The organism is uncultured Limimaricola sp. (assembly GCF_964022235.1).
Taxonomy (GTDB): domain Bacteria; phylum Pseudomonadota; class Alphaproteobacteria; order Rhodobacterales; family Rhodobacteraceae; genus Limimaricola.
Window position 1 is genome coordinate 112502 of the sequence record NZ_CAXHZL010000002.1, and the last position, 53909, is coordinate 166410.

General features: G+C 67.0%; 59 protein-coding genes, 2 tRNA genes and 1 other RNA gene (2 of these 62 running past the window's edge). 29 read left to right on the top strand and 33 right to left on the bottom strand.

The features are described from left to right. A protein-coding gene (locus tag AADJ02_RS03000; protein WP_341211507.1) for a PAS domain-containing protein crosses the window boundary here: on the top strand, positions 1-1091 show its 3' portion. Its footprint begins 256 nt before the window's first position; only the last 1091 of its 1347 coding nucleotides appear in the window; its start codon lies beyond the left edge, outside the window; it ends in the stop codon at positions 1089-1091. Positions 1092-1109: 18 nt separating this feature from the next. On the opposite strand, the gene AADJ02_RS03005 is transcribed toward AADJ02_RS03000, so the two are convergent. The 3 genes from AADJ02_RS03005 to AADJ02_RS03015 all read right to left on the bottom strand — a co-directional run bounded on the left by AADJ02_RS03005 (position 1110) and on the right by AADJ02_RS03015 (position 2790). After that, positions 1110-2081, bottom strand: a complete 972-nt coding sequence (locus AADJ02_RS03005; protein ID WP_341211508.1) for an asparaginase — start codon at positions 2079-2081, stop codon at positions 1110-1112. Between the two features lie 26 nt (positions 2082-2107). Continuing rightward, positions 2108-2193: transfer RNA gene (locus tag AADJ02_RS03010), tRNA-Leu, on the bottom strand. Positions 2194-2244: 51 nt separating this feature from the next. Then, complete coding sequence (locus tag AADJ02_RS03015; RefSeq protein ID WP_341211509.1) at positions 2245-2790, bottom strand: hypothetical protein; 546 nt, start codon at positions 2788-2790, stop codon at positions 2245-2247. 55 nt (positions 2791-2845) lie between these two features. Here AADJ02_RS03015 and AADJ02_RS03020 point away from each other — a divergent pair, with 55 nt between their 5' ends. Both AADJ02_RS03020 and AADJ02_RS03025 read left to right on the top strand, forming a co-directional pair. Beyond that, positions 2846-3592 carry a rhomboid family intramembrane serine protease gene (locus AADJ02_RS03020; RefSeq protein ID WP_341211510.1) on the top strand — a complete coding sequence of 249 codons (747 nt, stop codon included), beginning with the start codon at positions 2846-2848 and terminating at the stop codon, positions 3590-3592. Beyond that, complete coding sequence (locus AADJ02_RS03025; RefSeq protein WP_341211511.1) at positions 3589-3966, top strand: GFA family protein; 378 nt, start codon at positions 3589-3591, stop codon at positions 3964-3966. Before AADJ02_RS03020 ends, AADJ02_RS03025 begins: the two co-directional genes overlap by 4 nt. A 5-nt stretch (positions 3967-3971) precedes the next feature. On the opposite strand, the gene AADJ02_RS03030 is transcribed toward AADJ02_RS03025, so the two are convergent. Both AADJ02_RS03030 and AADJ02_RS03035 read right to left on the bottom strand, forming a co-directional pair. Next, the gene (locus tag AADJ02_RS03030) at positions 3972-4766 is read right to left on the bottom strand and encodes an inositol monophosphatase family protein (RefSeq protein ID WP_341211512.1); all 795 of its coding nucleotides are present in this window, start codon (positions 4764-4766) and stop codon (positions 3972-3974) included. Positions 4767-4877: 111 nt separating this feature from the next. Beyond that, positions 4878-5783, bottom strand: a complete 906-nt coding sequence (locus tag AADJ02_RS03035; RefSeq protein WP_341211513.1) for a LysR family transcriptional regulator — start codon at positions 5781-5783, stop codon at positions 4878-4880. A gap of 87 nt (positions 5784-5870) precedes the next feature. On the opposite strand from AADJ02_RS03035, the gene metF reads away from it, so the two are divergent. The 5 genes from metF to AADJ02_RS03060 all read left to right on the top strand — a co-directional run bounded on the left by metF (position 5871) and on the right by AADJ02_RS03060 (position 12443). Further along, positions 5871-6737: a methylenetetrahydrofolate reductase [NAD(P)H] gene (gene metF / locus AADJ02_RS03040; protein ID WP_341211514.1), complete on the top strand. Its 867-nt coding sequence runs from the start codon at positions 5871-5873 to the stop codon at positions 6735-6737. A 102-nt stretch (positions 6738-6839) separates the two neighbouring features. Then, on the top strand, positions 6840-7880 hold the full coding sequence (locus AADJ02_RS03045; RefSeq protein ID WP_341211515.1) for a ligase-associated DNA damage response exonuclease: 1041 nt from the start codon (positions 6840-6842) through the stop codon (positions 7878-7880). Next, positions 7877-9481: an ATP-dependent DNA ligase gene (locus tag AADJ02_RS03050; protein WP_341211516.1), complete on the top strand. Its 1605-nt coding sequence runs from the start codon at positions 7877-7879 to the stop codon at positions 9479-9481. Before AADJ02_RS03045 ends, AADJ02_RS03050 begins: the two co-directional genes overlap by 4 nt. Then, on the top strand, positions 9478-10557 hold the full coding sequence (locus AADJ02_RS03055; protein ID WP_341211517.1) for an endonuclease/exonuclease/phosphatase family protein: 1080 nt from the start codon (positions 9478-9480) through the stop codon (positions 10555-10557). Before AADJ02_RS03050 ends, AADJ02_RS03055 begins: the two co-directional genes overlap by 4 nt. 68 nt (positions 10558-10625) lie before the next feature. After that, positions 10626-12443, top strand: a complete 1818-nt coding sequence (locus tag AADJ02_RS03060) for a M3 family oligoendopeptidase (RefSeq protein ID WP_341211518.1) — start codon at positions 10626-10628, stop codon at positions 12441-12443. Between the two features lie 85 nt (positions 12444-12528). Here the strand turns inward: AADJ02_RS03060 and AADJ02_RS03065 are convergent, their stop codons facing one another. The 5 genes from AADJ02_RS03065 to AADJ02_RS03085 form a co-directional block, all read right to left on the bottom strand. Next, on the bottom strand, positions 12529-13167 hold the full coding sequence (locus AADJ02_RS03065; RefSeq protein ID WP_341211519.1) for a hypothetical protein: 639 nt from the start codon (positions 13165-13167) through the stop codon (positions 12529-12531). A 110-nt stretch (positions 13168-13277) separates the two neighbouring features. Then, the gene (locus AADJ02_RS03070; protein ID WP_341211520.1) at positions 13278-13979 is read right to left on the bottom strand and encodes an NAD(P)H-binding protein; all 702 of its coding nucleotides are present in this window, start codon (positions 13977-13979) and stop codon (positions 13278-13280) included. Positions 13980-14026: 47 nt separating this feature from the next. Further along, positions 14027-15001, bottom strand: coding sequence for a Gfo/Idh/MocA family oxidoreductase (locus AADJ02_RS03075; RefSeq protein WP_341211521.1), 975 nt, complete (start codon positions 14999-15001; stop codon positions 14027-14029). 86 nt (positions 15002-15087) lie between these two features. Further along, positions 15088-15987 carry an RNA polymerase sigma factor RpoH gene (gene rpoH / locus AADJ02_RS03080; protein WP_341211522.1) on the bottom strand — a complete coding sequence of 300 codons (900 nt, stop codon included), beginning with the start codon at positions 15985-15987 and terminating at the stop codon, positions 15088-15090. A 168-nt stretch (positions 15988-16155) separates the two neighbouring features. Further along, the gene (locus AADJ02_RS03085) at positions 16156-17178 is read right to left on the bottom strand and encodes an RluA family pseudouridine synthase (protein WP_341211523.1); all 1023 of its coding nucleotides are present in this window, start codon (positions 17176-17178) and stop codon (positions 16156-16158) included. Between AADJ02_RS03085 and AADJ02_RS03090 the strand changes: the two genes are divergently transcribed. Beyond that, positions 17177-17488: a DUF6476 family protein gene (locus AADJ02_RS03090; protein ID WP_341211524.1), complete on the top strand. Its 312-nt coding sequence runs from the start codon at positions 17177-17179 to the stop codon at positions 17486-17488. The two genes, AADJ02_RS03085 and AADJ02_RS03090, sit on opposite strands and share 2 nt — an antisense overlap. 20 nt (positions 17489-17508) lie before the next feature. Here AADJ02_RS03090 and AADJ02_RS03095 read toward each other — a convergent pair whose 3' ends face one another. Both AADJ02_RS03095 and AADJ02_RS03100 read right to left on the bottom strand, forming a co-directional pair. Continuing rightward, complete coding sequence (locus AADJ02_RS03095) at positions 17509-17859, bottom strand: SPW repeat protein (protein WP_341211525.1); 351 nt, start codon at positions 17857-17859, stop codon at positions 17509-17511. Positions 17860-18075: 216 nt separating this feature from the next. Next, positions 18076-18152: transfer RNA gene (locus AADJ02_RS03100), tRNA-His, on the bottom strand. Positions 18153-18290: 138 nt separating this feature from the next. Between AADJ02_RS03100 and AADJ02_RS03105 the strand changes: the two genes are divergently transcribed. Continuing rightward, positions 18291-18485 carry a DUF6324 family protein gene (locus AADJ02_RS03105; RefSeq protein WP_341211526.1) on the top strand — a complete coding sequence of 65 codons (195 nt, stop codon included), beginning with the start codon at positions 18291-18293 and terminating at the stop codon, positions 18483-18485. Here AADJ02_RS03105 and AADJ02_RS03110 read toward each other — a convergent pair. From AADJ02_RS03110 to AADJ02_RS03130, 5 genes are all read right to left on the bottom strand, one after another. After that, complete coding sequence (locus tag AADJ02_RS03110; RefSeq protein WP_341211527.1) at positions 18469-19011, bottom strand: MmcB family DNA repair protein; 543 nt, start codon at positions 19009-19011, stop codon at positions 18469-18471. The two genes, AADJ02_RS03105 and AADJ02_RS03110, sit on opposite strands and share 17 nt — an antisense overlap. A gap of 324 nt (positions 19012-19335) precedes the next feature. After that, positions 19336-19803 (bottom strand): transcription antitermination factor NusB, encoded by a 468-nt coding sequence (gene nusB / locus AADJ02_RS03115; RefSeq protein WP_341211528.1) that lies wholly within the window; start codon positions 19801-19803, stop codon positions 19336-19338. Then, entirely contained in the window at positions 19803-20318 is a 516-nt protein-coding gene (locus AADJ02_RS03120) for a 6,7-dimethyl-8-ribityllumazine synthase (RefSeq protein ID WP_341211529.1), read from the bottom strand. Before AADJ02_RS03120 ends, nusB begins: the two co-directional genes overlap by 1 nt. Further along, entirely contained in the window at positions 20318-21448 is a 1131-nt protein-coding gene (gene ribB / locus AADJ02_RS03125) for a 3,4-dihydroxy-2-butanone-4-phosphate synthase (protein ID WP_341211530.1), read from the bottom strand. Before ribB ends, AADJ02_RS03120 begins: the two co-directional genes overlap by 1 nt. Positions 21449-21581: 133 nt before the next feature. Then, positions 21582-22253: a thiamine diphosphokinase gene (locus AADJ02_RS03130; protein WP_341211531.1), complete on the bottom strand. Its 672-nt coding sequence runs from the start codon at positions 22251-22253 to the stop codon at positions 21582-21584. Positions 22254-22423: 170 nt separating this feature from the next. Between AADJ02_RS03130 and AADJ02_RS03135 the strand changes: the two genes are divergently transcribed. Further along, the gene (locus AADJ02_RS03135; protein ID WP_341211532.1) at positions 22424-24787 is read left to right on the top strand and encodes a hypothetical protein; all 2364 of its coding nucleotides are present in this window, start codon (positions 22424-22426) and stop codon (positions 24785-24787) included. Positions 24788-24874: 87 nt separating this feature from the next. Here the strand turns inward: AADJ02_RS03135 and AADJ02_RS03140 are convergent, their stop codons facing one another. Beyond that, the gene (locus AADJ02_RS03140; protein ID WP_341211533.1) at positions 24875-25111 is read right to left on the bottom strand and encodes a DUF2842 domain-containing protein; all 237 of its coding nucleotides are present in this window, start codon (positions 25109-25111) and stop codon (positions 24875-24877) included. 13 nt (positions 25112-25124) lie between these two features. Further along, complete coding sequence (locus tag AADJ02_RS03145) at positions 25125-26417, bottom strand: adenylosuccinate synthase (protein WP_341211534.1); 1293 nt, start codon at positions 26415-26417, stop codon at positions 25125-25127. Positions 26418-26590: 173 nt separating this feature from the next. Between AADJ02_RS03145 and secG the strand changes: the two genes are divergently transcribed. Both secG and AADJ02_RS03155 read left to right on the top strand, forming a co-directional pair. After that, positions 26591-26950: a preprotein translocase subunit SecG gene (gene secG, locus AADJ02_RS03150; RefSeq protein ID WP_341211535.1), complete on the top strand. Its 360-nt coding sequence runs from the start codon at positions 26591-26593 to the stop codon at positions 26948-26950. Positions 26951-27122: 172 nt separating this feature from the next. Beyond that, on the top strand, positions 27123-28766 hold the full coding sequence (locus AADJ02_RS03155) for a CTP synthase (protein ID WP_341211536.1): 1644 nt from the start codon (positions 27123-27125) through the stop codon (positions 28764-28766). Between the two features lie 52 nt (positions 28767-28818). On the opposite strand, the gene AADJ02_RS03160 is transcribed toward AADJ02_RS03155, so the two are convergent. After that, positions 28819-29286 carry a lysozyme inhibitor LprI family protein gene (locus tag AADJ02_RS03160; RefSeq protein WP_341211537.1) on the bottom strand — a complete coding sequence of 156 codons (468 nt, stop codon included), beginning with the start codon at positions 29284-29286 and terminating at the stop codon, positions 28819-28821. A gap of 95 nt (positions 29287-29381) precedes the next feature. Continuing rightward, positions 29382-30155, bottom strand: coding sequence for a MipA/OmpV family protein (locus AADJ02_RS03165; RefSeq protein ID WP_341211538.1), 774 nt, complete (start codon positions 30153-30155; stop codon positions 29382-29384). Between the two features lie 168 nt (positions 30156-30323). Between AADJ02_RS03165 and rlmJ the strand changes: the two genes are divergently transcribed. The 9 genes from rlmJ to AADJ02_RS03210 all read left to right on the top strand — a co-directional run bounded on the left by rlmJ (position 30324) and on the right by AADJ02_RS03210 (position 38462). Beyond that, entirely contained in the window at positions 30324-31109 is a 786-nt protein-coding gene (rlmJ, locus tag AADJ02_RS03170; RefSeq protein ID WP_341211539.1) for a 23S rRNA (adenine(2030)-N(6))-methyltransferase RlmJ, read from the top strand. 61 nt (positions 31110-31170) lie between these two features. After that, a complete protein-coding gene (locus AADJ02_RS03175) occupies positions 31171-31617 on the top strand; it encodes a TerB family tellurite resistance protein (protein WP_341211540.1) in 447 nt (148 codons plus the stop codon). A 109-nt stretch (positions 31618-31726) separates the two neighbouring features. Then, positions 31727-32515, top strand: a complete 789-nt coding sequence (locus AADJ02_RS03180; protein ID WP_341211541.1) for an amino acid ABC transporter ATP-binding protein — start codon at positions 31727-31729, stop codon at positions 32513-32515. Between the two features lie 41 nt (positions 32516-32556). Continuing rightward, a complete protein-coding gene (locus AADJ02_RS03185) occupies positions 32557-33294 on the top strand; it encodes a transporter substrate-binding domain-containing protein (protein WP_341211542.1) in 738 nt (245 codons plus the stop codon). Between the two features lie 62 nt (positions 33295-33356). Beyond that, on the top strand, positions 33357-34262 hold the full coding sequence (locus AADJ02_RS03190) for an ABC transporter permease subunit (RefSeq protein WP_341211543.1): 906 nt from the start codon (positions 33357-33359) through the stop codon (positions 34260-34262). Further along, the gene (locus tag AADJ02_RS03195; RefSeq protein ID WP_341211544.1) at positions 34259-35065 is read left to right on the top strand and encodes an ABC transporter permease subunit; all 807 of its coding nucleotides are present in this window, start codon (positions 34259-34261) and stop codon (positions 35063-35065) included. The genes AADJ02_RS03190 and AADJ02_RS03195 overlap by 4 nt, the downstream gene beginning before the upstream one ends. Positions 35066-35134: 69 nt before the next feature. Then, positions 35135-35812 carry a type 1 glutamine amidotransferase gene (locus AADJ02_RS03200; protein WP_341211545.1) on the top strand — a complete coding sequence of 226 codons (678 nt, stop codon included), beginning with the start codon at positions 35135-35137 and terminating at the stop codon, positions 35810-35812. Continuing rightward, a complete protein-coding gene (locus tag AADJ02_RS03205) occupies positions 35809-37161 on the top strand; it encodes a glutamine synthetase family protein (protein ID WP_341211546.1) in 1353 nt (450 codons plus the stop codon). Before AADJ02_RS03200 ends, AADJ02_RS03205 begins: the two co-directional genes overlap by 4 nt. Beyond that, positions 37158-38462 (top strand): FAD-binding oxidoreductase, encoded by a 1305-nt coding sequence (locus AADJ02_RS03210; RefSeq protein WP_341211547.1) that lies wholly within the window; start codon positions 37158-37160, stop codon positions 38460-38462. The genes AADJ02_RS03205 and AADJ02_RS03210 overlap by 4 nt, the downstream gene beginning before the upstream one ends. On the opposite strand, the gene AADJ02_RS03215 is transcribed toward AADJ02_RS03210, so the two are convergent. Beyond that, positions 38459-38707 (bottom strand): DUF6552 family protein, encoded by a 249-nt coding sequence (locus tag AADJ02_RS03215; RefSeq protein ID WP_341211822.1) that lies wholly within the window; start codon positions 38705-38707, stop codon positions 38459-38461. The genes AADJ02_RS03210 and AADJ02_RS03215 overlap by 4 nt on opposite strands. A 145-nt stretch (positions 38708-38852) precedes the next feature. Here AADJ02_RS03215 and AADJ02_RS03220 point away from each other — a divergent pair, with 145 nt between their 5' ends. Then, on the top strand, positions 38853-39740 hold the full coding sequence (locus AADJ02_RS03220; protein ID WP_341211548.1) for a LysR substrate-binding domain-containing protein: 888 nt from the start codon (positions 38853-38855) through the stop codon (positions 39738-39740). A gap of 60 nt (positions 39741-39800) precedes the next feature. Here the strand turns inward: AADJ02_RS03220 and rpmG are convergent, their stop codons facing one another. From rpmG to AADJ02_RS03270, 10 genes are all read right to left on the bottom strand, one after another. Continuing rightward, positions 39801-39968 carry a 50S ribosomal protein L33 gene (gene rpmG, locus AADJ02_RS03225; protein WP_017928995.1) on the bottom strand — a complete coding sequence of 56 codons (168 nt, stop codon included), beginning with the start codon at positions 39966-39968 and terminating at the stop codon, positions 39801-39803. A 126-nt stretch (positions 39969-40094) separates the two neighbouring features. After that, an RNA gene (gene rnpB, locus AADJ02_RS03230) (RNase P RNA component class A) lies at positions 40095-40517 on the bottom strand. Positions 40518-40528: 11 nt separating this feature from the next. After that, positions 40529-41206, bottom strand: a complete 678-nt coding sequence (locus AADJ02_RS03235; protein WP_341211549.1) for an N-acetylmuramoyl-L-alanine amidase — start codon at positions 41204-41206, stop codon at positions 40529-40531. Between the two features lie 6 nt (positions 41207-41212). After that, on the bottom strand, positions 41213-41884 hold the full coding sequence (locus AADJ02_RS03240; RefSeq protein WP_341211550.1) for a hypothetical protein: 672 nt from the start codon (positions 41882-41884) through the stop codon (positions 41213-41215). A gap of 59 nt (positions 41885-41943) precedes the next feature. Continuing rightward, on the bottom strand, positions 41944-43428 hold the full coding sequence (gene gatA / locus AADJ02_RS03245; RefSeq protein WP_341211551.1) for an Asp-tRNA(Asn)/Glu-tRNA(Gln) amidotransferase subunit GatA: 1485 nt from the start codon (positions 43426-43428) through the stop codon (positions 41944-41946). Between the two features lie 11 nt (positions 43429-43439). After that, positions 43440-43727: an Asp-tRNA(Asn)/Glu-tRNA(Gln) amidotransferase subunit GatC gene (gene gatC / locus AADJ02_RS03250; RefSeq protein ID WP_341211552.1), complete on the bottom strand. Its 288-nt coding sequence runs from the start codon at positions 43725-43727 to the stop codon at positions 43440-43442. A gap of 29 nt (positions 43728-43756) precedes the next feature. Next, positions 43757-44413 (bottom strand): hypothetical protein, encoded by a 657-nt coding sequence (locus AADJ02_RS03255; protein ID WP_341211553.1) that lies wholly within the window; start codon positions 44411-44413, stop codon positions 43757-43759. A gap of 9 nt (positions 44414-44422) precedes the next feature. After that, positions 44423-45682, bottom strand: a complete 1260-nt coding sequence (locus AADJ02_RS03260) for a pilus assembly protein TadG-related protein (protein WP_341211554.1) — start codon at positions 45680-45682, stop codon at positions 44423-44425. A gap of 65 nt (positions 45683-45747) precedes the next feature. Then, on the bottom strand, positions 45748-46095 hold the full coding sequence (locus tag AADJ02_RS03265) for a hypothetical protein (protein WP_341211555.1): 348 nt from the start codon (positions 46093-46095) through the stop codon (positions 45748-45750). A 175-nt stretch (positions 46096-46270) separates the two neighbouring features. Further along, positions 46271-47692 carry a Glu/Leu/Phe/Val dehydrogenase gene (locus AADJ02_RS03270; protein WP_341211823.1) on the bottom strand — a complete coding sequence of 474 codons (1422 nt, stop codon included), beginning with the start codon at positions 47690-47692 and terminating at the stop codon, positions 46271-46273. Positions 47693-47901: 209 nt separating this feature from the next. Between AADJ02_RS03270 and AADJ02_RS03275 the strand changes: the two genes are divergently transcribed. From AADJ02_RS03275 to AADJ02_RS03285, 3 genes are read left to right on the top strand one after another with little or no spacing between them, the layout of a single operon-like run. Further along, positions 47902-49551 (top strand): VWA domain-containing protein, encoded by a 1650-nt coding sequence (locus AADJ02_RS03275; protein ID WP_341211556.1) that lies wholly within the window; start codon positions 47902-47904, stop codon positions 49549-49551. Beyond that, positions 49548-50078: a TadE/TadG family type IV pilus assembly protein gene (locus tag AADJ02_RS03280; RefSeq protein WP_341211557.1), complete on the top strand. Its 531-nt coding sequence runs from the start codon at positions 49548-49550 to the stop codon at positions 50076-50078. Before AADJ02_RS03275 ends, AADJ02_RS03280 begins: the two co-directional genes overlap by 4 nt. Beyond that, positions 50075-50653, top strand: coding sequence for a pilus assembly protein (locus AADJ02_RS03285; RefSeq protein ID WP_341211558.1), 579 nt, complete (start codon positions 50075-50077; stop codon positions 50651-50653). Before AADJ02_RS03280 ends, AADJ02_RS03285 begins: the two co-directional genes overlap by 4 nt. On the opposite strand, the gene AADJ02_RS03290 is transcribed toward AADJ02_RS03285, so the two are convergent. After that, on the bottom strand, positions 50650-51120 hold the full coding sequence (locus AADJ02_RS03290; RefSeq protein WP_341211559.1) for a hypothetical protein: 471 nt from the start codon (positions 51118-51120) through the stop codon (positions 50650-50652). The two genes, AADJ02_RS03285 and AADJ02_RS03290, sit on opposite strands and share 4 nt — an antisense overlap. A 183-nt stretch (positions 51121-51303) precedes the next feature. On the opposite strand from AADJ02_RS03290, the gene AADJ02_RS03295 reads away from it, so the two are divergent. The 3 genes from AADJ02_RS03295 to glpX all read left to right on the top strand — a co-directional run. Then, a complete protein-coding gene (locus AADJ02_RS03295) occupies positions 51304-51687 on the top strand; it encodes a hypothetical protein (RefSeq protein ID WP_341211560.1) in 384 nt (127 codons plus the stop codon). Positions 51688-51753: 66 nt separating this feature from the next. Continuing rightward, positions 51754-53040, top strand: coding sequence for a homoserine dehydrogenase (locus AADJ02_RS03300; RefSeq protein ID WP_341211561.1), 1287 nt, complete (start codon positions 51754-51756; stop codon positions 53038-53040). A gap of 173 nt (positions 53041-53213) precedes the next feature. Then, positions 53214-53909: the 5' portion of a class II fructose-bisphosphatase gene (gene glpX, locus AADJ02_RS03305; protein ID WP_341211562.1), read on the top strand. The gene runs 288 nt beyond the window's last position; the window shows 696 of its 984 coding nt (coding positions 1-696); the start codon lies at positions 53214-53216; the stop codon falls past the right edge of the window.

Here is a 53909-nt window from a genome sequence, read left to right on the forward strand (position 1 = left end):
TCGAGGTCCAGGGCGGGACACCGCTGCCGGTGATGCTCAGCGGTGTCGCGCGGCGTAACGCCGACGGGGTCTGCACGCGGTTCGACTATACCGTTTTCGACGCGCGCGAGCGGCGTTCCTACGAAGAGGCGCTGCGATCCGCCAAGCGTGAGGCGGACGAGCTTGCGGCGATCGTCAGCAGCTCGCCCAATGCAATCCTGCGTGTCGATGCCACGGGCCGCGTGCGCAGCTGGAACACCGGTGCGACCCGGCTGCTGGGCCGGTCCGCCGAGCAGGTTCTGGGTCAGCCCGTCGCCGAGGCGATCAAGTTTCAGGATCGCCCCGACTGGTTCGCCCGCGAGGCCCGCGCCCTGCTCGACGAGGCGGAGGTCGCGTTCGAAGCCCGCCATGCCAGCGCGCGCGATTTCGAGGTCACCCTTGCGCCGATCGGTGAACGCGGCCAGCCCGGCGCCTCCGCGGACTGGTCGGTGATCCTGCGCGACGTCACGCGCCGCAAACGCGCCGAACGCCGCCTGCAGGTGATCTTCGACGAGATGCGGCACCGCATGAAGAACACGCTCGGCGTCGTCGCGGGAATCGCCAGACAGACCCTGCCTGCCGGGAACGCGGAGCAGTTCGTGTCCCGGCTTCAGGCCCTGTCGTCGGCGCATGATGCCCTCGGCCAATCCGAGGGCGACACCGGAACCGAAGCGGGGGCCGAGATCGGCGCGCTGCTGGATTTTTCCTGTCAGGCGGCGGGCGGGCCCGCGCGGTTCAAGGTCAATGGTCCCCGCGTGCGGCTCTCGGCCCGGCAGGCAACGTCGATGTCGATGGCGCTGCACGAGCTGGTCACCAATGCGCTGAAATACGGGGCGCTTTCGTGCGAGCAGGGACAGGTGCGGGTCGACTACGCGCTCGAAGGCGCAGGCGAGACCGGGCCGCTCAGGCTGCGCTGGCGTGAGATCGGCGGACCGCCGGTGACGCCGCCGACACGACGGGGCTTTGGCACCAAGATGATCGGCTTGGTGCTGCAGGCCGAACTTGGGGCCGAGGTCCGGTTCGAATTCGCCCCCGAAGGGTTCCGCTTCGAGGTGGCCTTTACGGCGGGCTGACAGGCCCGCCTTGCCGTCTCAGCCCAACGCCGCTGCGATCTCGTCGCGGCTGGCGCCCTGCCCCAACAGCACCGAGAGCAGCAGGCGCGCCTTGAGCCCCGACAGCGTGCCGGTCAGCAGCGCGCCCGTCTTGACCATGGTGGCCGCACCGCTGTCGGCGCCGTAGACCGCATGGGTGCGCCCCTCGGCGCAGCGCGAGGCCAGCAGCACCGGCACCCCCGCCTTGGTAAGCCGGGCCACCACAGGAGCAAAGCCACGCGGTGCGTTGCCACGACCAAAACCTTCGATCACCACGCCGCGGGTGCCGTTCTGCGCGCAGAACTCGAGGAAGGCCGGCGTCGTACCCAGCGCGAGCTTGATCAGCTCGACCTCCTGAACCAGCCCCGCATCCGGCAGAACCCGGCGTGCACCGGGGTGGCGGTATATATGCACGCCCCCGAGATCCACCTCGCCCAGCTTGCCCAGACCGGGGCTGCGAAAGGCATCGACGCGCGAGCTGTGCGCCTTGGTCACGTCGCGCGCGGCGTGAATTTCGCCTTCGAACTGGATCACGGCGCCGATACCACGCGCCTCGGGGGCCGCGGCCACGCGGATCGCATCGGCGATGTTGCGCGGCCCGTCGCTGTCGGGATCGCCCGCGTGGCGCTGCGCGCCGGTGAAGACGATCGGCTTGTCGCCCGCCACGAGGATATCGGCGAGATAGGCGCTTTCCTCCATCGTGTCGGTGCCATGGGTGACGACGACGCCCGCGCAGTCGGGCCGCTCGAGCGCCGCACGGATCGCCGCCACGAGGCCCTGGGCATCCGCGAGGGTGAGCGCGAAACTGTTGAGTTCGCGGAATTCCTCGACCCGGACCTCGATCCCGGTCAGCGGGTCGTGCAGCATCTCCATCAACGCGGTACCGGCCAGCGATGCGGTGACCGCGCCTTCGGCCTCGGAATGGCGCGAGGCGATGGTGCCGCCCGTCGAAATCAGCGTGACCCCGGTCATGATACATCCTTCATCTGCGTCGAATTTGGTGCCCGTGGCCGGACTCGAACCGGCACGCCCCGAAGAGCAAGAGATTTTAAGTCTCGTGTGTCTACCATTTCACCACACGGGCCCGGTTCACGACTTACGACGCCGCGCGCGGACGGTAAAGCGTTTGGCGGTCTCAGATGTCGGTGCCCGGCGCTTCGATCAACCCACGTTCGAGCAGCCAGGGGTTGTGCGCCAAGGCCCGTTCGAGCGCGCGGCGCGCGTCGGCGTCGCGGCCCAGACCCATGAGCGCCAGCGCCCGGCCCGACAGCGCCCCGACATGGTCCGGCTGGCGCGCCAAAGCCGCGTCGAGATCGGCCAGGGCCGCCTCGTGCGCGGCCTGCAGATAATGGATGAAGGCGCGCTGGTTCCAGCCTTCGGCATAGTCAGGGCAGTCCTCGATGAGCTGGTCGAGCAGCGCCATGGCCTCGGCGCCCTGCCCCGCCTCGCGCAGATCCATCGCCCGATCGAGCAGGTCCTGTGCCTCCGCGTCGGGCGCGTCGAGCCACAGCTCCCAAAGCGCGTTCATCAGCCGCTGTGCCTGCAACGGATCGCCCGCCTGCGCCAACCGGTCGAGCAGACCTGCGATTTCCTCGGCGTGGTCAGGCGGCGCCGGGCAGTCTCGGCCCCATGCCGGGGCGGCGAGAGCAAGGCCAAGCACCATGGTGGTCGCGCGGATCATGCGCCATGCTGCGCCAGCGCCTCACCGCGCGTCAAGATCCGCAGCCGAGGCCCCGATGTTTCCGATCCGCGACCACAACCCTTCGACCGGCACACCCTATGTCACCTGGAGTCTGCTTGCGCTCAACGTCGCGATCTACCTGTGGATGGTGGTCGCGCTCGACACCGGCGACGATCTCGCGCGGCTCTATTACGACTGGGCGATGATCCCGGCGCGGATCTCTGCCGCCGAGAACCCGGTGTCGCTGATCAGCGCGCTGTTCCTGCATGCGGGGCTGTTCCACCTCGCGGGCAACATGCTGTTCCTGTTCATCTTCGGCGACAACATGGAGGAGCAGATGGGCCATGGCGGTTTTGCGGCTTTCTACCTGGCTTCCGGCGTCGCAGCCAACCTCGTGCAGCTCGCGGCCGAGCCATACTCTCCGGTCCCCACCATCGGCGCCTCGGGAGCCATCGCGGGCGTCATGGGCGGCTATCTGCTGCTGTTTCCCCGCGCCCGGATCGACATCCTGATCTTCCTGATCGTGTTCATCAAGGTGGTGCCGGTGCCCGCATGGCTGGTGCTGGCGATCTGGTTCGGGCTGCAGGTGCTGGGCGGCCTCGGGGCCGATGCGAGCGTCGGCGGCGGCGTCGCCTACTGGGCCCATGCGGGCGGCTTCGCGGTGGGGCTGGGGCTGGCGCTGCCGGTCTGGCTCAGGCGTGGTGGCCCAACCTTCTGGAGGCGCACCCACGGGGTGCCGCCACATGCCGCGGCACCGCCGCTGGCACGCAGCAACATCCCGACCATAAGGAGACGCCGATGACGATCCCCGACCCCCAACACCGGCTGACCTGCCATTGCGGTACGGTCGAACTGCGCCTGCACCTCGCGGACGGGTTGAACACCGCCCGGCGCTGCGATTGTTCGTTCTGCCGCAGGCGCGGGGCGATCGCGGCGACGGTGCGATCGGGTGAGCTGGAGGTGGTGCGCGGTGCGCAGAACCTGACGCTGTACCAGTGGGGCACCGGCACGGCGCAGCATTGGTTCTGCGCGACCTGCGGCATCTACACGCATCATCGCAGGCGGTCGAACCCGAATGAATACGGGGTGAATGTCGGCGCGCTGGAGGGGGTGAACCCCTCCGAGCTGGGCGAGATTCCGTGGTCCGACGGGGTCAACCACCCGTCGGACCGCTAGCGGTCTCAGGCCTCGCGGGCGCGGACCAGCTTGGTAAAACGCTCGAAGATGTCGGCGTTGGCGGCGACCACGTCGCCATGCTCGAGCGGGTCGTGCCCGTCGCGGATGGCCCCGACAAAGCCGCCGGCCTCGGTGACGATGATCATGCCCGCCGCGATGTCCCAGATCCGGGTCTCGCGCTCCCAGTAGCCCTCGGTGCGCCCGGCGGCGACATAGGCCATGTTGAGCGCGGCCGAGCCGTATTGGCGCAGGCCCGAGACCTCGGGGGCGATGCGAGCGAGATCTTGGATCATCGCCGGCAGCGTCCGGCGTCCGGCGCAGGGCACACTGGTCGAGAAGATGGACTCGACGAGGCGGTGACGCCCCGAGACCCGCAGGCGGCTCTCGTTGAGCCAGGCACCTTCGCCTTTCTCTGCGTGGAACATTTCGTCCTTGACGGGATCATAGATCACGCCGGCGACGATCTTGCCCTTGTGCTCCAGCGCGATCGAGATCGCCCAATGCGGCATGCCGTGCAGGAAATTGGTGGTGCCGTCGATCGGATCGACGATCCAGCGCCGGGTCGGGTCCTCGCCCTCGATGGGGCCGCCTTCCTCGCCCAGGAAGCCATAGGAGGGCCGAGCCTCCATCAGCGCCTCGCGGACGGTCTGCTCGGCCTGACGGTCGGCACGGGTAACGAAGTCGCCCGGTCCCTTGGTCGAGACCTGCAGCTGCTCGACCTCGGCAAAGTCCTTGAGCAGCGCGCGACCGGCGCGGCGGGCGGTCTTCATCATCACGTTGAGATTGGCGGAACGGGCCATCGGGGCCTCCTCGGGCTTGGGCTGTCAGGCCCACGGGGCCCTGAGATGTCACGGATCAAGGGGCCATAGCCGCTCCGCGCCATCCCGGCAAGGGGCCAAGCGGAGCCGCGCCTAGCCCCTTTGCAGCTTCACCGCCTCCTGCCGCGCCAGCCGGGTGAAATGGGCGATGTAGGGCCGGGCCGTGTCATCCGAGCGCGTCGCGGCAAAGAGCCTGCGCGTCTTGCCCTTGGCCGTCAGTGGCCGGGTCACGAAGTCGGCGTTGTGCCGCAGCTGCCGCACCACCCAGTCGGGCAGCACCGCAACGCCGCGATTGGAGGCCACGAGCAGCAGGATCACCGCCGTCAGTTCGACCTGCCGGATTGCGGCGGGCTCCACCCGGGCCGGGATCAACAGCTCGGTGAAGACGTCGAGACGCGTGCGCTCCACCGGGTAGGTGATGAGCGTCTGATCCGCGAAATCCGTGGCCTCGATGAAGGCCTTCTCGGCCAGCGGGTTCATCGACGAGGCAACGAAGACCGGTTCGTAGTCGAAAAGCGGCGTGAAATCCGTCTCGGGCAGGCTTTCGGGGTCCGACGAGATCACAACATCGACCATCTCGCGCCTGAGCGCCGGGAGCGCGTCGAAGGCGAGGCCGGGGCGAATGTCGACATCGACCTCGGGCCAGGCCTTGCGGAACTGTTCCAGCACGGGAAGCAGCCACTCGAAACAGGCGTGGCACTCGATGGCGATGTGCAGCCGCCCCGACTTTCCCGCGATCAGCCCCGCAAATTCGGCTTCGAGCTCGGCCACGCGCGGCAGGATGTCCTCGGCGGCAGCGAGTAGCTTCATGCCTGCCGCCGAGAGCTTGAGCGGCTTGGAGCGGCGCACGAAGAGCTCGACCCCGGCCTGATCCTCGATCCCCTTGATCTGATGCGACAGCGCCGACTGTGTTATGTTCAGCAGATCGGCCGCCCGCGCGAGACCGCCCGTGTCATGGATTGCCTTGATCGTGCGCAGGTGGCGGAACTCGATATGCAAGTGAAACTCATTATAGTGGTGAGGGTTATGAATTTGTCTCACACCACCTCATCTGCGACAAGGTCCACAGCCCATAGGAGACCGTCCATGACCCGCCCCGCCGTCAGTTTCGAATTCTTTCCGCCGAAGAACATCGAAGGCTCGTTCCGTCTTTGGGATACGGTGCAGGCGCTGGCGCCGATGGGGCCCGAGTTCGTTTCGGTCACCTACGGCGCGGGCGGCACGACGCGCCAACTCACCCATGAGGCGGTGGACGCGATCCACAAGAAGGCCGGTCTGCGCGTCGCGGCGCATCTGACCTGCGTCGAAGCGACCAAGGCCGAAACGCTCGAGATCGTGAACGGCTATGCCAAGGCGGGCGTCGAAGAGATCGTGGCCCTTCGTGGCGATCCGCCGAAAGGTTCGGGCGGCTTCACCGCGCATCCCGATGGCTTCTCGGGCTCGGTCGAGCTGATCGAGACGCTGGCGGCGATGGACAAGTTTCGCATTCGCGTCGGCGCCTATCCCGAGCGGCACCCCGATGCCGCGCATGAGCTGGCCGATGTCGAACACCTCAAGCGCAAGTTCGACGCTGGCGCGCATAGCGCGATCACGCAGTTCTTCTTCGAGGCTGACACCTTCTTTCGCTTCCGCGACGCCTGCGAGAAGGCGGGGATCAAGGGTCAGATCATCCCCGGCATCCTGCCGATCGAGAACTGGAAAGGCGCGCGCAAGTTCGCCGCCATGTGCGGCACCTCGATCCCGCAGGTGGTCGCCGATGGCTTCGATCACGCGACCAACCAGTCCGAGGCCGACCTGCTGGCCACGGCGCTGGCCACCGAGTTGTGCGACAAGTTGATCTCCGGCGGCGCGGAGCATCTGCACTTCTACACGCTCAACAAGCCCGACCTGACGCGCGACGTCTGCCACGCGCTGGGCATCGCGCCCAAGGCTTCGCTCAGCGAAGTGGCCTGATCTCAGCAGGGGGCTGGCGATCCGATCGGGTGCGCCAGCTTCGGCACTTTACTCTTCAAATACGCACTACCCGGCCCCGCCCCCCGCGCTACCCTCGGGATCATGAGCGATCTTCTGACCTTCACCGACCGGGGCATCTTTTGCGAAGCGGGCGATTTTTACATCGATCCGTGGCGGCCGGTCGACCGCGCCCTCGTGACGCACGGTCACGCCGATCACGCGCATGAGGGCATGTCGCATTATCTGGCCACCGACATCGCCGCCCCGGTGATGCGGCACCGGCTGGGCGAGATTTCCCTCGACACGATCCGTTATGGCGAGACACGCCGCATAGGCGACGTCACCGTGTCGTTCCACCCGGCGGGGCATGTCCCCGGCTCGGCGCAGATCCGCATCGAGCACAAGGGCGAGGTCTGGGTCGCCTCGGGTGACTACAAGACCATCGACGACGGGCTTTCGACCCCGTTCGAGCCGGTCAAATGCGACGCCTTCATCACCGAATCCACTTTTGGACTGCCGGTGTTCAAATGGACGCCGCAGGACGAGCTGGCGCGCGATCTCAACGCGTGGTGGGCCGCGAACGCCGCCGAAGGGCGGTTTTCGTTGATCGGGGCCTATGCGCTGGGCAAGGCGCAGCGGATCCTGACGCTAGCCGACACCTCGATCGGCCCGATCCTCACCCATGGCGCGGTCGAGAACACCAACGAGGTGCTGCGCGCGCAGGGCATCAAGCTCCCCGACACGATCCGGGTGACGCCCGACACCGACCTCAAGGCCCATCCGGGCGCGCTTGTCGTCGCCACGCCGTCGGGCCTTGGCGGGCCGTGGTCGCGCCGGTTCGGCACGGCGGCCAACCCCGCTTCGACGGCCTTTGCGAGCGGCTGGATGGCGCTGCGCGGGGTGCGCCGCAGACGGGCCGCCGACCGCGGTTTCATCATGTCCGACCACGCCGACTGGCCCGGGCTGAATGCCGCGATCCGCGACACCGGCGCCTCCCGCATCTTCGTCACTCATGGCTATACCAGCGTGTTCCGCCGCTGGCTCGAAAGCGAGGGCTATGACGCGGCCATCGTTTCGACCGAGTATTCGGGCGAGAACTTCGACGCGCCGGACGAAGGTGAGACCGGGGGCGAGGCGGCATGAAACGTTTCGCCGAACTGTTCCGGGCCGTCGACCAGACCACGCGCACCACCAAGAAAGTGGCGGCGATGGCGGAGTATTTCCGCGAGGCGCCCGACGCCGACAAGCTCTGGACCATTGCGCTGTTTTCAGGCCGCCGCCCGCGCCGGACCATCACCGCCACCGTGCTGCGCGAATGGGCCGCCGAACGTGCGGGCATCCCGCTTTGGCTGTTCGAAGAGGCCTATCCGATCGTCGGTGATCTGGCCGAGACGATCTCGCTCGTTCTGCCGCCCGCCGGGGCCGAGGAGGATCGCCCCCTTAGCCACTGGATCGACGAGATCCGCCGCCTGTCGAAGCAGGACGATGCCGCGCGCAAGGCGGGCATTCTGGCGGCATGGGACGCGCTGGGTCCGACCGAGCGGCTGTTGTTCACCAAGCTGCTCACGGGCAGCTTTCGCGTCGGCGTCAGCCAGAAGCTGATGACCCGCGCGTTGGCGCAGGCCACCGGCATCGACGAGCCCGAGTTGACGCATCGGCTGATGGGCTCATGGACGCCCGACGACATCACCTGGCACAGCCTCGTGCATGCGCCCGACCCCACGGCGAGCCTGTCGCGGCCCTATCCGTTCTACCTCGCCTACCAGCTCGACGATCCCGAATCCTTGGGCGATCCGGGCGACTGGATGGCCGAGCGCAAGTGGGACGGCATTCGCGGTCAGCTGATCCTGCGCGGCGGCGACCATCACCTGTGGTCGCGCGGCGAAGAGCTGATGACCGACCGGTTTCCCGAACTGGCCCGGCTCAAAGATTTTCTGCCGATGGGCACGGTGATCGACGGCGAGGTTCTGGGCTGGGGCGACGAGGTGCCCTTGTCGTTCAACGCGCTGCAAAAGCGTATCGGACGCAAGACCGTGCCAAAGAAGCTTCTGGCCGAGGCGCCGGTGATCCTGATGGGATACGACCTGCTGGAACATGAGGGCGAGGATATCCGCGCCCTGCCCTTTGCCGAGCGCCGTGCCCGGCTCGATGCGCTTGGGGCCGGCCTGCCGGCCGAGGCGCCGTTCCGGCTCTCGCCGCTGGTCCCGGTGGAGAGCCTCGACCAATTGGCCGAGGAGCGCGCGAAATCGCGGGACCTTATGGCGGAAGGGCTGATGCTGAAACGGGGCGACAGCCCCTATCTCGCCGGTCGCAAGAAGGGCGACTGGTGGAAGTGGAAGGTCGATCCGCTGACCATCGACGCGGTCATGGTCTATGCGCAGGCGGGCTCGGGGCGGCGCGCCAACATGTTCACCGACTTCACCTTTGCCGTACGCGATGGCAACGGGCTGGTCCCCTTCACCAAGGCCTACAGCGGCCTCACCGATGCCGAGTTTCGCAAGATCACCGCATGGGTGCGCAAAAACACGCTCGAACGCTATGGACCGGTGCGTCACGTCAAACCGGAACATGTCTTCGAGATCGGCTTCGAAGGCATCCAACCGAGCCCGCGCCACAAGTCCGGCGTCTCGCTTCGGTTTCCCCGAATGCTGCGTTGGCGCCACGACAAGCCGCTCGACGAGATCAACACGCTCGCTGATCTGAAAGACATGCTCGCCACCTATGGAGGAGATAGCACCGCATGAGACATGCACTGGCCGTCATCGCGGGGATCGCCCTCCTGCTGCTTGTCACAGCCTCGTTGCTGCCGCTTCTGGAGACCGACGCATGGTGGGTGCGCTATCTCGACTTCCCCCGCATGCAGTTCGCCGCGGGGCTCGTTGTGCTTTGGGTGCTGATGGTGGCGCTGGGCGGCATCGGCCACGGGGCTGCGCGCTGGCTCACGATCCTCGCGGTGATCGCTCTGGGCTATCATGGCTGGCGGCTCTGGCCCTACCAGCCGTTTGCGGCAAAGATGGACCCCGGCACCGCCGAATGTGGCCCCGAGGCGCGCCTCAGCGTCATCGTCGCAAATGTGCAGCGCTCGAACCAACAGGCCGAGGCGGTCATCGCCCTCGCCCGCGAACAGAACCCCGACCTGTTCTTCGTGATGGAAACCAACGAATGGTGGGACGAGGCATTGGCCCCGCTCGACGCCGACTATCCGTTTCACGAGCAGGATATCCCGTCGGACGCCACCTACTACGGCATGCACGTCTTTTCGCGCCACGGCTTCGACAGCGCCGAGATGCGCATGCCCTTTGGGGCAGACACGCCGCTGTTCGACGCGGTGATGGCGCATCCTGTCGGCAAGCTGCGCGTCTTCGGCGTCCACCCGCGCCCGCCCCAGAGAGGCCAGCCTTCGACCCTGCGGGACGCCACGGTGCTGGAGGCGGCAATCGGCGCGCGCGACGGTGAGCTGCCCGCCCTGCTCGCCGGAGACTTCAACGCGACGCCTTGGGAGCGCACCTCGCGCCGGGCGCTGCGTCTGGGCCGCCTGATCGATCCGCGCGCGGGACGTGGGCCGATGGTCAGCTTCGACGCAAACTCGTGGTGGATGAAATGGCCTCTGGACCAGATCCTGTGGCAGGAGGGGCTCGCCATGACGGGGTTCGAGGTGCTGGGCGACATCGGCTCGGATCACTACCCGTTGCGCGCCGATCTGTGCCTTACCACAGAGGTGGAATTGCGCCCGGTGCCCGCGCGCGACAGCGACAACGCCGAGGCGCGCGCGACGCTGGAAAAGGCCCGCGCCATGCCGGATGCCGCTTTCGACGGCTGACACGGGTTGAGCCGCACCGCCCCCGACCATATCTTTCGCCTCCGAGACACAGGACAGAGAGCAGCCCAATGACCCAAGACCCCCGCTTCGACGCCGCGACCGAAACCGGGGGCCGCCCTCTGGGCAACCTGCCGGAATGGGACCTGAGCGATCTCTATCCCGCGCCTGATTCAGCTGAGATCAAGAACGACATCGATTGGCTCGAGCAGGCCTGCGCCGAGTTCGCCGGTGATTACGAAGGCAAACTCGCGGGTCTCGACGCGCAGGGGCTTTTGGAGGCCGTGCAGCGCTACGAGCGCATCGACATCGTCGCGGGCCGGATCATGTCCTATGCGGGTCTGCGCTACTATCAGGAGACCACCGACTCCGAGCGCGCCAAGTTCATGTCCGATTGTCAGGACCGGATCACCGCCTACACCACGCCGCTGGTGTTCTACGGGCTGGAGTTCAACCGGCTCGACGAGGATCACCTCGAAACCCTGCTGGGCCAGAGCCAGGAACTGAACCGCTACCGCCCGGTGTTCGAGCGGATGCGCGCGATGAAGCCCTATCAGCTCTCGGACGAGCTGGAGAAATTCCTGCACGACCAGTCGAGCGTCGGCGCGGCGGCTTGGAACAAGGTATTCGACGAGACCATCGCCGGGCTGACCTTCACGGTGAACGGCGAAGAGCTTGGCATCGAAGGCACGCTGAACCTGCTGACCGATCGCGACCGCGCCAAGCGCGAGGCGGCGACCCATGAGCTGGCGCGCGTGTTCAAGACGCAGATTCGCCTGTTCTCGCGGGTCCACAACACGCTCGCCAAGGAAAAGGAGATCGAGGATCGCTGGCGCGGCATGCCGACGCCGCAGACCGGGCGTCACCTGTCGAACCACGTCGAGGCGGAGGTGGTCGAGGCGCTGCGCGACGCCGTGGTCGCGGCCTATCCGCGCCTGTCGCACCGCTATTACGCGCTCAAGGCCAAGTGGCTCGGCCTTGAGAGGATGCAGGTCTGGGACCGCAACGCGCCGCTGCCGATGGAAACCGACCGCATCGTCGGTTGGGACGAAGCGCGCGGCATGGTCGAGGAAGCCTACGGCGATTTCGACCCGCGCATGGCCGAGCTGGCGAAGCCGTTCTTCGACGAGGGTTGGACCGACGCCGCCGTGAAGCCGGGCAAGGCGCCCGGCGCCTTCGCGCATCCGACGGTCTCGACCGTGCATCCCTATGTGATGCTGAACTATCTCGGAAAGCCGCGCGACGTGATGACGCTGGCGCATGAGCTGGGTCACGGCGTGCACCAGCGGCTGGCGGCGGGCCAAGGCGAACTTCTGTCGTCGACCCCCCTGACGCTGGCGGAGACGGCGAGCGTGTTCGGCGAGATGCTGACCTTCCGCAAGCTGCTCACCAAGGCCAAGGACCAAGGTGAGCGCAAGGTGCTGCTCGCCGGCAAGGTCGAGGACATGATCAACACGGTCGTGCGCCAGATCGCCTTCTACGACTTCGAGTGCAAGCTGCACGCGGCGCGCGCCCAAGGCGAACTGACGCCCGACGACATCGACGCGCTGTGGATGAGCGTTCAGGCCGAGAGCCTTGGGCCGGTGTTCGACTTCGCGCCGGGCTACGAGAGCTTCTGGGCCTATATCCCGCACTTCGTGCATTCGCCCTTCTACGTCTATGCCTATGCCTTCGGCGACGGCCTCGTGAACGCGCTCTATGCCGTCTACGAAGAGGGCGGTGAGGACTTCCAGGAGAAGTATTTCGACATGCTTAAGGCGGGCGGCTCGAAGCACCACAAAGAGCTTCTGGCGCCCTTTGGCCTCGATGCCAGCGATCCTGCCTTCTGGGACAAGGGCCTGTCGATGATCGAGGGCATGATCGACGAGCTGGAAAAGATGGAGGGCTGAGCCCTTCTGACGCGAAATGCACGAAAGGCCGGGGAGTGATCCCCGGCCTTTTTCGTTTCTTGCCAGCAGGTTTCTACCGGTCGCTTCAGTCGTCGTCTTCGTCTTCGTCATCGTCGTCATCATCGTCATCATCGTCATCGTCATCGTCATCGTCGTCATCGTCGTCATCGTCATCTCGCTCACGACGCTTCTCGGCCTTCTCGTCATCACGTTCACGACGGTCCTCGGCCTTCTCGTCATCGCGCTCACGACGGTCCTCGGCCTTCTCGTCATCGCGCTCGCGACGGTCCTCGGCCTCTTCCTCCTCGCGCTCACGCCGATCTTCGGCGCGTTCCTCCTCGCGCTCGACCCGGTCCTCCTGCTCCTCTTTGGCGCGTTCGGCGCGACGGTCGCTGCGCGGAGCCTCGTACTCTTCCTCGACCAATTTGCCGGAAACGTCGTATTCCCGCTCAACGGACGAACCGTCGGCGCCGCGCGTCTCTTCTTCGAACAACTGGGCTCCATCGCCGCTATAGACACGCTCGGTGCGGCCTGAGGCGCCGCTGGCCTCGACGATGAGCGTGTCACCGCTCGGACGGATGCGGATCTCGCCGCTGTAGCCTTGGGCCACGAGCTGCGCCACAACGGCATCGATAGTGGCCTGGCTGGGCGCGGCCAAGGCCGGGGTCGTCAGGCCGAGCGTCGCCGCAGCGAGGCCCGTCATGAGATAGGTTCTAAGGGTCATGCAGTCTCTCCTGTCCCTGGTCAGCAAGCACCCCTTGAGTGCGCTCTACTTCGGGATAGGTCATGACCCATGAATGCGCCAAGAATACGTCAGATTCCCGGCTCGGGACATCAGGCCAGCATCTCCTTGACCACCTCGTAGGACGAGCTCAACTCATCGCTCTCTGCGCGCGCGATGGCCGGGGTCTGGCGCGACCAATTTCCGCTCTCCACACATTGCAGCATGAAATGCGCCAGATCGGCGTGGCGCGTGCGGATGAGATCCTCGGGGATGACGTCCGGCACCACCACGTAATCGCCGGTCAATGGCTCCGGCAGAAGCCAGCCGGGGCGCACAGCGGTCCAGTCGAGATCGCTGGCGCGCAGTATCTCCTCCATCTCGCTCATCTGGTGCAGCACCCGGGTCAGCGCCGGGATCGCCGTGGTGCGAAACAGCAGCGGGCCGCGATCATGCGTGACCACAAAGCTCGCCGAGATCGTCACCAGCCGTGTCACGCCGCGCGCCTGCATCGCCTCGACGATGTGCCTTGTGCCGGTGGTGTAGAGCGGCGGCGGGTCCATCAGCGTCGCGGGGTCGCCGGGCACGCCCAGCGCCGAGATCACGGCATCGACGCCGTCGACCACCGGCCCGAGGTCGTCCTCGATCACATTCGCGGTCACCCGTTCCACGTTGTGCCCGGCAGGGGGCGCGTCATCGGGCCATGCCATCTCGGCAGCGCGGACATGGTGGCCCCGCGCCACCGCCTGTTTCACCACCTCCTGCCCGGTTACGCCATGCGCGCCGAGTACGAGGATCGTCTTGGGGTCTGCCATCGCGGTCGCCTCCGGTGATGTTTTCCGAAGGACAACCGCCGTTCGCCTCAGCCGTTCCCGCCAGCGGCATAGACCATATCGATCATCGCCTGCGTGCCCCGGCTGAACTCGAGCGGACAGGCATAGGACGCCCCACCAATGGCGGCGGTGAAATTCTCGACCTGAAGCTTGTAGTGATCGACGCCGGGCCAGCGTTCGTGCACCACCCGCATTCCTTCGGTTTCGAGCGTCAGTTCGGCCTGACCGAATGTGTTGGCATTGAACGGGCAGAGCAGCTTCAGCACGCCCTTGTCGCCGTGGAACGTCACCTCCTGCCGAGGGTGCAGCCGCATCGAGACCATGCCGGAATACTCGAAGCTTTCGAACCGGGCGGCGACCTGCGCATAGACGTCGACGCCGTTCTCGTAGCGGATGGTGGCGTGGCGGATGCTTTGTGGCTCTTCTTCGGTGACGAAACGCACCGAGCCAAAGGCATAGACGCCGATGTCGGGCAGCCCGCCACCGCCGGTCTCGGGCTTGTTGCGGATGTTGTCGGTGGCAGCCGCGTTGTTGAAGCTGAACGCCGCCTCGACATGACGCAGCTCGCCCACGGCCCCGCCCTGCACCAGCTCCTTGGCCCTGATCCACTGCGGGTGATGCACGATCATGTAGGCCTCGGCCGCCATCAGCCCGGTGGCGTCGCGCTTGGCGATCACCTCGTCGAACTCCGTAGCCGTCATCGCCAGAGGCTTTTCGCACAGCACATGCTTGCCCGCGTCGAGCGCCTTGAGCGTCCATTCGACATGCATGGCGTTGGGCAGCGGGATATAGACCGCGTCGATCTCGGGATCGTCGAGCAGCGCCTGATAGTCGAGATGCACGCGCAGCCGCGGCTGGAATGCCCGGAAGGAAGCGGCCTTCTCCTCGGAAGAGGTGGCAAGCGCGGCCAGCTCCGAGCCGTCGGCGGCGTGGATCGCGCGCGCCATGGCGCCCAGCGCGAATTTCGAGGCGCCCAGAACGCCCCAGCGGATCGGTTCACTCATCACGGTTTTTCCCTGACATGCGGGAAAGAAAAACCCTTCCCCGTTTCCGGGGAAGGGTAATGATCGCGGCGCAGAGTGCAACGCGCTCAGGCGCGCTCGAGCATCCCGCGTTCCTTTGCCAGCTCCTGCATCCGCTTTTGCAGCTTTTCGAAGGCGCGCACCTCGATCTGCCGGATGCGCTCGCGGCTGACCTCGTATTGCCCCGACAGGTCTTCGAGCGTCACCGCCTCTTCCTGAAGCCGGCGCTGGATGAGGATGTCCTTTTCGCGGTCGTTGAGCACGCCCATCGCCTCGGCCATCAACTCACGGCGTGCATCGAGCTCGTCGCGCTCCTCATAGTCGCCCGCCTGATCGGCGCTGTCGTCCTCGAGCCAGTCCTGCCACTGCGTGGCGCTGTCGCCATCCGAGCCGACCATGGCGTTGAGCGAGGCGTCGCCACCCGACATGCGCCGGTTCATCGACACGACCTCGTCCTCGGTCACGCCGAGATCGGTTGCGATACGCTTGACGTTTTCGGGCCGCAGGTCGCCCTCTTCGAGCGCGCCAAGACGCGCCTTGGCCTTGCGCAGGTTGAAGAACAGCTTCTTCTGACCCGAGGTGGTGCCGAGCTTGACCATCGACCACGAACGCAGCACGTATTCCTGAATCGAGGCTCGGATCCACCACATCGCGTAAGTGGCAAGGCGAAAGCCCTTTTCGGGGTCGAACTTCTTGACCGCCTGCATCAGCCCGACATTGGCCTCCGAGATCACTTCGGCCTGCGGCAGGCCGTAGCCACGGTAGCCCATGGCGATCTTGGCCGCGAGACGCAGATGCGAGGTGACGAGCTGGTGTGCGGCGCCTGCGTCCTCGTGGTCGACCCAGCGCTTGGCCAGCATGTATTCCTGCTCGGGCTCGAGCATCGGGAACTTGCGGATTTCCTGCAGGTAACGGTTCAGCCCCTGCTCCGGCGACGGGGCGGGAAGATTCGTATAGGTCTCTGCCATGGGCCCCTCCTTTCGGATGTCTCTTGGATCGGTCAGCGATACGGCGTCGTGCCCAGCGGGGCAAGCGCCGCCTACCGCAACAGCCTTGTGCAATGATGAACCCTTCGGCCCCACCCGACGAGGGGGCGCGTCCGAGGTTCAGTCATTAGTGAATTTCGTTACGGAATTCTAACCGCGCAGTGCCGCGAGGAGTTCCGCCATGTCGTCGGGCAGCGGGCTGTCGAAGCGCAGCTTTTCGCCTGTGGCGGGATGCACGAAGCCCAGCGAGGCCGCGTGCAGCGCCTGCCGCCCGAAGCCCGAGGCCAGCGCCACCGCCTTGGCACTATGGGTCTTCTCCGAGAGCTTGCGCCGTCCGCCATAGACCGGATCGCCGATCAGAGCATGGCCCGCATGCGACATATGCACCCGGATCTGGTGCGTGCGCCCGGTCTCCAGCCGACACTCGACCAGCGCCGAGGCCGCGAAGGCCTCCATGACCTTTGCCCGCGTCACCGCGTGGCGGCCCTGCTCGAAGCTTACCGCCTGCCGCTGCCGATCGGTGCGGTGACGGCCCAGCAGGGTTTGCAGCTTGAGCACCGAGCCGGGCTCGAAGCTGGCCCCTTTCACGCCGCGCAGACGAGGGTCGTTGGGGTCAGGCACGCCGTGGCACAGCGCGAGGTAATGCCGCTCCGCGGTGTGCTTTTCGAACTGCAGCGCCAGCCCCTGATGCGCGCGGTCGGTCTTGGCGACGACCAGAAGACCGGAAGTGTCCTTGTCGATCCGGTGCACGATGCCGGGCCGCTTGGCGCCGCCGACGCCCGAGAGATCGTCGCCGCAATGGTGGATCAGCGCGTTGACCAGCGTGCCGTCGGGGCTGCCGGGGGCGGGATGCACGACCATGCCCGCGGGCTTGTCGATGACGATGAGATCGTGATCCTCCCAGACCACGCTGAGCGGGATCTCCTGCGCGCCGATGTGGCTTTCGGCGGCCTGCGGCACGGTGATCTCGACCACCGCCCCCTCGGCGACGCCCGCCTTGGCGTCGGTTGCCACGGCACCGTCGACCGTCACGGCCCCTTCTGCCAAGAGCTTGGCGATGCGCGAGCGCGACAGCGTGGCCTGCTCTGGCACATCGCGGGCCAGCGCCTTATCAAGGCGCGCCGGCGGGTTTTCGTCGATGGTGAAGCGGACGACAGTGGAGAGATCGGCCATGAAGGCTCCCGAGACAGACGGCCCGGTCCTGATCCCGCCCGAGCTGAAATGGCTCAAATGGCTGGTGATCGCTCTGGCGGGCGTGATGATCGCAGGCTTCCTAGTGCTGATCGCGGCGATTGTCATCCGTCTCGATGCGGCACCCGCCCTTCCCCTCCCCGAAAGCATCGCGCTGCCCCGAGGCGCCGAGGCGATGGCATTCACCCAAGGCCGTGACTGGATCGCGGTGGTGACGACCGATGACCGGGTGCTGATCTATGGCCGTGACGGGGACTTGCGACAGAGCATGGGGATCAACCGCGCGGAATAGGCCCCGCGCGGTCCAAGGCGTCAGGCGTGCCCGCCCTCATGCGGGATCAGGTGCGTCCAGAGAGCCGCGACGGCGAGCACGGTGCCGCTCAACACCGCGTTCCAGGCGGAGGCGGGATCGGTGCCGGTAAAGCCGAGCATCCAAGGCGCAGCGACCACGAGCACCGCGACCACCGCCACGGCAAAATCCGTCCCCTCCTGCGCGCCGTGCTCTACCAGACCGGCGATAGCCAGCACCACGACAAGCGCGCCCAGCGCCACGATGCTCCAGAAGGCGGAACCCGCCGTGTGGTCGAAGACCCATGGCGAAACGATCAGCCAAAGACCGACCACGAAGAAGACCCAGTCCTGCCAGTGATGTCGTTTTGTCATCCGATCCCCCTCCCGAAAAACCGATGAGCACCCCCATGGAGCCCTCGGCGATCTTGAGCACCCGCGGCCCATCAGGCCGTCCGACCATTGGGGGGAAGCGGCCCTCGGGCCACACGCGGGCCGCGATGCGGCCCTGACCGGATCATACCACAACCCTGCGGCGCAGGCGACGGGCCTCGGCGCGGATCGCAGTCACATTTGAGAAGAGAGGGGAGGTGGTACCGCCTTCCTGGCTTGAACAGGAGACCTCTGGATCCACAATCCAGCGCTCTAACCAACTGAGCTAAGGCGGCACTGGCGCGGGAATTAGCGCCAGCAGGATCGGATTGCAACCCCCCTGCCCCGGTTTTGGGCCCTCTTCCCCAAGGTCGTCCACCTTGCCTGACGCGCGCCTCGGCGCTAGGGACATCGCAGCTTTGAAAGGAACCGACATGGGTATCGACACCGAACGCGACATCGAGGCGAACCTGCAGATCGGCCCGACCGATCAGGGCATGGTGCGGCTGTTCATCGAAGCCGGCACAACCGAGATCCCGATGGATTTCGACCCCGAAGAGGCCGAGGACATCGCCGAGGAGATCAAGGCCGCCGCGCGCGCCGCGCGCGCGGTCAAGAAGAAAGGCTGATCGCCGGATCGCGCGCCTTGTGCCAACGCAGGGCGGCATGGCGCGCGAATTTCTGCAGCATCACCTTGCGCCGGGCCCCCGACAGCTTGGTCTCGGGCGCCATGGTCACGATCTCGGCGTCATAGCCGTCGGCGATGATGACGCCCGTGTCCTCGGGCAGAAGCTCGAGCGGAAACGCGTCGTCCACCGCCCAGAAGTAGCGGTCGCAATAATCGAGATAGCCCTGCCACTTGCGGTCGGAGGCAAAGTCGGCCCGGCTTGATTTGCATTCGATCACCCACAGCTCGCCCTTGGGGCCAAGCGCCATCACATCGACGCGCAGGCCCGAGGCGGGTACGAACTCCTCGATGGTGACGAAGCCGTGGCTCAGCAGGTGACGACAGACGCCACGCGCGAGGATCTGTCCCGGCTGCGGCGTGGCGCGCGGGCGCGACAGCGCCTCGGAGGACAGCGCGTCGTCGGGCAGAACCGCCGCACGACGCTCGCCCTTCTCCCAATCGTCCCAGTCGTTCCATTCATCCGGCATGGGCGGCATCATGAACATATCGGCAACATGCTTCAAGCGGCGAAAGCCAAGGCGCGGCCCCTTGTCACGCCCGATCCCCGATCCTAGATGTGGTCACGGCGGGTTCTGCTCTTCTCGTGCCAAGGGGTCAAATTCCAGTGGCCTTAAGCAATTCCGAGGGAGCTGGCTCTGTGCGGACCCTGGTTCGTTTACCTGGCGCCCACCTGTATACACAGGTCCTCGGGAATATTCACCCCTACGGTCGCTGCGGTTCCCGCCACCTTTTCCCATGACAAAGGGGCGCGGCTTGCGCCACGCCCCCTGACTTTTCGGCCCGAGCGGCGTTCAGAACGCCTCGGGCCGCGCCTCGCGTGCCATATGGTCGAGCACGCCGTTGACGAACTTTGATTCCTTGCCGTCGGGATAGAAGGCCTTGGCGATCTCCACGAACTCGACGATCACCACCTTGGGCGGCGTCACCTTGCCCAGAAACTCTGCGCCCGCGGCGCGAAACAGCGCTCGCAGCGTCGGGTCGATGCGGGCGATCGGCCATTTGGCGACCAGTGCGCGGTGCGTCATCTGGTCGATCTTGGCCTGCTCGTCGACGGCCCCCTCCATCAGACCACGGAAGGTGGCGAGATCGCCCTCCTCCCATTCGCCTTCCTCGTAGGTGGCGCCGAAGCGATGCGTTTCGAACTCGCGCATGACGCTGTCGACGGATTGGCCCGAGGCCTCCATCTGGAACAGCGCCTGCACGGCATACATGCGCGAAGTAGAGCGCATGCGCCGCTTTTGGGTGTTCGATTCGGCCATCAGCTTTCTCCCAGCCGGTCGGCGGTAAAGCCGAGGCCCTTGTCCTTGCGCCCAAGCTGGCGCGACAGCGCCACGAGGTGCAGCGCGGCAGCGGCGGCACCGCCGCCCTTGTTCTGACCCTGCGGGTCGGCGCGCACCGCCGCCTGTTCGTAGTTTTCCACGGTCAGGATGCCGTTGCCGATGCACAGCCCCTGAAGCCCAAGCAGCGTCAGCCCGCGCGAACTGTCGTTGCACACGGTGTCGTAATGGGTTGTCTCACCACGGATCACGCAGCCCAGCGCCACGAAGCCGTCGTACTCGCCCATTCGCGCGGCGATGCCGATCGCCGAGGGCAGTTCCAGCGCGCCGGGCATCTCGACGATTTCATAGGTGCCGCCCGCCGCTTCGACCTCGGCCATGGCGCCAGCGACAAGATTGTCGGCGATGTCCTTGTAGTAGGGGGCGACGACGATGAGGATCTTCGGACCCTCATCGAATGCGGGACGCGCGAGCGCGTGGTGGGTGGGGCCAGCCATCATCCGATCTCCGAGATCTTGCGAGTGTCGATGATCTCGAGACCATAAGCGTCGAGCCCGACCACGCGGGGTTTGGGGGAATTGGTCAGCAGCACGATCTTCGACAGGCCGAGCGTCGAGAGGATCTGCGCACCGAGCCCGTATTGCCGCAGCACGTGCGGCGAATGCTCTTCTGTGGTGGCAAGCTTCATGTGCAGGTCGCGCAAGAGCACCAGAACGCCGCGCCCCTCATCCGCGATGGCCTGCATCGCGTCGCCGAATTCGCGGGCGCGGCCCCGGGGGCCGGTGCCCACCACGTCGAGCATCGGGTCGAGGGTGTGCATACGCGTCAGCACGGGGTCATCGCCCGAGATGTCACCCTTGATCAGCGCGATGTGCTCGGCACCCTGCGTGGTGTCGGTGTAGACGCGCAGGGTCCAGTCACCGCCAAACTCGCTGGTGATCTGCTGCTCGTCACGCAGCTTCACGAGGTTGTCGTGGCGGCGGCGGTAGGCGATCAGGTCGCTGATCGTGCCGATCTTGAGCGCGTGCTTCTGCGCGAAGGCCACGAGATCGGGCAGACGGGCCATCGAGCCGTCCTCCTTCATGATCTCGCAGATCACGCCCGCGGGGTTCAGGCCCGCCAGCCGCGAGATGTCGACGGCGGCCTCGGTATGACCGGCGCGCACCAACACCCCGCCCTCACGGGCGCGCAGCGGAAACACGTGGCCCGGCGTGGCGATATCGACCGCGCTCTTGCTGGCGTCGATGGCGACGGCGACGGTGAGCGCGCGGTCCTGCGCCGAGATGCCGGTCGACACGCCTTCGCGCGCCTCGATCGAGACGGTGAAGGCCGTCTCATGGCGCGAGGAGTTGTTGGTCGACATGAGCGGCAGGCCCAGCGCGTCGATGCGGCTGCCGGGCAGCGACAGGCAGATCAGCCCGCGCCCGTGCATGGCCATGAAGTTGATCGCGTCAGGTGTCGCCATCTGCGCCGGGATCACCAGATCGCCCTCGTTCTCGCGATCCTCGTGATCGACGAGAATGAACATGCGGCCGTTGCGCGCGTCGTTGATGATCTCGTCGATCGGGCTGATCGCATCCGACCAGTCGCGCTCCACGGGGCCGGGGGTCTCGAAGCTTTCGGTCACTGGCGGTTCCTGACGATTTTTGGGCCGGGACGGGGATGCAGGTGCAGATAACGGCTGGGGGCGGTTTTGCAAAGCCCGCAAGGGCCCGCGCAAGGCCGACCTCGCGCAGGGGCAATGTGCGGCGCTGTGCGGCCTAGCGCGGCGGCCAGCCTTCTTCGGCGGCTCCAAGCCCGGCGATCACCGCATCGAGTGCTGCGCGCGGCGCTATGGCGAGCATCAAGGGCGCGGTCGGGCGCAGCATCACCCGCCCCGTCACCTCGTTCGAGGTGCCGACGCGGCGCGCGGGCGAAAAGCGGATGCCTTCCGTGGGCCAGCGCAGCCCCTCCGACGCGCAGCCGACCTCGCCCATTGGAAACAGCGAGAACGGGGCGCCCGGGACGAGGTCGAGCGTGATCCGTGGCGGGCAGAGAAAGACGAGGCTCTCGGTCCCAATCAACAGGCAGCGCCGGTCGGCCCGCGCGGCCAACACGTGGAAGGCCGCCAACTCGTGATCGAGCCGGCCGCCGGTGAAGCCCACCGCCAGAACCAGGGGCGCGTCGATGTTGCGCAGCGCCTTGTCGAAATCGGTGCTGTCCTGCTCGGCGATCTCGTGCAGCCGGTCGGCAAACTGGGCGGCCGACTCGCCGATGCTGTCCATGTCGCCGATGACGGCGCGCGGGGTGTGTCTGGCTTTGGCCGCATGGCGCGCCCCACCGTCCGCCGCCACGAGCAGCGGCGCGCGCGCCAAGGCGAGCGGCAGGTCCGCCGCTCCCAAAACACCGCCGCCAAGTAAAGTTATCGCTTCAGCGCACTGGACAATCGCCACGACCACCCCTCATCATCCCCACAAGTCGAACGGTCCGCCGCAGTTTTGCCATGAAATCATCACTTGGCCACCCGCTTCGCGGTCCCGATTCAAACCCATTCACTGCTACATCGGGATGGACAGGGTAGAAAGCGAGCACTCAGATGGTTGGATCAAGCAAGATACTCACGGTGTCCTACGGGACCTTCTCCTGCACGCTGGAGGGGTTCGACGACTCGTTCGACACGATGAAGGCCATCGCAGAATATTTCCGCGATCTGGCTTCTGACGATCGGTACTTCGGGGCCGAACCCCCGACCCCGGATGCCGAGATGCTGGCCCGCATCGCCGAGCGCGAAGTCTCGCGCCGGGTCGAGGCGCGCACCGATGGCAGCGGCATCGTACTGCGCACGGGTCAGGCGCTGCCACCCGTGACGCAGCCCGCTCCTGTGGCGCAGCCTGCCCCGGCGGCACCCCCCGCCCCGGTGGCGGAGCCCACGGCAAAGGCCCCTGATTCGGCTTCTGCGCCCGAGGCGGCACCGACGCCTGCCCCGCAGCCGGCGCCAGCCGCTGCCGAAGCCCCGCGTCAGGCCCAGCCGCAGCCCCACAAGACCGAGCCTGCTGAGCCCGCGCCGGTGGAGGTCGACGCATCTGAGGCGGAGGCCGAATGGTCGGACCCCGCCCCCACGCCCCATGTCGTCCGGCCCCGCACGGCGCAGGACGCCGACAGCGTCGCGGCCAAGCTGCAGCGCATCCGCGCCGTGGTCGGTCGCCAGACCTCATTTGCCGCCGAGTGCGAGGAAGAGGACATCGCGCCCGCATCGCAGCAGCGCCCCGCCGCCGGGATGTTCGACACCGCCCCCCAGCGCACCCCGGCACCACCACCGCGCCGCGTCGAAGAAGCGCCCGCGACCAAGGCCCCCGAGCCTGCCGCGCCCGCCGCGCAGCAAGACGACACCACGGCCGAGGTCCCGGCACAGGCGAGTCAGGCCCACCCGGCCCGCGCCCGTGTCGTGCGGATGCGCAAGGCCGATTTCGACCGTGCCCTCGCCCGGGGCGAAGCCCACCGCATGATCGAGACCGAAGCCGCGACGCCGGAGCCCGCCTCGGCATCGCATGAGCAGCCGGACGTGGCCGACGCCGAAGCGGACGCCGCCGAACCGCAGGCCGAATCCACCGCGATCGTCCCACAGGCGGCGGAGTTTGAGGACACCCCGCAGGCGGCAGATCCCAAGGATGCCCCGCAGGCCGCGGAATCAAAGGACGCGCCGGTCGTTGCCGATGCAGCGTCGAACTCGGATGCCGACGTCCCCGAGACCCTGTCGCAGGAGACGGAAGCGCGCGACGAGACCGCACCTGCGGCCCCGGCCGCCGCACCGGCCCGCACCGATGCGCAGCTATCCGAGGACGCCGAACGCGCGCTTCTCGAGGAGCTCGCGGCGCTCGAGCGGGAAATGGGCTTTGATCAGGATGGACCGGCCAGCCAGGAGATCGCACAGAGGGACGGTGTGGCGCAGGATGAGCCGAGCTTTGGCGATCTCGCGAACGAAGCTTCGGTTGAGATGTCGGACGCCGAGGCCGAGACCCCCAAGGAGGATCACTCCGAGGTGGCATCGGATCTGCCCTCCGATCTGCCCAAGGAGTTCGTGTTCAACACCGACCCCGAGGCCGAGGCCTCGGACAAGCTCGCGCATGAGCGGCGCAGCACGGACGTCGGCGAGGCGGCGGCCGAAGACGAGACCGACGCGATTGAATCGGATCGCCCCGCCGAGGCGCCCCATGGGGCTGTCGGAGCGCAGACGCTGGGCACCGACGAGGCCGACATGTCGCGCATCCTTTCAGCCACCGCCGCACGCATGGCCGACCCGGAATCGGGCCGTCGCCGCGATGCGATCTCGCAGCTCAAGGCCGCCGTCGCCGCTACCGAGGCGGCACGCCGGCTGGGCGAGGTCGAGGCGCGACAGACCGCCGAGGACGTGTTCCGCGACGACCTGCGCCAAGCCGTCCGGCCGCGTCGCCCGTCCCTGCCGACGCAGGACACCGATTCGTCCGACGCCGCTCAACCGCGCCCGGAGCGGCCGCGCCCTGCCCCGCTCAAGCTGGTGGCCTCGCAGCGCGTCGACATCACCGAGGAGCCCGCAAAGGGCGGCCGCGTTCCGGTGCGCCCGCGCCGCGTCGCAGTGGCCGAAGCCGAACCGGCGATCGAGAGCCAGCCCGAGGCCAGAACCGAGGCCCCTGCCCCCAAGCCCGCGGAGGCTGCGCCTGCTTTCACCGAAAGCTTCAGCGACTTCGCGACCCGGATGCGGGCGCATGATCTGCACGATCTGCTGGAGGCTGCGGCAGCCTATACCGCCTTCGTCGAAGGGGCCGAGGATTTCTCGCGGCCGCAGCTGATGGACCGGGTGCGCGAGGTCTGCCCCGAACCGATCAGCCGCGAGGACGGGCTGCGCAGCTTTGGCACGCTGCTGCGGCAGGGCATGCTCAAGCGAGTGCGCAGCGGTCGTTTCGCCGTCGCCTCCTCGAGCCGCTTCAACCCCGAGCGCCGCGCCGGCTGATCCGACCCGGTCACGGGCCATGCTCCCGACGAAAAGGGCGGCGCCGGAAGGCGCCGCCCTTTCTCAATTCCGCCGCGAAGGGCCGGTTCAGCCGTCGTCGCGCTCGTCTTTGGGATCGGCTTTGCCGACGCCGAGGAATATCCGCCGGAACGGCAGTGCCCAGAGGAATCCGAGCCCTGCGTAGATCGCCAGTTCCGTGAGGATCGAGGGCCGATCGAACAGCCCGACCACCGTGATCGCCACGATGATGTAGCCCGGCAGGCCCACCAGCAGGATCAGCAGCGACAACCGTCGCCGCGCCTTGATCGAGAGCTTGCGTGCCATCAGCCCCTGTTCCTCAATCTGCGAACGGATCGGTGACGAGGATCGTGTCGTCACGCTCGGGGCTGGTCGAGACCATGGCCACCGGGCACTGGATCAGCTCTTCGATGCGGCGGATGTACTTGATCGCCTGCGCCGGAAGATCGGCCCAGGACCGGGCGCCGGCGGTCGATTCCTGCCAGCCCGACATTTCCTCGTAGATCGGCACGCAGCGCGCCTGACGGTCGGCGGCGGTGGGAAGGTAGTCGTAGCGCTCGCCATCCAGCTCGTAGCCGGTGCAGATCTTGAGCGTCTCGAAGCCGTCGAGCACGTCGAGCTTGGTCAGCGCGATACCCGAGACGCCCGAGGTGGCGCAGGTCTGGCGCACGAGGCAGGCGTCGAACCAGCCGCAGCGACGCTTGCGACCGGTGGTGGTGCCGAACTCGTGGCCCCGCTCGCCCAGACGCTGGCCATCGTCGTCGTGCAGCTCGGTCGGGAACGGACCTTCGCCGACGCGGGTGGTGTAGGCCTTGACGATGCCAAGCACGAAATCGATCGCGTTCGGGCCGACGCCGGTGCCGGTGGCGGCCTGCCCGGCGATGACGTTCGAGGAGGTCACGAAGGGATAGGTGCCGAAATCGATGTCGAGAAGCGCGCCTTGTGCACCTTCGAACAGAATCCGCTGTCCGGCGCGGCGGCGCTCGGTCAGCACCTTCCACACGGGCGCCGCGTATTCGAGGATCGCGGGCGCGATCTCGCGCAGCTGCTGCAGCACCGCTTCGCGGTCGACCGGCGCAAGACCGAGGCCGTTGCGCAGCGCGTTGTGATGCACCAGCGCCCGGTCGAGCCGCAGCTCGAGCGTCGCGTCGTCGGCGAGATCGGCCACACGGATCGCGCGGCGGCCCACCTTGTCCTCGTAGGCGGGCCCGATGCCGCGCCCGGTGGTGCCAATCTTGGCAACGGTGCTGAGCCCCTCGCGCGCCCGGTCCAGCTCGCCGTGGAACGGCAGGATCAGCGGCGTGTTCTCGGCGATCATCAGGGTCTCAGGGGTGATTTCCACGCCCTGACCACGGATGCCTTCGATTTCCTTGAGCAGGTGCCACGGGTCGAGCACGACGCCGTTGCCGATGACCGAGAGCTTGCCGCCGCGCACCACGCCCGAGGGCAGCGCGTGCAGCTTGTAGACCTCGCCGCCGACGACCAGCGTATGGCCCGCGTTGTGACCGCCCTGAAAGCGCGCGATCACATCGGCGCGCTCGGACAGCCAGTCAACGATCTTGCCCTTGCCTTCGTCGCCCCACTGGGTGCCGACGACCACCACATTCGCCATGGACGTACCCTCTCCGGTCTTTCAATCCGGCGTCGCTATAGCGCTCCGCGCGGCTTGGCGAAACCGCAAACTGGCCACGAGCCGGCAACGCCCCCACTTCGGGGTTGCGACATGGGCCGCCCTCTTCTAGATACGGCGCGTTCCGCTCCCACCCGTCGCTCGCAGAGGTCCGCATGGAAAACGTCGTCCTGATCGTCCACCTGATCCTCGCGCTGTCGCTGATCGGCGTGGTTCTGCTGCAGCGCTCCGAAGGCGGCGGCCTCGGCATGGGCGGCGGCAGCGGCGGCGTGATGTCGGGCCGGGCCGCGGCCACGGCGCTGGGCAAGATCACCTGGGGCCTCGCGGGCGCCTTCATCGTCACCTCGATCGCGCTGACGATCATCGCCGCCGAAAATTCGGCCGGTGGATCGGTGCTTGACCGGCTGACCGGGTCGGCCCCTGCCGAAGACAGTGCGCCGGCGACCGACCTCGGCGGCGGCAGCCTGCTGCCGCCCTCGCCCACCGATGGCCCTGTCGTGCCGCAGGCCGAGTAAGGCCACCCACAACCACTGGGCGTCGGCCGAAATCGGCCACATGATCTTGCGCCCCCGGTTGCGGTCACGGGCCGAATCCGGATATCCTCAAATCCCGTGATGCCGCGAAACCCACGTTTCGCGGCAGTCTTCCATTCGATGCATATTCGACGATCACGGGGTACTTCCGACCATGGCGCGTTACATCTTCATCACCGGCGGCGTTGTCTCCTCGCTCGGCAAGGGACTGGCCTCGGCGGCGCTGGGTGCGCTCCTGCAGGCCCGCGGCTATACGGTCCGGCTGCGCAAGCTCGACCCCTATCTCAACGTCGATCCCGGCACGATGAGCCCGTTCGAGCATGGCGAGGTCTTCGTCACCGATGACGGCGCCGAGACCGATCTCGATCTTGGCCATTACGAGCGCTTTACCGGAGTCGCGGCGCGTCGCACCGACAGCGTCTCTTCGGGACGGATCTATTCGAACGTGCTCGAGAAGGAGCGTCGCGGCGATTACCTCGGGAAAACGATCCAAGTGATTCCGCACGTCACCAACGAGATCAAGGATTTCCTTTCGGTCGGTGCCGATGAGGTCGATTTCCAGCTCTGCGAGATCGGCGGCACGGTCGGCGACATCGAGGGCCTGCCCTTCTTCGAGGCGATCCGCCAATTCGCGCAGGAGCGCCCGCGCGGCCAGTGCATCTTCATGCATCTCACCCTCTTGCCCTTCGTCGCGGCCTCGGGCGAGCTGAAGACCAAGCCGACGCAGCACTCGGTCAAGGAGCTGCGCTCGATCGGCATCGCGCCTGACGTGCTGGTCTGCCGCTCCGAGCATCCGATCCCCGAAAAAGAGCGCGAGAAGATCGGCCTCTTTTGCAACGTGCGCAAGGAAAGCGTGATCGCGGCCTACGATCTCAAGTCGATCTACGAGGCGCCGCTGGCCTATCACCGTGAGGGGCTCGATCAGGCCGTGCTCGACGCCTTCGGCATTTCGCCCGCGCCCAAGCCCAACCTTGCGCGCTGGCACGACGTGAACGACCGCCTGACCCATGCCGAAGGCGAGGTCCGCATCGCCATCGTCGGCAAATACGTACAGCTGGAGGACGCCTACAAGTCGATCAAGGAAGCGCTCACCCACGGCGGCATGGCCAACAAGGTCCGCGTCAAGGTCGAGTGGGTCGACAGCGAGGTCTTCGACCGCGAGGATCCGGGCCCGTATCTCGAAGGGTTTCACGCGATCCTCGTGCCCGGCGGCTTTGGCGAACGCGGCACCGAGGGCAAGATCAAGACCGCCCAATTCGCGCGCGAGCGCGGCATCCCCTACCTCGGGATCTGCCTTGGCATGCAGATGGCGGTGATCGAGGCCGCGCGCAACGTTGCGGGCTTCAAGACCGCGGGCTCCGAGGAATTCGACCACGAGGCGGGCAAGCGCCGCTTCGAGCCGGTGGTCTATCACCTCAAGGAATGGATCCAAGGCAATCACGTGGTCGAGCGGTCGGTCGGCGACGACAAGGGCGGCACGATGCGTCTGGGCGCCTATACCGCTGCTCTCACCGAGGGCAGCCGCGTGGCCGAGGTCTACGGCGCCAGCCGCATCGAGGAGCGGCATCGCCACCGCTACGAGGTCGACACCAAGTACCGCGAGGCTCTCGAAGCCAAGGGTCTGTGCTTTTCGGGCATGTCGCCCGACGGCCGCCTGCCCGAGATCGTCGAGTGGAAGGACCACCCGTGGTTCATCGGCGTGCAGTTCCACCCCGAGCTGAAGTCCAAGCCCTTCGCGCCGCATCCGCTGTTCGCGGACTTCGTGCGCGCCGCCGTGGAGACCTCGCGGCTGGTCTGAAGAACGCCCGCGCAAACCTCAAGGGCCGCTCCCCCGGGAGCGGCCCTTCGCGTTAGCGATAGAGGCTGAAGTAGAACTCGATCGCCTTGCGCGCGGTCAGATCACGTTGGCAATCGGCGCCATAGATCACCCGGATCGAGCCGCCGTTCGCACGATCATAGGCCCGCGCACACTCGGCGTCGCGGTCCTTGATCCATTGGCGCTGCGCGGCCAGCAGCCGGTCCCAGCTGCCGTTCGCCTGAGCCCGCGCCCGCATCGGCCCCCACCAGGCGTTGAGCCAGCTGTCCCAAGCGCCGGCTTCGCGCATCACGCAATCGGCGATCTCGAGGGTGGTCTGGCCGCGGCAGGCCCCGGCAATGATGTCGGAGCATTGCGCCAGCACTTGCGCCTGCGAGCCACTCGCGGCGGCTGTCTGCACACAGGTGCCAACGCGCGCCACATCCTCGCGGCTGGGAGTCGTCTGGGCTGTAGCGGTGCCGCCGGACATGAGCACCGTGAAAACGAGGGCAGCACGAAGCATGGGAAACCCCTCCCGAAACCGATGAAACAGGCCGACAGCCTAGCACGGATCGGGAGGAGTTTCGCCCACCGGGCGGCGGCTTCGCTTGGCCCGCTTCAGAACCGGAAGTCGATCTCTCGCGTGATCCCGAGCCGCGCGCCGAACTGGTCGTCGTCGAGGCTGATCGGGCTGTCGGCGGCGTCGCCCATGAGCTTTTCGTAGGTCACGGCCCCGTCGAGACCCCAGCTGTCGTTGAGCTGATAGACCGCCCCTACCTCGGCCCCGGCCGAGATCAGTCCGCCCTCGGCGGTGTAGCCCGGCGTGCCGAAATAGGTCTGGGCGTAATCGTCATCGGCGAAGAGCGCGCGCGGGCCCGCGCGCAGCGTCAGCCGATCGGAGGGGCGCAGATAGGCATCGGCGCCAAGCTCGGCCACGTAGCTTTCATGGCCCCCGAAGCCGCGCCGTACATCCGCGAAAACGCCGAAGCTCTCGGTGTCGTAAGACGCCCCGAGACCCAGCTCGAGCGCGGCGTCGATGTCGTCGAGATCGGCCACGTTTTCCACGTCGCGGCCCTCGCGCTCCGAGATGTAGCGAAACGAGCCGCGCAGGCCAAAGCCGGTGGAGACGAAGTTCGGGTCGTCATTGCCGATGTCGAGCGGGCCGAGGCGCAGCCGGTTCAGCGCAAAGCCCAAGTCGGGACCGACCTCGTATTCGTCCGAGCCGAAATAGGTGGGCGAGACCGCTGCCCCGCCGCGCAGGGTGAAGGCCAGCACCCGGCCCGGTGCCACCGGAGCAGGCACGATCGTCGGTTCGACCATGGGCTGATCGAGCGCCCCCGCCATGGCAGGGAGCGGTGCGAAAGCAAAGGCGGCAAGCAGGAGGCGGCGCATGGGGCGGGTCCTTTCGGGTGGGGCTAGTCTACCAGATACGCCGCGCGCGGCGCGAAGCAAATCTTGCGCGCAGATCGCGGCCCGGCGTGGCGCGACGGCCACGGCTTGCCCCGCGCGCGGCCCGCCGCTAGTCGGTGGGACGTCCGCGAGGAGCCGAAGGAGACGTTCATGCTGTCCTACCAGCACGCCTATCACGCGGGAAACCTCGCCGATGTGCACAAGCACGCGGCGCTGGCGTGGATGATCGATTACATGGGCCAGAAGCCCAAACCCCTGAGCTATCTCGAAAGCCATGCGGGCCGCGCGCTCTACCGGCTCGACGCGGCGGAAGCCACCAAGACCGGCGAGGCCGCGCAGGGCATCGAGCGCGTGGCGGGCTGGTTCGACGCGTCGCACCCCTATCACCGCGTGCTGGAGGCGACCCGCGCCGAACACGGGGCGCACGCCTATCCCGGCTCGCCCGAGATCGCGGCAAGACTGCTGCGCGAGGGCGACCTCATGCATCTCGCCGAATTGCACCCGCAGGAACACGCGGCGCTTGAGGCCTATCTGAGCGACCGCGCCAAGGTGCACCGCCGCGACGGCATCGAGATGGCGGTGGCGCTGACCCCGCCGGAGCCCAAGCGCGGCCTGCTGTTGATCGACCCGAGCTGGGAGATCAAGGAGGACTACCGCGCCATCCCGCAGGCGATCCGGCGCATTTCCAAGAAATGGGGCGTGGGCACGATCGTGCTCTGGTACCCGATCCTGCGCGACCTGCCCCACGCGCCGATGCTGCGCGCGCTGGAGCGTGACCTGCCCGAGGGCGTGCGTCACGAGGTGGCCTTTCCTCCCGCACGCGAAGGCCACGGCATGACCGGCTCGGGGCTGTTCGTGGTCAACCCGCCTTACGGGTTTCACGCGCAGGCGCAGTGGCTCACCGGTCGCTTTGCCACGCTGGCCCCGCAGCCCTGATCCGCACTCCCCTGACGGCCTGGGCCCTTTCCTGCGGCGCGGGGGCCTCTATATAGGCCCCATGTTCGCAGATCTCCTCCGCCGCCTCACCGATCCCGCGCCCGCGCGGCTTCCCGATGCCGATGCGCGTCTCGCGCTCGGCGCGCTGCTCGTGCGCCTTGCCCGCGCCGACGGCGATTACAGCCCCGAGGAGGCGCAGCGCATCCTTCGCATCTTGCGCACCCGCTATGCGCTGAACGAGGCCGATGCCGCAGCACTGCGCGCCGATTGCGAGGTCATGGAGGCCGAGGCCCCCGACACGGTGCGCTTTACCCGCGCCATCAAGGACGCGGTGTCCTACGAGGACCGCGAGGCGGTGATCGAGGCGCTGTGGGAGATCGCGCTTGCCGACGGGCAGCGCGAGGCCGAGGAAGACGCGCTGATGCGCATGGTGGCCCCGATGCTGGGCGTGTCGGACCCCGACAGCGCCCGCGCGCGCCAGCGCGCCGCCGGACGGATGGAGCTTTAGAAAACCGGTTTTCCGTCGCGTATATGACGCGGGGTCAGCGCCCCGCGCCCCGTTGCATTTCAGGTGAAACTGTCCCCTACTCAGTCGCCAGACAGGGACATGAGAGCACGTGAGCGACAGCAAGCCGGTCATCGAAATCCGCAATCTGCACAAGTCCTACGGGGCGCTCGAAGTGCTCAAGGGCGTGGACATCACCGCGCCTGCGGGACACGTGGTGTCGATGATCGGATCGTCGGGATCGGGCAAGTCGACGCTGCTGCGCTGCTGCAACCTTCTCGAGGACAGCCAGCAAGGCGAGGTGCTGTTCGAAGGCGAGCCGGTGCGCTGGAAGGGCGAAGGGCTACATCGTCGCCCCGCCGACCCTCGGCAAGTCACGCGCATCCGCACCAATCTCGCCATGGTGTTCCAGCAGTTCAACCTCTGGGCGCATATGACGATTCTGCAGAACGTCATGGAGGCCCCCGTGACCGTGCTCGGCCGGCCCCGCGCCGAGGTCGAGGCCAAGGCGCGCGAATACCTCGAAAAGGTCGGCATCGGTGACAAGGCCGACGCCTGGCCCGCGCAGCTCTCCGGCGGCCAGCAGCAGCGCGCCGCCATCGCCCGTGCCTTGTGCATGGAGCCGCGCGCGCTTTTGTTCGACGAGCCGACTTCGGCGCTCGACCCCGAGCTGGAGCAGGAGGTGGTGCGCGTGATCAAGGATCTGGCCGACGAGGGCCGCACCATGATCATCGTGACGCATGACATGCGCATGGCGCATGACGTGGCCGACCACGTGGTGTTCCTGCACAAGGGGCTGATCGAAGAGCAAGGCCCGCCCGCCGAGCTTTTCAGCAACCCGAAATCAGAGCGGCTGCGGCAGTTCCTGTCGCACTCCGCCCCGCATCCGCAGCCCGCCTGAGAGCGGGCACGGCCCTTTCCCCAACAGGAGAAGACACCACGATGAAGACTCTGATTCTTTCGACCGCGCTTCTGGCGCTCAGCGCCGGGGCCGCGCTTGCCGAGAGCCACATGCAGACCGTGCGTCTGGGCACCGAGGGCGCCTACCCTCCGTACAACTTCCTCAACGACGCGGGCGAGGTCGACGGCTTCGAGCGCGAAGTGGGCGACGAGCTGTGCGCGCGCGCCGAGCTGACCTGTGAGTGGGTCACCAATGATTGGGATTCGATCATCCCCAACCTCGTGTCGGGCAACTACGACACGATCATCGCCGGCATGAGCATCACCGACGAGCGTGACGAGGTGATCGACTTCACGCAGAACTACTTCCCGCCCGCCGCCTCCGCCTATGCCGCCCCCTCCGAGGATGTCGACCTGACCGGCGGCGTCGTCTCGGCTCAGGCCACCACGATTCAGGCCAGCCATGTCGCCGACAGCGGCGCTGCGCTGCTTGAGTTCGCGACCCCCGACGAGGCCGTGGCCGCGGTGCGCAACGGCGAGGCCGACGCGATCTTTGCCGACAAGGACTTCCTCGTGCCGATCGTCGAGGCCTCCGGCGGCGAGCTGGTCTTCGTGGGCGACGACGTGCCGCTCGGTGACGGCATCGGTGTCGGCCTGCGCGAAAGCGACACCGAGCTGCGTGACAAGCTCGACGCCGCGATCCAGTCCATGAAGGACGATGGCTCGCTCAACGAGCTGCTGATCAAGTGGTTCGGCGAAGAGACCAAGACCTTCGAGTGACCCGACCTGCCAACTGATCCGACCTCCGGGGCGGCCTCGCGCCGCCCCGCCTGAGAGACCACATGTTCGCATCCTGCGCCGACCCAGATACCCTGTCAGGCCTGACCTGGCTCGCGTGCTACCTCACCACGGGCAAGCACCTCGCCTTCTATTCGGCCTTCGGCACGGTGCTGATGCTGCTCGCGGTGACGGCCCCCGTGGCGCTTGCCTTCGGCTTTGGCGGCGCGGTTGCGGCCCGCTCGCGTGTGGCGCCGCTGTCGTGGCTGGGCCGGGGATACATCGCGGTGGTGCGCGGCGTGCCCGACATCGCCTTCTTCCTGTTTTTCGTGATCGCACTCGATCAGGGCATCGAATGGCTGCGCCACAAGGTCAAATGCCCCGACTGGGACCAGCCGATCCGGCAGGGCAGCGACTTCGTGGTCTGCGCGCAGGCCAAGATGCCGCTCTCGACTTCCGCGCAATGGGTGCACGAGGTCTATGGCTTCTGGCTCGCCGTCTTCACCTTCGCCCTTGTCTTCGGGGCCTTTGCCGCCAACGTGCTCTTTGGCGCGATGCGCGCCGTGCCGCGTGCGCAGATCGAAACTGCCGAGGCCTACGGCATGAACCGCCATCAGGTGTTTCGCCGCATCACCGTGCCGCAGATGTGGGTCTATGCCCTGCCCGGCCTGTCGAACCTGTGGATGGTGCTGATCAAGGCTTCGCCGCTGCTGTTTCTTCTGGGCGTCGAGGACATCGTCTACTGGGCGCGCGAGCTGGGTTCGACCAAGACGCCGCAGTTCACGGCCTATCCGCATGGCGACTGGCGCATGTGGTATTTCCTGTTTTTGCTGGTGTTCTACCTTGGCTTCACGCGGGTCTCCGAAATCGTGCTCGATCGCATCATGCGGCGCCTCACCCACGGGCAGGCCACGCTCGGCAGCCATAAGCCCACCGGCCCCGTCGGCATGAGCAAGGCGGGCCCGCCATGAGCTGCTACGACACCCTCATGGACTACGGCCTGCGCTCGCTCGGCTATGGCGAACGGCTGTTGCCGCGTTCGGACTTCACCTTGTGCCAGCAGGTCGTACTGATCGGCTCGGGCATGATCTGGAACGTCTACTTCGGCATCGTGGCGCTGCTGTCGGGCTTTGCGCTGGCTACGGCGCTGGCCGTCGGCAAGGCGTCGAAGTCGCGCTGGACCCGCAAGCCCGCAGAATGGATCATCTTCCTGTTCCGCGGCTCGCCGCTCTTCATCCAGTTCTTCTTCGCCTATTTCCTGTTTCTCTCGCTCAAGGGACAGGTGCCGGCTTTCGACGCCCTGACCTCCGCATGGCTCGGCGCCGCCGTGGTGTTGTTCTTCAACACCGCCGCCTACTCGGGCGAAATCTTCTACGGTGCGCTGCAATCGGTTCCGAAAGGCGAGGTCGAGGCCGCCGACGCCTATGGTCTTTCGGGTTGGGCCAAGTTCCGGCGCGTGGTCTGGCCGACGACGCTGCGGCTGGCGTGGCCCGCCTACACCAACGAGGCGATCTTTCTGTTTCATGCCACCACGCTGGTGTTCTTCTCGGGCTTTCCCGCTTCGCGGCAACAGGGCGACGCGCTTTATTATGCCTCGTATTTTGCGGACAAGACCTTCAACCCCTTCGTGCCCTACCCCATCCTCGCAGGATATTTCGTGCTGCTGACGCTGGTGGTGATTGGCGTGATGGGGCTGATCGGGCGTCACCTCAATCGCCATCTGCCCAACGCCGCACCGCGCCGCAGGGCGCGCCCTGGAATGCTGTTTCGTTAGCGCCCGCACGGCTTGCCCCGCCCCCTCGCGCGGTCTAGCTTCCAGGTATCCCTCTAGACACGGTGCTCCATGCAGATCGGCATACTCGAAACCGGCCACGCGCCAGACGTGCTGCGACCGGATCTCGGCGACTATTCGGACCTGTTCGAGCGGCTGCTCGACGGGCATGGCTTTGCTTTTTGCCGCTATGACGTGGAGGGCATGGTCTTCCCCGCCAGCGCCGATGACTGCGATGGCTGGCTCATCACCGGCTCCAAGCATGGCGCCTATGAGGATCACCCCTTCATCGCGCCGCTCGAGGCGCTGATCCGGGAGATTCACGGGAAACAACGCCCGCTCGTGGGCGTGTGTTTTGGTCATCAGATCATCGCGCAGGCGCTTGGCGGTCGGGTCGAGAAATTCGCGGGCGGCTGGTCGGTGGGTCGCAAGACCTACGACTTCGAAGGCCGCGAGATTGCGCTCAACGCGTGGCATCAAGATCAGGTGGTGACGCTGCCGGAGGGTGCGCGGGTCTGCGCTTCGAACGATTTTTGCGCTCATGCGGCTCTGGCCTGGGGCGATCACGTCTTTACCGTGCAGCCGCACCCCGAGTTCGGGGCGCGCTTCATCGAAGGCCTCGCCACCACCCGCGCCATCGGCGTGGTGCCGCAAGAGCAGATCGATGACGCGCTCGCCAATCTCGACCGCCCGGTGAACGCCGATGTGATGGCCGAGCGCATGGCTCGCGTGCTGAAGGGGGCCGCATGAGCTGGATCGACGAGATCCCCGAAGCCGCCCGTCTCTATCTCGATCAGCACCGCCTCGATGAAGTCGAATGCGTGATCGCGGACCTTCCCGGCATCGCGCGCGGCAAGGCGGTCCCCGCCGCCAAATGGGAGCGTCAGCAGTTCTTCCACCTGCCCAATTCGATCTTCTTTCAGACGATCACCGGCGACTGGGGCGAGGCGGCGGGCCCGGAGGGCTTTGTCGAACCCGACATGATCCTCAGGCCCGACCTCGCCACCGCCACCGCCGCCCCTTGGGCCGCCGACGGCACGCTGCAGGTGATCCACGACGCCTATGACCAAAAGGGCCGCCCCGTCGGCTGCTCGCCGCGCAACGTGCTCAAGCGCGTCGTCGATCTCTACAAGGCCGAGGGCTGGACGCCCGTGGTGGCGCCCGAGATGGAGTTCTACCTCGTCGGGCGCAACGTCGATCCGGCCAAGGCGATCGAGCCGATGCTCGGCCGCACCGGTCGGCCCGCCGCCGCGCGTCAGGCCTATTCGATGACGGCGGTGGACGAATACGGCCCCGTCATCGACGACATCTACGAATACGCCGAGATCCAGGGCTTCGAGATCGACGGCATCACCCAAGAGGGCGGCGCGGGCCAGCTCGAGATCAACCTGCGCCACGGCGACCCGGTGAAGCTCGCCGACGAGGTGTTCTTCTTCAAGCGGCTGATCCGCGAGGCGGCGCTCAAGCACAACTGCTTTGCCACCTTCATGGCCAAGCCGATTGAGGGCGAGCCGGGCTCTGCGATGCACGTCCACCATTCGATCATCGATCGCAAGGACCGTAACCTCTTCACCGGCCCGCAGGGTGGCGAGACGGACGCCTTCTTCAATTTCATCGGCGGTCTGCAAGAGCACATGCCGAGCGTGATCGCGATGTTCGCGCCCTATGTGAACTCCTTCCGCCGCTACGTGCGCGACCACGCCGCTCCGATCAACCTCGAATGGGGCCGCGACAACCGCACCACCGGCATCCGCGTGCCCATCTCGCCGCCGCAGGCGCGACGGGTCGAAAACCGGCTCGCGGGCATGGACTGCAACCCCTACCTCTGCATCGCGGCTTCTCTGGCCTGCGGGTATCTGGGCATGAAGAACGAGATCTGGCCCGACAAGCGCTACCGCGGCGATGCCTACGAGGCCGCCGACGAGATCCCGCAGGGGCTCTACGCCGCCCTTGATCTCTTCGACAGCGCCAAGGAGCTGCACGAGGTGCTGGGGCCGGAGTTCGTGCGCGTCTATTCGATCGTGAAGCGCGCCGAATACAACGAATTCCTGCAAGTGATCAGCCCGTGGGAGCGCCAGCACCTGCTGCTCAACGTATGAACCCGCTCTACCGCAACGACCGCCCCGGCCAGATGCCGCGCAGCTGGTACGCCGCCTCCGCCGAGCCGGTGGCCGACCGTGCCCCGCTCGAGGCCGACCGCCGCTGCGACCTGGCCATCGTCGGCGCGGGCTTTACCGGGCTCTGGGCGGCGCTGACGGCCGCGCGCGCCGGGCTCGACGTTGTGGTGCTCGACGCGCATCGCGCGGGCTTTGGCGCCTCGGGGCGCAACGGCGGTCAGGTCGGATCGGGTTTCAACAAGGGGCAACTCTGGCTCGAGGACAAGCTTGGGCAAGGCCGGGCGCGGCAGCTTTGGGATCTGGCCGAGGACGCCAAGAGGCAGCTGTGCGACTTTTGCGCCGATCATGCGCCCGAAGCGCGCTACCTGCCCGGCGTGGTGCACGGGGCCTATTCGGGCCGCGAGGCGGCAGACGACCGGGCCGAGGCAGAGCATCTCGCCAAGGCCTATGGCTACGACGCGATCCGGCCGCTGGACCGCGCCGGCCTGCGCGAGATCGTAAAGACCGACGCCTATCACGGCGGGTTGATCGACGAGGGCGCGGGGCATCTGCACCCGCTGCGTTATGCCCGCGCGCTGGCCCGCGAGGCCGAGGCCGCCGGGGTCACGATCCACGAGCTGACCGAGGTGACGCAGGTAGAGCGCGGCACGCCTGCCGTGCTTCACACGCCCAAGGCCCGTGTCACCGCCGACCACGTGATTCTCGCGGGCAACGGCTATTTGCCCGGCATCATGCCCGAGGTCGCGGCGCGGGTGATGCCGATCAACAGCTTCATCGCCGCGACCGAGCCGCTGGGCGAACGCTGGCGCGAGGTGCTGTCGCGCGACATCGCCGTCGCTGATTCGCGATTCGTGGTGAACTACTACCGGATGACCGAGGATCGCCGCTTTCTGTTCGGCGGGCGCGAGAGCTATTCGATCGGCTTTCCGACCGACATCACGAGTGCGTTGCGCGCCCGGATGGAGAGCCTGTTCCCGCAGCTAGCCGATGTGCGGATCGACAATGTCTGGGGCGGCACGCTCGGCATCACCATGTCGCGCCTGCCCTCGCTGCAACGCATTGGACCCAACATCCTGTCGGGTGCCGGCTTTTCGGGCCACGGCGTGGCGCTGTCGGGCATGGCCGGGCGGGTCATGGCCGAGGCCGTGGCCGGACAGGCCGGACGGTTCGACACCTTCAGCGCCCTGCCCGTTTCGCCGTTTCCCGGCGGCGCGCGCTTTCGAGCACCGCTGCTGACATTGGCGATGACGTGGTTCTCGCTGCGCGACAGGCTCGGGGTCTAACCGCTGATCAGCCCCGCGATCATCGCCCCCAGCGCCACGAGATGGATCAGCATGATCGCCCGGTCGTTCCACAGCACGCCCACGGCGAACCAGCCCAGCACACCCGCGAGAAACAGATAGAGGTTCCACGGCGTCATATCGAAAGCCGTCAGCGCGTAACCCGCGATCTGGATCAAGCTGGCGATCCATTTGATCGCGAAGGCAAGGCGCGGGTCGCGCCAGCGCGACACACCGGTCCGGGCCATGAGGGGATTCAGGTTTTCTACCGTCATGAGGATCTCCTGAAAGGACGGTGAGGCGGCAACGCCGACCCCGTTGCCTCTCCAGATAGGCGGGTTAGTCTGAAATGACGCGCCAGAACTTCTGCATCCTGACAGTAGGAAATCTATCATGTCGCGCCGCACCGACCTGCCGCCGCTCAACGCCCTGCGCGCCTTCGAGGCGGCGGGCCGCCACCTGACCTTCCGCGCCGCGGCCGAAGAGTTGGGCGTGACCCAAGGGGCGGTGGCGCAGCATGTGCGCGGGCTGGAGGCGCAGCTTGGCATGCGGATGTTCCTGCGCGAGGCGCGGGGCCTGTCGCTCACCGAGGAAGGACGCAGCTACCATGCCGCCGTGTCGCAGGCCTTTGCACAGCTTTCGGAGGCGACGGCGCGGCTCCGGCCCGCGCCGGGCCATGTCACCATCTCGGTCACGCCGACCTTCGCCTCGAAATGGCTGATCCCGCGCCTGCCCGGCTTTGCCGAGACGCATCCCGAGATCGACCTGCGTGTGATGGCGACCGAGCGGGTGACGAGCTTTCATTCCGACGGCATCGACCTCGCCGTGCGTCAGGGCGAGCCACCTTTCGGAGCCAGTATCCGGGCCGATCCGCTGTTTCGGCAAGACATCGTCGCGGTCTGCGCGCCAGCCCCGGTGGCGGCGGACGATCTGCCGCTCGGGGCCGAGGCGTTGGCGCGGCACACGCTGCTGCACGACACGCATGACCTCTGGCCACGCTTTCTGCGAGAGGCATTCGCAGACGTCTTTCCCGGTCCGCTCAAGGGCATCCGATTCAGCCAGACCACTCTGGCGCTCGATGCGGCACTGGCGGGACAGGGAATCGCGCTGGCGAGCCGGTTTCTCGTGGACCGCGACCTTGCCGCCGGGCGGCTGGTGCAGGTCGTGGCGCATGGGCTGCGCGGCGGGCGCGACTTTTATCTGCTGGCCTCGCGCACCCGCATGCCGCCCGCCAGCGTGGCGGCGCGCGACTGGCTGCTCGCGCAGGCCGATCCACAATGAGAAAGGCCGCACCCCTTGCGGGGCACGGCCTTTCGAAACTCTGCCAAGGACAGGCTCAGATCACTTGATCTTGCCTTCCTTGTACTCGACATGCTCGCGCTTGACGGGGTCGTACTTACGCACGACCATCTTCTCGGTCATGGTGCGGGCGTTCTTCTTGGTCACGTAGAAGTGGCCGGTCCCCGCGGTCGAGTTCAGGCGGATCTTGATCGTCGTCGGTTTCGCCATGGTCGTCTCTCCTGCTCGCGGGGCGTGCGCGTTGACGGCGCCCGCGTGAATACGTCTGAGACCCGGCTTTTAACCGCGCGCGAGGCGCTGTCAACCGCGAAACGGGTCAGCTTGCCTGTGGGAAATTTGCGCGGATGGCCTGTAAGCCGGATTCTGTTCCGGGGTTGCCCCCGGCGATGACCATTCATCTCGACACCCTGTTGCCAGAGCGCCTGAAGCTGCCAACCCGGACCTCTCGGGGTCAGGCGTCCCTACGGCGATATCCGGCGAACCCGGATCAAAACCCGCGCGAGGTCCCTATTTGGCATTGCTCCCGGTGGGGCTTGCCGTGCCGGTCCGGTTGCCCGTCCCGCGGTGGGCTCTTACCCCACCGTTTCACCCTGACCCTGGTTCCGACAGAGGCGAACCTCCGACGCATTGACCAGGGCGGTCTGTTCTCTGTGGCGCTTTCCCTCGGGTTGCCCCGGCCGGGCGTTACCCGGCACCGTGCCTTGTGGAGTCCGGACTTTCCTCGAACCTGTGAAGGCCCGCGGCCATCCAGCCATCCGCGCTCTCGTGCCCTAAGCTTCGGCCGCGTCCCGGTCAACGGGAAAGCGCGCGGCGAGGTCGGCGATCAATGCCATGTCGGTGGCGTCCAGCGGCCCGCTGGCCCGGGGACGAAACCGCAGACGAAAGGCCCTGAGCCGCATCGCGTGGGGCACCTCGGCGGTGTAGCCGAATCGCCGCGCCAGATCGTCGAAGCGCATCGGCGACGCGGGCGGCCCCTGCCCCGGTTCGGGCCAGATCGAGAGCCCATGCCGCGCCAGTCGGCGCCAGTCGAATCGCGGGCCGGGGTCGTCCTTGCGGTCAGGTGCCATGTCGGAATGGCCGATCACCCGCTCGGGCCGGATCGTCCAGCGACCCATGATCTCACTCAACAGCGATTCGAGCGCCGCCATCTGCGGTCCGGCAAAGGGATGGTCGCCACGGTTGTACAGCTCGATGCCGATGGAGCGGGAGTTCACGTCCGACACCTCACCCCAGCGCCCGGCGCCTGCGTGCCACGCCCGCAGCTCTTCGGGCACCAGCGCGGTGACCGCGCCGCCGCCCGAGATCAGCCAATGCGCCGAAACCTCGGCTTCGGGGTCGCAGAGCCGATCCAGCGCTTCGTCGTGGCTGGTCATTGCAGTGTAATGGATCACGACGAGATCGGGCCGCGCGCCGAGGCGTCGCGGCCCGTGATTCGGTGAGAGCGGCATCGCGCCTTAGCGGCCGACCGCCGCGAGGAACGGCGCCGGGTCCCAGCCGCAGGCAAAACCGTCGCCATCAGGGTCGATGCCCTTGGGATCACGCTCGGGGCCGCCACGCGCGAGGAAATCGCGCTGCGCCGCGTCGGGCGAACGATAGGAGGCGCAGTTGCGTTCGAACCGATTGCCCATCGAGCCGAGGATGAAGCGCGAATACCACTCCTGCCCGCGCTTGTTCGGCGCGTTCAGCGCGTATTCGACGATGTTCGGGCCGGTGTCGCCCGCGCGCTGCGGCAGCGCGGTGGGCTGGATCACCTGATAGGCCGCGGCCTGCTGAGCGCGGCGTTCGGCGTCGGACTGGATTGTCTCGCGACCCGCCACGGCATCGAAGTTCTGCTCGTCCGAGATCGCGGCTCCGTTGCCACCCGGCGCGGCGTTGGTCGGGCTGGCCTGCACGCCACCGCGCCGGTCCAGATCCTGTCCCGAGGCCGCGCCGATGCCCACCGCCGAAAGCTCAGTGCTGGCGATGGTTCCGCCCACGGGCGCGCCGAAGGTGGCGGGCTGGCTGGCGAAGCCGCCGGTGAGCTGCGCCTCGCGCTGGGCACGGGCGGCGGCGGCACCGCTGTCTGGCACCTGCGCCGCGCAAGCCGACAGGGCCATGGCGACGCCCGCGAGGGCTGCGAGGTTCATACGAGAGACATGCGGTTTCACGGCGACACTCCGGGCCCTGATCTGTTCGATTGCGCCCGTTACCACCATTTGGCGGGCTTGGAAACGAAACCTGCCGCCTGCTCGAGCGCATAGGCGGTGTTCAGAAGGTCGCCCTCCTCCCACGGTCGCCCGATCAGCTGCAGCCCCAGCGGCAGGCCCTTGTGATCGACACCGGCGGGCACTGAGATCCCCGGCAGACCGGCGAGGTTCACCGTCACGGTGAACACGTCGTTGAGATACATCTGCACCGGGTCGGCGTCTTTCATCGCGCCCAAGCCAAAGGCCGAGGACGGCGTCGCGGGCGTCAGGATCGCGTCGACCCCTTCGGCAAAGACCTGATCGAAGTCGCGCTTGATCAGCGCGCGCACCTTGCGGGCCTGATTGTAGTAGGCGTCGTAGAAGCCGGCCGAGAGCACGTAGGTGCCGACCATGATGCGGCGCTGCACCTCCGGGCCAAAGCCCTCGGCGCGGGTCTTTTCGTACATCTCGGTGATGCCGTCGCCCTGCGCCAGCTTGGCACGGTGGCCAAAGCGCACCCCGTCGTATCGCGCAAGGTTCGACGAGGCTTCGGCCGGGGCGATCACGTAATAGGCGGGCAGCGCATATTTCGTATGTGGCAACGAGATGTCGCGAATGAGCGCGCCCGCGTCTCGCAGCATCTCGGTGCCGCGGGTCCAGAGGGTCTCGATCTCGGTCGGCATACCGTCGACATGGTATTCGCGCGGGATGCCGATGACCTTGCCGCGAATGTCGCCGGTCAGCATCGCCTCGAAATCGGGAACCAGCAGATCGGCGGAGGTCGAATCCTTCGGATCATGCCCCGACATGGCGCGCAGCATGATGGCGGCATCGCGCACGTCGCGGGTCATCGGCCCGGCCTGATCGAGCGAAGAGGCAAAGGCGATGATGCCAAAGCGCGAGCAGCGCCCGTAGGTCGGCTTGATGCCGGTGATGCCGGTGAAGGCCGCCGGTTGCCGGATCGAGCCGCCGGTATCGGTGCCGGTCGCGCCGAGACACAGGTCGGCGGCCACGGCGGCAGCCGAGCCGCCCGAGGAGCCACCCGGCGTCAGTTCGACGCCGTCATCGGCCTTCCACGGGTTCACGGCGGCGCCGTAGGCCGAGGTCTCGTTGGACGAGCCCATCGCGAACTCGTCCATGTTGAGCTTGCCCAGCATCACCGCACCGTCGCGGAACAGCTGGGTGGTGACGGTTGACTCGTATTGCGGGCGGAAGCCTTCGAGGATGCGGCTCGCGGCCTGGCTCGCTACACCTTCGGTGCAGAACAGATCCTTGATACCCAAGGGAATGCCGCACAGGTCGGGCGCATCGCCGGATTTGAGCCGCGCGTCGGCAGCCTCGGCCTGGGCGCCCGCGATCTCGGGCGTCTTGTGGGCATAGGCGTTGAGCTTGTCAGAGCCATCGACGGCGGCATTGAGCGCCGTCGTCAGCTCGACCGAGGAAATCTCGCCCTTTCGCAGCGCGTCGCGCGCCGAGGCGATGGTGAGCTTGGTCAGTTCGGTCATCATTCCGCCCCTTATTCCACGACCTTCGGCACCGCGAAGAAGCCCTCGCGCGCGTCGGGCGCATTGGCGAGGACCTTCTCTTGCTGGCTGCCGTCGGTGACCACGTCGTCGCGGCGCTTGAGATGCATCGGCGTGACGCCGGTCATCGGCTCGACGCCCGTCACATCGACCTCCTGCAGCTGCTCGATGAAACCGAGGATGGTGTTGAACTCGGAGGCGAGCGCGGGCAGCGCCTCCTCCTCGACCCGGATGCGGGCCAGCTTGGCCACCCGCCGGGCGGTGTCGGTGTCGATCGACATGGGGCTCTCCTGTCTGGTCGATCCCGGCTTTAGCGGGCGCGGCGCGGTCCCGCAAGCAGCGCCCGGCGGATCAGCTCGATCATCCCGCCCAGCAACACCCCGTTGAGCGTGTGCCAGACGAAATGCGTGCCGAGGGGCCAGCCCGCGCAGAGCGTAAGGTCAAGCGAGCGAAAGGCGAGCGAGAGGCACAACAGCCCCGCGCCCAGCGCCATCCCCCGCCCCACCATCGGCCAGCGCCGCCAAAGCCAGACGGCATAGACCGCGATCAAAAGCGGCACCGGCCAGTAGAAGGCCGAGACGGTGAAGAACGGCAACGCGGCAAAGACCGGCGTCAACAACAGCGCCCAAGGCACGAAACCCGCCGCCCCGAGGCCTGCGGCCCAGACCGGCCAGCGCAGATAGGCGCGGTTCGCGGCGTAGACATAGGCGAGGATGAAGACCCCGATCGGCACCACGTCCGCCGCCGAGGCCCAGACCGTGGCGAAGGAGTGAAACAGCGCGCTGCCGATGCCGATGGCGAAGAGCAGCGCCGACAGCGCACGCGGCAGCATCAGCCCCCCCGAGCGACGCCAGCACCAGATCGCGGCGATGAGGAAAGCGGCGTTGGAGACGAGGTTCAGCGGCTCGGCCCACAGACCGGGCGCAAGCCGTTCGCAGTAGCCATCGAGAGCGGCGGTCCAATCCATGCCCGCAGGTTAGAGGGCGAGGCGGTAGTGATCCACCCGGAAGTTGTCTTCCATCCCGTCCGAGCAGCGGTACATCAACATGTTCGAAGTGCCGTTGATTTCGCCGCCCGCGATCAGCGACAGGCCGATACCGACGGCCCCCGCGCTGAACTTGATGTCGCCAGCGGCGATGACCTGACTGCCGTGCATGTTGAACCCCGAAGGCAGGCTCAAGCTGCCCATCGTCAGGATCTGTGCGCTGCCACCCGGCTGGCAGGCGTCGATACGGCCAATCTGCAGGCCGGAAGTGCCCGTGATCGACTTAGTCCCCGTGTTCGTGGTGGCAAGGACCGCATCCTCGAGCACGAGACCTGCGCCAAGGCTTACGGCGCAATCCGTGACGATCACCGCCTTTCGGATCGTGGTGGTGAGACCTTTCGTATCGATCGAAAAACTGCCGCCCGGACAAGACAACCGGTGAATGCGACCGGTCTTGAACTGATCGGCTGAAAACTTGGACCCCGACATCTGGATCACGCTGCCCGAGGTTACGTAGTCCGGCGTGTGCCAAGAGCCATAGGTCTGGATCTGCGCGATGATGTCGGGCAGGTCGCGAAGCTCGCGAACCTCGATCGTGTCGGCGCGCAGCGCCGCCTGCAGCCCATCGTTCTGCTGGAAGCCCGACGAAGGCATCGAAAGCAGCGACAGGTTCGGCAGCGACAGCACGGTGCCGGGCTGGAAGGTGTTGTTGTTGTTGATCGACACCGAGGTGTTCGAATGCATGCAAAAGCCGTTGAGGTAGGCGTTGTTCGACTGCACGTCGATCGGCCCTTCCGAGAGGAAGCCCTGCTCGGAACAGCCCGGGCTGTAGGACACGAAGACCGCCTCGCGCGACACGTCCCAGCTGTCGATGCCGATCAGGTTCGTCAGATAACTGGCGACGGCGTTGCCGCGATTGGCGAGCCGGGCGGTCGAGACCCGCACCGCCTTGGTTCCCGTGGAATTTGCGGTGAATTTTCCGGTGACATAGTCAAACGAACCGAAGGAAATATCGGAGGCCAACAACACGTCGCCGCGCCGCGCGTCGGGCTCCGCGGCCTGCACCATCGCCACGGCCGCCGCCTTGGCCGCCTCTGCCGACATCTTGCGACGGCTGACCAGCGTGGCATGCGCCGCGGCATCGGCCATCGCCTGCAGCCGCACCCGCTCGGCATGGACGTGGCTCACATCGATGGCGAGCCCGCCGACCACCGCCATCGAGAGAAACACGAACAGGCCGAACATAGTCATCGCGCCGGACACGTCCCGTGCAAGCCGGGACCAGAGCGCGCGCGGCAGGCAGTGCGGCCCCATGGTCAATACTCGACCATGTGCCGCGTGCTCAGCGTCATCACGCTGCTGCCCAGAAACGGCAGAGCGCTGGTCATGGTCATAGACTTGAGCGGCAGCGTTGCTGTGGTGACGATGGTTTTGCCGGTGATCCCGGTGCTGACCGTCGCCCCCTTGACCTTGAGGGCCAGCTTCTGCGTGATGGCGGACTGCGCCGCGGCTGGCGTGAGAAGCGGGCTGACCGACAGCGCGCGGTTGCCGTCCTGCAATATCCGCATCGCCTCGCTTTGCTTGAGATAGACGTTGGAGACATCCGTCACCAGCAGGATGAAAAAGGTGAACAACGGAATCCACAGGACGGCCTCGATCGACATTGAACCGCGGTCGTCCCGCGCGAAGGTCTTGCGAGGGCGCCGGCACGGTGCTGCCCCGTGCCGGTCTGTTGCCGATGGTCCGCTCATGTCCCGTGCCTTCCGGCCTGTTCAGTCGCCTTCAGGTTAGGGGCAGATTGCGGCGGTATTTCGTTAACATAAGGGAATGAGCCGGGCGTCAGAGCCCCTTGGAACGATAGCTCATCGCCACCCGGCCGATCGCCACCAGATAGGCCGCGGTGCGCAGGTCGGGCACGTCGTCGCGCGCGTGCCAGATCTCGCGCATCGACTGGTAGGCCGTGCGCATGGTGTCATCGAGACCCGAGCGAACCAGCTCCAGTTCGTCGTCGCCCTTGAGATAGCGCGCCTTGAAGTCCTTCGACAGGTTCCAGCCGAGCCCCTCGTCATCCGACAGTCGCTCCAGCTCGTCGACGATCGCCTGCGCGCGGGCCTCGTCGGCACGCCGCTCCATCCGGCCAAAGCGGATGTGGCTGAGGTTCTTGACCCATTCGAAGTAGGACACGGTCACGCCACCGGCGTTGGCGTACATGTCGGGGATAATGACACATCCCTTGCCGCGCAGGATATCGTCGGCGCCCGCCGTGATGGGTCCGTTGGCGGCCTCGATGATGAGCGGCGCGCGGATCCGCTCGGCGTTGCCGAGGTGGATCGTGCTCTCAAGCGCGGCGGGGATCAGGATGTCGCACTCCGCCTCGAGGATCTTGGCCCCGTCGTCGTGATGCGTGGCACCTGCGAAGCCCGCGACGCCGCCGTGTTTGCCGATCCACTGGTGTACCGCCTCCACGTCGAGGCCGTTCTCGTCGACGATGGCGCCGTCGCGCTCGATGATCGCGGTGATCTTCGCGCCATCCTCCTCCGACAGGAACTTGGCGGCGTGGTAACCCACATTGCCCAGACCCTGCACGATGATCCGCTTGCCCGCGAGCTTGCCCGACAAGTTGGCCTTGGCCACGTCTTCGGGGTGGCGGAAGAATTCGCGCAGCGCGTATTGCACGCCGCGGCCCGTCGCCTCGACCCGGCCATGGATGCCGCCCGCGTTGAGCGGTTTGCCGGTGACGCAGGCGCGGGCGTTGATGTCGGTGGTATTCATCCGCGCGTATTGGTCGGCGATCCAGGCCATCTCGCGCTCGCCGGTGCCCATGTCGGGGGCGGGCACGTTCTGCGACGGGCTGATCAGGTCGCGCTTGGCCAGCTCATAGGCGAATCGCCGGGTGATCTGTTCGAGCTCGTGCTCGTCCCAGTCGCGCGGGTCGATCCTGAGCCCGCCCTTGGAGCCACCGTAAGGCACCTCCACGAGCGCGCATTTGTAGGTCATCAGCGCGGCCAGCGCCTCGACCTCTTCTTGATGCACGGACGATGCGTAGCGGATGCCGCCCTTGACCGGCTCCATGTGCTCGGAATGCACGGAGCGGTATCCGGTGAAGGTGTGAATCTGGCCGCGCAGCCGCACGCCGAAGCGCACGGTATATGTGGCGTTGCAGACCCGGATCTTCTCCTCGAGTCCCGGCGACAGGTCCATCAGCGCCACGGCGCGGTTGAACATCATGTCGACGGAATCGCGGAATCCGGGTTCTGCCATCTGGGGCTGGTGCTCGGTCATCGCGTCGTTGTCTCCCTGTAAAGCCGGTCTCGAACCGGTGGTCCCTGACCGATCCTAGGCTCTTGCGCGCGAGAATCGACCTTCGCGTCCATCAATGGCGCGACGGAAGGCAGAACGCGCCCGGATCTGGTCGCAGTTTCGTCACGTCTTCATGGTTGCCTTGGCCATGACCTCAAGGAAGCTCTGACATGCGCCCGCAACATACCTCTGATCGGAAAGGCCCTCGCAGGATCGGCCTGCGCGCCTCCGGGTGCGTTGCCAAGCCGCGCGGTTCGGGGCGCATCCTCGGCTCGCAGGGCCTTGGCCGCGACGAAGACGGCTCGATCATCATCTTCTCGCTCTTCATCTTCGTGATCATGATGGCGCTGGGCGGGCTCGGGGTCGACACGATGCGCACAGAAACCAAGCGCGCCGAGCTGCAATCCACGCTCGATCGCGCCGTGCTTGCCGCCGCCGACCTGCAGCAGAGCCGCGATCCCGAGGCCGTGGTGCGCGACTACTTCGTCAAGGCGGGCTTTCCCGCCGACCTGCCCAAGGTACAAGTCGTCCAGAGCCTCAACTCCCGCACGGTGCGCGCCAGCGCCGCCCTGCCCGTCTCAACCGCCTTCCTGCGGATCATCGGCATCGACAGCTTTGACGCCCCGGCCTCCGGTTCGGCCACCGAATCGGTCTCGGACGTGGAAATCGGGCTGGTGCTCGACGTCTCGGGCTCGATGGGTTCCAACAACCGCCTCCCCCGCCTCAAGACCGCGGGCGCCGAGTTCATCGACACGATGTTCGACAGCATCGAGACCAATCATCTCTCGGTCTCGCTCGTCCCCTATTCCACGCAGGTCAACATCGGGGCCGATCTGGCCTCGGCGGCCAATGTCACGACCACGCATGGCTACAGCTACTGCATCGACCTGCCGATCACCGCCTATCTCACGACCCGCGCGTCGCCTGCGGCGCTGGTGCAGGCCGGACATTTCGACGTGACCGGCTTCTCCCCCACCGCCCCGACCCTCTCGTCCTCCTCCTACAACGGCATGGGAGCGAACCGCCTGAACTGCCGCACCGGCAACTCCTTCGAAGTGCTGCCCTGGTCGAACAACCGCCAGGCTCTCAAGACCCGCATCAATGGCCTGAGCGCCGAAGGCTGGACCTCGATCGAGATGGGGGTGAACTGGGGCACGGCGCTGCTCGAACCGGCGTCCCGCGGCGCGCTGACGACGATGATCTCGCGCGGCAAGGTCTCGCCCGCGCTGGCCGGTTGGCCGCGCGATTTTCTGAGCACCGAAGCCATGAAGGTGCTGGTGGTGATGACCGACGGCGCCAACACCTATGACTTCAGGCTCAAGCCTCCCTACAACGGGAACAGTCTTTCGGACGTCTGGCTCTACGACTCGGACGACTATGTCGTGAAGATCAGCAACACGAAGTACTTCCGCGCCAAGACCGGAACCTGGCTGACCGCTCTCCCCAGCGGTGGCACCCGACTGAGATGGCCCGAGCTGTTCAATCGCATGACCGTGCGCGAGCATGCCTATCACCTGCGCGCCCGCCAGTTTTCTACCTCGGTCGAAATGCAGCTGGAATGGACCAAGTGGACCTCTATCGTCGAACACTCCACGGTCGTCGAAAAGAACGCGCGACTGACCCAGATCTGCGCCGCCGCGCGAGCGAAGGGGATCATCATCTTCACCATCGGCTTCGAGGTCAACGAAGCAGGCGCCTTGGCGGCCATGGCCGATTGCGCCTCATCTCCCTCGCATTTCTACCGGGTCGAGGGGCTGCAGATCAGCTCCGCCTTCACGTCGATCGCGACCCAAATTAAGGCGCTGAGGTTGGTCCAATGAACCGTGTTCTCCGATTTGTCGCCCGTCTGACCCGCGCCCGCGAGGGGGCGGTCGGGGTCGAGTTCGTGCTGATCGTGCCGCTGCTTTTGTTGATGATCACCACCAGCTTCGAGCTGGGCATGGTCACGATGCGGCAGGTGATGCTCGATCGGGGGCTGGATCTGACGGTGCGCGACGTCCGGCTCGGGGCGATCGCGCCTGTGACGCATGACAGCGTGGGCGCCTCGATCTGCAAGCATGCGCTGATCCTGCCCGATTGCCTGACCAATCTGCGCCTCGAGATGATCCCGCTCGATCCGCGTGGCTGGATCGCGCCACCCGGCAATGCCGACTGCGCCGACCGCGCCGACGCCACCGTGCCGCTGCGCCGCTTTACCGCCGGGGTCGAAAACCAGTTGATGCTGCTGCGCGCCTGCTCGCTGTTCGATCCGTATTTCCCCACCAGCGGCCTTGGCGCCGAATTGCCAGACCAGTCGGGCGGTGCCTACGCGCTCGTGTCGACCTCTGCCTTCGTGATCGAGCCATGAGCGCGCTTCGCAAACTCATCGCCCTGCTGCGGCGGCGCGAGGACGGGGCGATGATCGTCGAGTTGGTGATCATGCTGCCGCTGCTGCTGTGGTGCTTTGCGGGATCATGGGTGTTCTTCGACGCCTACCGCACCAAGGCGGTCAACGCGCGTGCGGCCTATACGATCGGCGACGCTCTCAGCCGCGAGACGGGCTATATCACCCCCGTCTACATCGCGAGCTTCAAGGCGCTGCAGGGTGTCCTCGTCAACGACCGCCCGACCCGGCTCAGGGTCAGCGTGTTCAGCTATGACGCCCCGAACAACCGCTACACCCTGCGCTGGTCGCTGCCCTCCGGCATAGGCGTTGCCGCGCTCGACAACGCCAAGCTCGAGCAGATGCGCAGTCGGCTGCCAGTGATGCCCGACGGCGAAATCGCCACCCTGGTCGAGAGCTGGATCGATTACACGCCGCTGTTCGACGTCGGGCTCGACCCCTTCACCTTCAAGGAGATAGCCGTGACCCGGCCGCGCTTTGCGGGGCAGCTGTGCTTCAATGCCGATCTCACCGGTCTTCCGATCAACGCCATCTGCTAGGGGATCGGCGCGGCGCGGTCGCTCAGGCGGATCTCGATCGCCTCGGCCATCGCCTTAGCGGCCCCGGCCGAGGTCACGCCGCCCACGCCGAGCCGATGGCCAAGCCGCCACCACATCCCCGGCTTCCAGGCCCGCGCGCCGGGCCGCGCCAGCCGCAGCGTGAAGCCGTTCGAGGGCTTGAGCGAGAAGCTGCCGCGCTCGATGGCGACGATATCTTCCCAGCGTGCGAGCACGTGACCGGCGCTGTCGACAAGGCCCGTCTCGTCGAGCCGCAGCGCCCGCCGGGTGGCCCGGCGCAGGGTTTCGCCTGCCGCCAGCCCGCCCAGACCCAGCGCAAGGAGCGCCGCCGACCACGCGATACCGGGCGTATCGGCCAGCGCGGTATAAAGCGCCATCCCGCCAAAGCCGTAGAGCACCCCTACCGCCATCGCCCGGCGCGCCGGCGCCGCCTGCAACTCGATCTCCATCGACCCCGTCTCCGTTGTGTTAAAACGGGCATAGCCCGGCCCCGCCTCCCCGTCACCCCTCCGCTCGACGGTCGCAATCATTGTCTTGCCGACGGGCGGGCGTCGGGTCTCGTACGTGCCGAGGCGACCTTGTTCCCCTCTGCCCGCGCGGACTAGACTGCGCCACCCAGACCCGGACCCCAGATGCCCCGCTTTCTGCCTCTCGTCTCCCTCGCCCTGCTCGCGGCGGGATGCACGCAATTCCCCGAGATCGACGCCCGCGTCCCCGAGGCCGAGCGCAACGCAGAGCCGCCCGCATTGATCGCGCTGGCACCGCTTCTGGCCCGGGCGGATGCGGTGGAGGCCGAAAGCCGGGTATCGCCCGAGACAGGTGCTGCACTCGAAGCGCGCGCGGCCGAATTGGCCTCTCGCCCCATGCCCGCGACGACCGCCCGGACAACGGAGGCCGCCGCCCGGGTGGCCGCCCTTGCGGCGCGCGCCACGTCTCTTCGCGGCGAGCCGGTGATCGATCCGGGTGCGCGCGCCCGGATCGATGCCGGGGTGACCTTGCCTGCCGCGTTGCAGTGAGGCCCTCCACGGGCTAACAGTCGCGCGCACCACACACTCGCCCGCAAGACAGACCGGAGCCTCCCCATGACCTCTCCCCTTCGCCTCGGAATCGCCGGTCTTGGAACCGTCGGCGCAGGGGTCGTGCGCATCGTCCAGTCGCATCCCGAACTGCTCGCCCTGCGTGCGGGCCGCGCTATCGAGATTACCGCCGTCTCGGCGCGCGACCGCAGCCGAGAACGGGGCGTCGATCTCTCGGGCTACGCTTGGGAAGATGACGCCGCCGCCCTCGCCGCACTTGACGATGTCGACGTGGTGCTGGAGTTGATGGGCGGCGAAGGCGGCATCGCCAAACAGGTCGTCGAGATTGCACTCGATCACGGCAAGGACGTGGTCACCGCCAACAAGGCGCTGCTCGCCCATCACGGACAGGAATTGGCCGAGCGGGCCGAGGCGCAGGGTCGGATGATCCGCTTCGAGGCGGCGGTCGCGGGCGGCATTCCGGTTATCAAGGCGCTGACCGAATCGCTGGCGGGCAACGAGTTGACACGCGTCATGGGGGTGATGAACGGCACCTGCAACTACATCCTGACCCGGATGCAGAGCGCCGGGCTGCCCTATGACGAGGTGTTTCAGGAGGCCGCCGACCTTGGCTATCTCGAGGCCGACCCGCAGCTCGACGTGGGCGGCATCGACGCGGGCCACAAGCTGGCGCTGCTCGCCGCCATCGCCTTCGGTACGCGCGTCGATTTCTCGGGCGTCGAGCTCGAAGGCATCGGCGCGATCACCATCGAGGACATCACCCACGCCGCCGACATGGGCTTTCGCATCAAGCTTTTGGGCGTGGCGCAGATGACCGGTCGCGGGCTGGAGCAGCGCATGTCGCCCTGTCTCGTGCCCGCCACCTCGCCGCTGGGCCAGCTCGAAGGCGGCACCAACATGGTCGTGCTCGAAGGCGACGCGATCGGCCAGGTGGTGCTGCGCGGCCCCGGCGCGGGCGCGGGTCCGACCGCGAGCGCGGTGATGGGCGACGTGATGGATCTCGCGCGTGGGCTGCGGCTGCCGGTGTTCGGTCAGCCCGCTACCGGCCTGCGCGCCGCCCGCGCGGCGCAGGCCGCCGTGCCCGCCCCCTATTACCTGCGCATGCGGCTGCTCGACAAACCGGGCGCGCTGGCCAAGGTCGCAAAGGTGCTGGGCGAAGCGGGCATCTCGATCGACCGGATGCGCCAGTACGACCACGAAGACGTCTCGGCCCCGGTGCTGATCGTGACCCACAAGACCACCCGCTCGGCTCTCGAAGAGGCGCTGACCGGCTTCGAGGCGACGGGCGTGGTGCAGGGCGCCCCCGTCGCAATCCGCATCGAGCAGGTCTGAGCGGGGGGCTCCCCCGCACCACCGCCTGAAATCGTACGCTGCGGGGGCGGGTTCGGACGCCATGGCCCGGCGTCGCCCGACCGTTTGCGCAAACATCGGCGCGCGCGCTTGTCAGCGTCGTGGCGGCCCGTTTAGGTCGAGGCAACCTTCACGATTGCCCGAGGACGCCTCCGATGCCCCAAGCCCCCGAATTTCACGATCGCATGCTGTCGCTCGGCCTCGCCCGGGTGTCTGAAGCCGCGGCCATCGCCTGCGCGCCGCTGATCGGCCGCGGCGACGAAAAGGCCGCCGATCAGGCCGCCGTCAATGCCATGCGCACCCAGCTCAACATGCTCGACATCGCGGGCACCGTGGTGATCGGCGAAGGCGAGCGTGACGAGGCGCCGATGCTCTACATCGGCGAGGAGGTCGGCACCGGCGAAGGCCCCGCCGTGGACATCGCGCTCGATCCGCTCGAGGGCACCACCCTCACCGCCAAGGATATGCCCAACGCGCTCACCGTGATCGCCATGGGCCCGCGCGGCTCGATGCTGCACGCCCCCGACGTCTACATGGACAAGCTCGCGATCGGGCCGGGCTTCGCGCCAGGTGTGGTCACGCTCGACATGAGCCCCTCCGAGCGCGTCGCGGCGCTGGCGAAGGCCAAGGGCACGACCGCGGGCGACATCACCGTCTGCGTGCTCGAGCGTCCGCGCCACGAGGAGATGATCGCCGAGCTGCGCGCCACTGGCGCCGCGATCCGGCTCATCACCGATGGCGACGTCGCGGGCGTCATGCACTGCGCCGAGCCGGCCAAGACCGGGATCGACATGTATATGGGCTCTGGCGGCGCGCCCGAGGGCGTGCTCGCCGCGGCGGCGCTGAAATGC

Excerpts from the sequence above, each read along its gene's own strand:
- AADJ02_RS03005 (WP_341211508.1), bottom strand. The coding sequence starts at position 2,081 with ATGACCGGGGTCACGCTGATTTCGACGGGCGGCACCATCGCCTCGCGC.
- AADJ02_RS03015 (WP_341211509.1), bottom strand. The coding sequence starts at position 2,790 with ATGATCCGCGCGACCACCATGGTGCTTGGCCTTGCTCTCGCCGCCCCG.
- AADJ02_RS03020 (WP_341211510.1), top strand. The coding sequence starts at position 2,846 with ATGTTTCCGATCCGCGACCACAACCCTTCGACCGGCACACCCTATGTC.
- AADJ02_RS03025 (WP_341211511.1), top strand. The coding sequence starts at position 3,589 with ATGACGATCCCCGACCCCCAACACCGGCTGACCTGCCATTGCGGTACG.
- AADJ02_RS03030 (WP_341211512.1), bottom strand. The coding sequence starts at position 4,766 with ATGGCCCGTTCCGCCAATCTCAACGTGATGATGAAGACCGCCCGCCGC.
- metF (WP_341211514.1), top strand. The coding sequence starts at position 5,871 with ATGACCCGCCCCGCCGTCAGTTTCGAATTCTTTCCGCCGAAGAACATC.
- AADJ02_RS03045 (WP_341211515.1), top strand. The coding sequence starts at position 6,840 with ATGAGCGATCTTCTGACCTTCACCGACCGGGGCATCTTTTGCGAAGCG.
- AADJ02_RS03050 (WP_341211516.1), top strand. The coding sequence starts at position 7,877 with ATGAAACGTTTCGCCGAACTGTTCCGGGCCGTCGACCAGACCACGCGC.
- AADJ02_RS03055 (WP_341211517.1), top strand. The coding sequence starts at position 9,478 with ATGAGACATGCACTGGCCGTCATCGCGGGGATCGCCCTCCTGCTGCTT.
- AADJ02_RS03060 (WP_341211518.1), top strand. The coding sequence starts at position 10,626 with ATGACCCAAGACCCCCGCTTCGACGCCGCGACCGAAACCGGGGGCCGC.
- AADJ02_RS03065 (WP_341211519.1), bottom strand. The coding sequence starts at position 13,167 with ATGACCCTTAGAACCTATCTCATGACGGGCCTCGCTGCGGCGACGCTC.
- AADJ02_RS03070 (WP_341211520.1), bottom strand. The coding sequence starts at position 13,979 with ATGGCAGACCCCAAGACGATCCTCGTACTCGGCGCGCATGGCGTAACC.
- AADJ02_RS03075 (WP_341211521.1), bottom strand. The coding sequence starts at position 15,001 with ATGAGTGAACCGATCCGCTGGGGCGTTCTGGGCGCCTCGAAATTCGCG.
- rpoH (WP_341211522.1), bottom strand. The coding sequence starts at position 15,987 with ATGGCAGAGACCTATACGAATCTTCCCGCCCCGTCGCCGGAGCAGGGG.
- AADJ02_RS03090 (WP_341211524.1), top strand. The coding sequence starts at position 17,177 with ATGAAGGCTCCCGAGACAGACGGCCCGGTCCTGATCCCGCCCGAGCTG.
- AADJ02_RS03085 (WP_341211523.1), bottom strand. The coding sequence starts at position 17,178 with ATGGCCGATCTCTCCACTGTCGTCCGCTTCACCATCGACGAAAACCCG.
- AADJ02_RS03095 (WP_341211525.1), bottom strand. The coding sequence starts at position 17,859 with ATGACAAAACGACATCACTGGCAGGACTGGGTCTTCTTCGTGGTCGGT.
- AADJ02_RS03105 (WP_341211526.1), top strand. The coding sequence starts at position 18,291 with ATGGGTATCGACACCGAACGCGACATCGAGGCGAACCTGCAGATCGGC.
- AADJ02_RS03110 (WP_341211527.1), bottom strand. The coding sequence starts at position 19,011 with ATGCCGGATGAATGGAACGACTGGGACGATTGGGAGAAGGGCGAGCGT.
- nusB (WP_341211528.1), bottom strand. The coding sequence starts at position 19,803 with ATGGCCGAATCGAACACCCAAAAGCGGCGCATGCGCTCTACTTCGCGC.
- AADJ02_RS03120 (WP_341211529.1), bottom strand. The coding sequence starts at position 20,318 with ATGGCTGGCCCCACCCACCACGCGCTCGCGCGTCCCGCATTCGATGAG.
- AADJ02_RS03140 (WP_341211533.1), bottom strand. The coding sequence starts at position 25,111 with ATGGCACGCAAGCTCTCGATCAAGGCGCGGCGACGGTTGTCGCTGCTG.
- AADJ02_RS03145 (WP_341211534.1), bottom strand. The coding sequence starts at position 26,417 with ATGGCGAATGTGGTGGTCGTCGGCACCCAGTGGGGCGACGAAGGCAAG.
- secG (WP_341211535.1), top strand. The coding sequence starts at position 26,591 with ATGGAAAACGTCGTCCTGATCGTCCACCTGATCCTCGCGCTGTCGCTG.
- AADJ02_RS03155 (WP_341211536.1), top strand. The coding sequence starts at position 27,123 with ATGGCGCGTTACATCTTCATCACCGGCGGCGTTGTCTCCTCGCTCGGC.
- AADJ02_RS03160 (WP_341211537.1), bottom strand. The coding sequence starts at position 29,286 with ATGCTTCGTGCTGCCCTCGTTTTCACGGTGCTCATGTCCGGCGGCACC.
- AADJ02_RS03165 (WP_341211538.1), bottom strand. The coding sequence starts at position 30,155 with ATGCGCCGCCTCCTGCTTGCCGCCTTTGCTTTCGCACCGCTCCCTGCC.
- rlmJ (WP_341211539.1), top strand. The coding sequence starts at position 30,324 with ATGCTGTCCTACCAGCACGCCTATCACGCGGGAAACCTCGCCGATGTG.
- AADJ02_RS03175 (WP_341211540.1), top strand. The coding sequence starts at position 31,171 with ATGTTCGCAGATCTCCTCCGCCGCCTCACCGATCCCGCGCCCGCGCGG.
- AADJ02_RS03185 (WP_341211542.1), top strand. The coding sequence starts at position 32,557 with ATGAAGACTCTGATTCTTTCGACCGCGCTTCTGGCGCTCAGCGCCGGG.
- AADJ02_RS03190 (WP_341211543.1), top strand. The coding sequence starts at position 33,357 with ATGTTCGCATCCTGCGCCGACCCAGATACCCTGTCAGGCCTGACCTGG.
- AADJ02_RS03195 (WP_341211544.1), top strand. The coding sequence starts at position 34,259 with ATGAGCTGCTACGACACCCTCATGGACTACGGCCTGCGCTCGCTCGGC.
- AADJ02_RS03200 (WP_341211545.1), top strand. The coding sequence starts at position 35,135 with ATGCAGATCGGCATACTCGAAACCGGCCACGCGCCAGACGTGCTGCGA.
- AADJ02_RS03205 (WP_341211546.1), top strand. The coding sequence starts at position 35,809 with ATGAGCTGGATCGACGAGATCCCCGAAGCCGCCCGTCTCTATCTCGAT.
- AADJ02_RS03210 (WP_341211547.1), top strand. The coding sequence starts at position 37,158 with ATGAACCCGCTCTACCGCAACGACCGCCCCGGCCAGATGCCGCGCAGC.
- AADJ02_RS03215 (WP_341211822.1), bottom strand. The coding sequence starts at position 38,707 with ATGGCCCGGACCGGTGTGTCGCGCTGGCGCGACCCGCGCCTTGCCTTC.
- AADJ02_RS03220 (WP_341211548.1), top strand. The coding sequence starts at position 38,853 with ATGTCGCGCCGCACCGACCTGCCGCCGCTCAACGCCCTGCGCGCCTTC.
- rpmG (WP_017928995.1), bottom strand. The coding sequence starts at position 39,968 with ATGGCGAAACCGACGACGATCAAGATCCGCCTGAACTCGACCGCGGGG.
- AADJ02_RS03235 (WP_341211549.1), bottom strand. The coding sequence starts at position 41,206 with ATGCCGCTCTCACCGAATCACGGGCCGCGACGCCTCGGCGCGCGGCCC.
- AADJ02_RS03240 (WP_341211550.1), bottom strand. The coding sequence starts at position 41,884 with ATGAACCTCGCAGCCCTCGCGGGCGTCGCCATGGCCCTGTCGGCTTGC.
- gatA (WP_341211551.1), bottom strand. The coding sequence starts at position 43,428 with ATGACCGAACTGACCAAGCTCACCATCGCCTCGGCGCGCGACGCGCTG.
- gatC (WP_341211552.1), bottom strand. The coding sequence starts at position 43,727 with ATGTCGATCGACACCGACACCGCCCGGCGGGTGGCCAAGCTGGCCCGC.
- AADJ02_RS03255 (WP_341211553.1), bottom strand. The coding sequence starts at position 44,413 with ATGGATTGGACCGCCGCTCTCGATGGCTACTGCGAACGGCTTGCGCCC.
- AADJ02_RS03260 (WP_341211554.1), bottom strand. The coding sequence starts at position 45,682 with ATGACTATGTTCGGCCTGTTCGTGTTTCTCTCGATGGCGGTGGTCGGC.
- AADJ02_RS03265 (WP_341211555.1), bottom strand. The coding sequence starts at position 46,095 with ATGTCGATCGAGGCCGTCCTGTGGATTCCGTTGTTCACCTTTTTCATC.
- AADJ02_RS03270 (WP_341211823.1), bottom strand. The coding sequence starts at position 47,692 with ATGGCAGAACCCGGATTCCGCGATTCCGTCGACATGATGTTCAACCGC.
- AADJ02_RS03275 (WP_341211556.1), top strand. The coding sequence starts at position 47,902 with ATGCGCCCGCAACATACCTCTGATCGGAAAGGCCCTCGCAGGATCGGC.
- AADJ02_RS03280 (WP_341211557.1), top strand. The coding sequence starts at position 49,548 with ATGAACCGTGTTCTCCGATTTGTCGCCCGTCTGACCCGCGCCCGCGAG.
- AADJ02_RS03285 (WP_341211558.1), top strand. The coding sequence starts at position 50,075 with ATGAGCGCGCTTCGCAAACTCATCGCCCTGCTGCGGCGGCGCGAGGAC.
- AADJ02_RS03290 (WP_341211559.1), bottom strand. The coding sequence starts at position 51,120 with ATGGAGATCGAGTTGCAGGCGGCGCCGGCGCGCCGGGCGATGGCGGTA.
- AADJ02_RS03295 (WP_341211560.1), top strand. The coding sequence starts at position 51,304 with ATGCCCCGCTTTCTGCCTCTCGTCTCCCTCGCCCTGCTCGCGGCGGGA.
- AADJ02_RS03300 (WP_341211561.1), top strand. The coding sequence starts at position 51,754 with ATGACCTCTCCCCTTCGCCTCGGAATCGCCGGTCTTGGAACCGTCGGC.